The organism is Streptomyces wuyuanensis, from assembly GCF_900103455.1.
In the GTDB taxonomy this organism is placed as follows: Bacteria; Actinomycetota; Actinomycetes; order Streptomycetales; family Streptomycetaceae; genus Streptomyces; species Streptomyces wuyuanensis.
Genome location: NZ_FNHI01000001.1, coordinates 688,711 through 732,657 on the forward strand (window position 1 = coordinate 688,711; position 43,947 = coordinate 732,657).

Here is a 43,947-nt window from a genome sequence, read left to right on the forward strand (position 1 = left end):
TCACCCTGGACCGGGACGGGGCCATCCATCTCGCGCTCGACGAGAAGAACAACATCACCGGGCTGAACCGGCTGCGCCACAAGCTGCAGAGCATGCTGGGCCGGCTGGGCATGCACGAGCACCATCTGCTGCCGCACAGCATCTATCTCCACAAGGGGATGCCCATCGGGGCCACCGCCCACCAGGCCGGCACGGTCCGCTTCGGCAACGACCCGACGAGCTCCGCCCTCGACGCCAACTGCAAGGCCCACGAACTCGACAACCTCTACGTCGTCGACACCAGCTTCTTCCCGAGCATCGGCGCGGTGAACCCCTCCCTGACCGCCATGGCCAACGCCCTGCGCGTCGGGGACCACATGACCGAGCGGCTCCGCGGCTGAGCCGACCGGGCGAACATCGGCCACCCAACGGCCGACACGGCAGTGCGCTGTCCGCCTGACGGCACGCGCCGGTGGTTCCGTGGCGCGCGGGTTCCGTCCAGCGCCGCCGCGGCCCCGGGCCGCAGGCAGGCACGTTCCCAGGAGGCATCGTGAATTCCCAGGCCGGAGCGGCACCGTACCCGGTTCCGCAGCTGCTGAAGGGCCAGAAGGCACTGGTCACCGGCGCCAACTCGGGCATCGGGAAGGCGACGGCGATCGCCCTCGGCCGGGCCGGCGCGGACGTCGTCGTCAACTTCGTGGCGGGCCAGGAAGCCGCCGACGAGGTCGTCAAGGAGATCACCGCCACCGGTGTCCGCGCCTACGCCCACGAGGCCGACGTCTCCGACGAGGAGCAGGTCGTCGAGATGACGCGCCGGATGGTCGAGGAGTTCGGCACCATCGACATCCTCGTCGCCAACGCCGGCCTCCAGCGGGACGCCGCACTCACCGACATGACGCTCGCCCAGTGGCAGAAGGTCATCGACGTCAACCTCACCGGCCAGTTCCTGTGCGCCCGCGAGGCGGTCAAGGAGTTCCTGCGGCGCGGCGTCGTCCCCGGGGTGTCGCGCGCCGCCGGGAAGATCGTCTGCATGAGCTCGGTCCACCAGATCATCCCCTGGGCCGGCCACGTCAACTACGCCTCCTCCAAGGGCGGCGTGCAGATGATGATGGAGACCCTCGCCCAGGAGCTCGCCCCGAAGAAGATCCGGGTCAACGCGGTCGCGCCGGGCGCCATCAAGACCCCGATCAACACCGACGCCTGGGACACCCCGGACGCCGAACGGGACCTGCTCACACTCATCCCGTACGCCCGCGTCGGCGACCCCGAGGACATCGCCCACGCGGTCGTCGCCCTCTCCTCCGACCTCATGGACTACGTGGTCGGCACCACGCTGTACGTCGACGGAGGCATGACCCTCTTCCCCGGGTTCGCCACCGGCGGCTGACGCCGCGCACGACCCGAAGGGCTCCGACGACCGAAGGCACACATGCACAATCCGGTACCCCTGCCGGCCGGGGCGCACCTGCTGCTCGCGGAGGCACCCGCGCAACTGCTCCCGGCCCGGGAGCTGATGGCGTTCACGCTCGCCTCCCACATCATCCTCGTGCCGATGGGGGTCGCGCTGCCGCTGATCACACTGATCATGCACTACCGCGGACTGCGCCGGCACGACCCCACCGCCCTGCTGCTCGCCCGGCGCTGGTCGGCCGTCATGGCCATCCAGTTCGCCGTCGGAGTCGTCACCGGCACCGTCCTCTCCTTCGAGTTCGGGCTGCTCTGGCCGGGACTCATGGGCCGCTGGGGCGACGTCTTCGGCATCGGGTTCGGCGTCGAGGCATGGGCGTTCTTCCTGGAGGCCATCCTCATCGCCATCTACCTCTACGGCTGGCGGCGGCTCCCGGCGAGGACGCACTTCCTCCTCGGAGTGCCGCTGCCGGCCACCGCGCTCCTCGGGGCCTTCGGCATCCTGGCGGCCAACTCGTGGATGAACACGCCCCGCGGCTTCCGGCTCGACTCCGCGGGCAACCCCGTGGACGTCGACGTCTGGAAGGCGATCTTCACCCCGATGTTCGGGCCGCAGTACTGGCACTTCGTCGTGGCGATGTTCGTGACCGCCGGATACGTCGTCGCGGGCGTCTACGCCGTCGGGATCCTCAGGGGGCGCAGGGACCGCTACCACCGGCTCGGCTTCGCGGTGCCGTTCACCGTCGCCGCAGTCTTCACGCCCATCCAGTTCGTCCTCGGCGACTCCATCGCCCGCTCCGTCTTCCAGAAGCAGCCGGTGAAGTTCGCGGCGATGGAACTCGTGTGGGAGACCGACACCCACGTCCCGGAGTACCTCTTCGGCCGCCTGCACCCGGACGGCACCGTCACCGGCGGCATCAAGATCCCCCAACTCGACTCCATCCTTGCGGGGTTCAGGCCCGACACCAAGGTCACCGGCCTCACCTCGGTGCCCGCCTCCGACCGGCCCAACCCCACCCAGGCCACGATCGCCCACTGGGCCTTCGACATCATGGTCGTCATCGGCTCTCTGCTGGTCCTGCTCGTGCTCTGGTACGCGTGGGTCGTCTGGCGCCGACGGAAGCGTCCCGCGCCCCAACGGCTCCCGGAGTCACGGTGGTTCTACCGCAGCGCGGCGTGCGCCGGGGTCGCCTCCGTCGTCGCCGTCGAATGCGGCTGGATCACCACCGAGGTGGGGCGGCAGCCCTGGATCGTCTACCAGAACATGCGGGTGGCGGAGGCGGTCACGGCGACCCGGTCCTCCACGCTATGGATCATGTTCGGCGTCGTGATCGTCGTGTACGTCTTCATCTTCGGCTCGTTCCTCGCACTGCTGCTCAGGATGCGCACCCGCTGGCGGCTCGCGGACGCGGCGGGGGGGACGGACTCCCCGGCCGAGAGCCCCGAGGCCGAGACACCGTACGGCCCGCGCGCGCCCGTAGCCGGCCCGGCCACCGGCACCGGGGCCCGGGCGGGGAAGGACGGGACGCCGTGACGACAGCGGGAGTCATCGCCCTGGTACTGCTGCTCGCCGTCGCCGCCTACGCCTGCGCCGGCGGCACCGACTACGGCGCCGGGTTCTGGGACCTCACCGCCGGCGGCGCCGAGCGCGGCAAACGGCCCAGGTGGCTGATCGACCACGCCATGGCGCCCGTGTGGGAGGTCAACAACGTCTGGCTGATCTTCGTCCTGGTCATCATGTGGACCGGATTCCCGGTGCTGTTCCAGACGGTGTTCTCGTCGATGTGGCTGCCGCTGGCCCTGGCCGCGGTCGGCATGGTCCTGCGCGGCGCCGGATTCGCGCTGCGCAAGCCGATGAAGCGCGTGGCCGGACGGCGGCTGTACGGGGCTCTGTTCGCCGTCTCCTCGCTGCTCACCCCCTACTTCCTCGGCGCCGCCGTCGGCGGCGTCGCCTCCGGCCGGGCCGCGCCCGGCACGGTCGCCTCGGCGCACGCCTGGGCCAATCCGACGTCCTTCTTCTTCGGGCTGCTGACGGTGACGGCGACCGCCTTCCTCGGCGCGGTGTTCCTCTCCTGCGACGCGGAACGCTGGGACGCCCCCGATCTCGTCGGCTACTTCCGGCGCCGGGCCCTGGCCTCCCTGGCCGTCGTCGTGCTGCTCGGCGCCGCCGCCTTCCTCGTCGTCCGCGGCGACGCCCCCCACCTGTGGCACGGACTCACCCACGGAGCGGGCCTGGTGCTCGTCGTCGTGGCCGTGGTCTGCACGGTCGGGACGGCGGTGATGCTCCTGCGGGGACACGCCCGCTGGTCCCGGTTCACCGCGACGGGCATGGTCGCCGCCGCCGTCGTCGCCTGGGGCGTGGCCCAGCGCCCGTACCTCATCCCGACCTCCCTGACGGTCGAGGAGGCGGCGGGCGCCCCCTCGACACTGGTGTGGCTGCTGTTCGTCAGCCTCGGCGCCGTGGTCCTCGTCGGTCCCGCGCTCGTCCTGCTCTACTGGCTCGACACCCACGGCGAACTGGAGTCCCTCACCGAGTCCGATCTGCGGCAGGGCGGGGGCGGCAGCGCCGCCGGGCGCGACTGACGGCCGCGCATGCTTCCCCCCGACCAGTTCCTCCTGGGCATCGCCCTGACCGTGCTGCTCGCCGTCGGCTCCCAGATCGTCGCGAGCAGGCTGCGCGTCCCGGCGCTGATCCTGCTCCTGCCCGCCGGGTTCACGGCCGGTGCCCTCACCGACGTCGTCCACCCCGACAAGCTGGCGCCGGGCAACTTCTCGTCCATCGTCTCGCTGTCCGTCGCGGTGATCCTCTACGACGCCGGCCTCGGCCTCCGGCTGCGCCAGCTGCGGGGCGCCACCCGCTCGGTGGTGCTCCGCCTCCTGGTCCTCGGCGTCCTCGCCACCTGGGCGTCCGTCATGGCGCTCGCCCCCGCGCTGTTCGGCGTCCCCTTCCCCGTGGCCGTGCTGCTGGGCGCCGTTCTCGTCGTCTCGGGACCCACGGTGGTGGGCCCGCTGCTCGACCACGTACGGCCCCCGGACCGGGTGCGGCGCATCCTGATCTGGGAGGGGACCCTGATCGACCCGGTCGGCGCCATCCTCGGGACCCTCGTCCTGCACTCCCTGATCGCCGGCGACTTCCGGCTCAGCCGCGGCTTCCACCCGGGCGAGTTCGCGCTGAGCTGGCTGGTCGGGCTGGTGGGCGGCGCGGTGGGCGCCGCCGTGCTGTGGTTCCTCCTCCACCGGCTCAGGCTGGGCGAGTCGCTGGGGACGCTCGCCCAACTGGCCACGGTGGTCGCGGTCTCGGCGGGCTGCGACATCGTGCGCGACGACACGGGGCTGATCGCCGCGGTCGTGGCGGGACTCGCCGTCGCCAATCTCCCGGGCCTGGGCATGCCGGCCCGGCGCCCGTTCTTCGAGACCCTCGTCCAGCTCATCATCGGCCTGCTGTTCGTGACCATCTCGGCCGGAGTGGCCCCCTCGTCCGTCCGGCCCGTGCTGCTGCCCACGCTCGCCCTGATCGGCGCGCTCGTCCTGGTGGTCCGGCCGCTGGTCGCCTGGATCTCCACCCACGGCCGCGCACTGCCGCGCGGGGAGCGCGCGTTCACCGCCTGGATGGCGCCTCGCGGCATCGTCGCCGCGTCCACCGCCTCCGCCTTCGCCGCCACGCTGGCCGGCGCAGGGCTGCCCGGCTCGGACAAGATCCTCCCGGTCACCTTCCTGGTGATCGTGGGAACCGTCCTCGTCTACGGGCTGACCGCGGCACCGGTCGCCGCCGCGCTGGGCATCAACCGGCCGGCCCGTGCCCGGCCGCTGCTCGTCGGCGGCCGGCCCTGGTCGGTCGACCTGGCCCGGTGCCTGACGTCCGCCGGGCTCGACGTGACGATGTGGACGGCGACGGAGGAACAGCGGCAGCAGGTCCGGCGCGCCGGGATCGAACCCGCCCCCGGGGAACTCCTCGCCACGGCGACCGACCCGTCCGGGCGGCTCGAGGAGGTCACCGCCGTCCTCCTGCTCACGGACGACGACGACTTCAACGCGCTGGTCTCCGTCGTCGCACGGGACAGCGTCGACGGACCCGTCCACCGCGTCGGCCCGCCGCCCGACGGCCCCGGGGCGGTCGCCACCCGCACCGGACCGGACGTGCTCTTCCGACCTGGCCTCGGGCGGGACGCGCTGGCGGCCCGCCACGAACAGGGCGCCCGGTTCACGGTGGGTGCGCCGGGCGAGGGACCGCCGCCCGGCCACGACGCCCTGTTCGTCCTGCGGGCCGACGGCCGTCTGGACCCGGTCACCGAGGCGCGGCCCGCCCGGCCGGGCCCGGGGGACCGGCTCGTGCTGCTGGGCCCGGCTCCCGGCGGGCGCCCCGCGCAGGGACCGCCCGCCGGGGGCCGGTGAACGGCCCCCGGCGGGCGGTCAGAGGTTGGACTCCGCCGGGGCGTGCCGCGGACGGCTCTCCCCGCGTGCGCGGTTCAGCTCCGCGTCCAGCGTGAGCGCCGTGTCGATGAACGCGAGATGGGTGAACGCCTGCGGGAAGTTCCCCAGCTGGCGTCCGGTCAGGTCGATCTCCTCGGAGTAGAGCCCCAGGTGGTTGGCGTACGTGAGCATCTTCTCCAGCACGAGCCTCGACTGGTTCAGCCTGCCGGCCCGCGCCAGCGCGTCGACGTACATGAAGGTGCACAGCGAGAAGGTGCCCTCGGAGCCGCGCAGACCGTCCGGGGACGCCTCGGGGTTGTACCGGTAGACCAGGCTGTCGTTCACCAGTTCGCGGTCCATGGCGTCGAGCGTGGCCGTCCACATCGGGTCGTCGGGGGTGATGAACCCCACCGTGGACATCCGGACGAGGGACGAGTCGAGCACGTCGGTGTCGTAGTGCTGCACGAACGCCTGCCGCTCCTCGTTCCACCCGCGGGTGAGGACCTGGTGGTACAGCCTGTCCCGCGCATGGGACCAGCGGGCGAGCGAGGCCGGGCGGCCGCTCGCCGCGGCGAGCCGCAGCGCCCGGTCGAAGGCGACCCAGGACATGACCCGTCCGTAGGTGAAGTTCTTGCGCCCGCCCCGGGTCTCCCAGAGCCCCTCGTCGGGCTGGTCCCAGTGGTCGGTGAGCCAGTCGAGGAGCGTGCGCAGCGAGGTCCAGCCGCGGTGGTCGAGCTGGATGCCCCGCTCGTGCGCGAAGAAGATGCTGTCCAGCGCCTCGCCGTAGATGTCGAGCTGGAGCTGGGAGGCCGCGCCGTTGCCGATCCGGACCGGGCTGGAGCCCTCGTAGCCCGCCCAGTTGTCGAGGATGTCCTCCTCGAGGTCGGAGGAGCCGTCGACCCGGTACATGATGTTCAGCGGTCCCGATTCGCCGTCGCGGCCGGCCGTCTCGTGGACGCGGTCGCGCAGCCAGCCGATGAACGCCTGGGCCTCGCCGGTGAAGCCGAGGCCCAGCAGCGCGTACACGGAGAAGGAGGCGTCGCGGATCCAGGTGAACCGGTAGTCCCAGTTCCGCTCGCCGCCCAGTTGCTCGGGCAGCCCGGCCGTCGGGGCCGCCACGATCGCCCCGGTCGGCGCGTACGTCATCAGCTTCAGCGTGATCGCCGACCGCTCGACCGCCTCCCTCCAGCGGCCCGAGTAGCGGGACTGGCTGAGCCAGTCGCGCCAGAACTGCACGGTCTCGTCGAAGAGCTGCATGAACTCGGCGTGGTGGATGTGCCGCGGCGGGCCGTCCGCGAAGGTCTCCAGGACCACCCCGCGCTCCTGGCCGGCCTCCAGGGTGAGGGTGAAGTGCATGTCGTGGTCGCCCAGGTCGAGGGGGACCAGCCGGACGTCCTCCGGCTCCCGGACCGCGTGGACGGTCAGCTCCAGGTCGTCGGCGGCGAACACCGCCCCGCGCTCGGTGTAGTGCAGCTTGTGCGGGGAGCGGCCGTAGTTGAATCGCGGAACGATGTCGACCTTGAAGGTGAGGCTGCCGCGGACACAGCGCAGCAGCCGCACCAGCCGGTGCCGCCGGGTGGCCGTGGGGCCCGTGACCGGCATGAAGTCGACGACCTCGCCCGCGCCCGCCTCGGTCATGAAGCGGGTGACCAGGACGGCGGTGTCGGGAAGGTACAACTGCTTGGTGGCGTACGTCCGGTCCACGGGAGCGACCTTGAAGTACCCGCCGTTGTCGCTGTCCAGCAGCGAGCCGAAGACGCTCGGCGAGTCGAATCGCGGGGTGCAGTACCAGTCGATCGTCCCCTGTGTGCTGATCAGAGCCGCGGTCTGCAGGTCACCGATCAGCCCGTGGTCCTCGATGAGGGGGTAGTCGCCCATCCCGAGCCCCTTTCGCTCTGGGTCGCGAGCGGATGCCGCCCCATCAGCTTAGGTAATGCATGCATTCCGGGCTTTTCGGGACTGTTCGCCAAGTACGGGGAAGGGCTCCACCGTGGAGGCGAGAACCGCACGACGGAAGACGAGCCGACGGGTCCGCGCGCCCCTGTCCTGGGCGACGGCCTTCGCGCTGCGCCAGTACGTGATGGCGTGCCTCTGGATCGTTCCGCTGCTCGGGATCGTCCTCGGCTCGCTCCTCGCGGACGCCGCGGTGGCGCTCGACGGCGCCGTCCGGGTGCCGGAGGAGTGGCGGTACTCCACCTCCACCGCCGGCAGCGTCCTCAGCTCCATCGTCGGTGCCATGATCGCCCTGCTGGGCTTCGTCGTGACCATCGGCATCCTCGTCGTCCAGCAGGCCACCGGGACGCTCTCGCCGCGCTACATGCGGCTCTGGTACCGGGACCGGCTCCAGAAGGCCGTGCTCGCGACCTTCACCGGGACCTTCGCCTTCGCCTTCTCGCTGCTGCGCAGCATCGAGGCGGACTTCGTGCCCGATCTCGGCGTCACCCTGGCGGGAGCGGCGGTCGCCGCGAGCCTGGTGCTGCTGTTGATGTATCTCAACCGCTTCATCCACAATCTGCGGCCGGTGGCCATCGCGGCCCTGGTCGCCCGGGCGGGGCGGCGTGTGATCCACCAGGGGGCGCTGCTTGCCGCGAGCGGGACGCTCCGGCAGGCGGACGGGGCGCCCGCGCCGCCCGCGGGCCCGGTGACGCCGGTTCTCTGCGCGACCGGCGGTGCGCTCCAGGGCTTCCACCCGGCCCGGCTCGCGGCGCTCGCCGAGCGGTACGACTCCTACATCGTCCTCACCCACCCGGTGGGGGACTTCGTGCCGCCCGGCGCGACGCTGTTCGAGGTCCGCGGCTCCTCGCCGCCACCCTCCCGTGAGCTGACCGGCCTGGTCGCGCTCGGCGTCGAACGGACGATCGAGCAGGACCCCGCATTCGGGCTGCGCATCCTGGTGGACATCGCCATCAGGGCGCTCTCCCCGGCGGTGAACGACCCCACGACCGCGGTGCAGGTCCTGAACCACATCGAGGCGTTCCTGCACACCATCGGGCGTCTGCGGCTGAGCGGGCGCTACACCCTCCACGACGCCCGCGGCGTGCCCCGGCTCGAGGTCCCCGGCCGCTCGTGGGAGGACTTCCTCCAGCTCGCCGTCACGGAGATCCGCGAGTACGGCGCCGGCTCCCTGCAGATCTGCCGGCGCCTGCGGGCACTGTTCGACGGACTCCTGGACGCCGGGCTGCCCGAGGGGCACCTCGAGGCGGTGCGGACCGAACTGCGTCTCCTCGACGAGGCGGTCGACCGCGAGTACTCCGACCCGGACCGGCGGACCGCCGCGCTGACCCCCGACCGCCAGGGCATCGGGGGAGGTGCGGGGCGGCGGATGTGAGCGGGTGCCGGTCACGCCCGGTGCCCGGAAGATGACAAGCGGAACATGGCGTACGGGGTGTGGCATACGGGGTGTGACATGGCACACGGCGCGCGATGTGCCGTGCCACGCCGGGCACCCCGTCCCGGGCGGGCGAGCGGACGGTCCGCGCCGCGGGCGCTCAGGGCCGGGGCGGCCCCCGGATGGCACAATCGGGCACGGCGGGCGCCGCCCGCCTCCGGTGATCCGGAACGCCCGCACGACCCGCAGGGACGCCTTGAGCACGTACCGCGACTTCGCCCACCGAGGCTCCGCCCGCGCCACGGTCCTGCGGACCGTCGGCACCCGGGAACGGCGCTCCCACCTCACCGCGCCGCGCGTCCCCACCGTGGGCATCGACATCGGCGGCACCAAGGTGATGGCCGGTGTCGTCGACGCCGACGGGGTGATCCTGGAGAAGCTCCGCACGGAGACCCCGGACAAGTCCAAGAGCCCCAAGGTCGTTGAGGACACCATCGTGGAGCTGGTCCTCGACCTCTCCGACCGGCACGACGTGCACGCCGTCGGAATCGGCGCGGCGGGCTGGGTGGACGCCGACCGGTCCAAGGTGCTCTTCGCCCCGCACCTGGCCTGGCGCAACGAGCCGCTGCGGGACTCGCTGCAGAACCGTCTCGCCGTCCCGGTCATGGTCGACAACGACGCGAACACCGCCGCCTGGGCCGAGTGGCGCTTCGGCGCCGGCCGCGGCGAGGACCATCTCGTCATGATCACGCTCGGTACCGGCATCGGCGGCGCGATCCTGGAGGACGGCCAGGTCAAGCGGGGCAAGTTCGGCGTCGCCGGCGAGTTCGGCCATATGCAGGTCGTGCCCGGGGGGCACCGCTGCCCGTGCGGCAACCGCGGCTGCTGGGAGCAGTACAGCTCCGGCAATGCGCTGGTCCGCGAGGCGCGCGAGCTGGCCGCCGCGGACTCGCCGGTCGCCTACAACATCATCGAGCGGGTCAAGGGCAGCGTCCCGGACATCACCGGCCCGCTGATCACCGAGCTGGCCCGGGAGGGCGACGCCATGTGCGTCGAGCTCCTCCAGGACATCGGGCAGTGGCTCGGCGTCGGCATCGCCAACCTCGCCGCCGCCCTCGACCCGTCGTGCTTCGTCATCGGCGGTGGCGTCAGCGCCGCCGACGACCTGCTCATCGGCCCCGCCCGGGACGCCTTCCGGCGCCATCTCACCGGCCGCGGCTACCGGCCCGAGGCCCGTATCGCCAAGGCCCAGCTCGGGCCCGAGGCGGGTATGGTCGGCGCGGCCGACCTCGCGCGGCTCGTCGCCCGCCGGTTCCGCCGCGCCAAGCGGCGCCGCGTCGAGCGGTTCGAGAGATACGAGCGCTACGCCCAGGTCCTCCGCAGCGCCGGAGGGCTCGGCGACACCGGCGACAGTGCCCGCCCCACCCCCCAGGACCCCGAGTGAAGACCCTCCCCCGACAGACCGCACCCGTGGAAGAGAACGCGCGTCCCCCCGAGAACCGGCGGCACATGATCTGGCGCCGTGTGCTGACCGCGGTCGTCATCGTGCTGCTCATCGGCATCCCCGCCGGATACCTGGTGATCTCCGCGGAGCAGAGCAGGGACAGCGGCCGGGACAAGGAGGCCGAGTCGTCGGCGACCGGGTTGCGCGAGAACTGGCCGTCCAAGATGAAGCGCCGGGTCTTCGAGGTGCCGATCCCGGGCCGGTCCACCGAGGTCGCCTACTACGAGACCAGCAACTGGAAGTCGAGCCGGCTGTACGTCAAGTTCCGTACGACCGCCGGCGGGCTCGACGCGTTCCTGAACGACGTCGGTACCAGTCGTGCGCGGCTGAAGACCGGCGCGGTCGCCATCGGCGAGCGCGACGCCGCCACCGTCGGCTGGGTCTTCCGTCCCGACGCCGCGTGGGCCGGCACCTCGCACAAGCAGCGCGATCCCCGTCCCAGCCAGGACATCGCCGTGGATCTGACCGATCCGTCCGCACCCATGGTGTTTGTGGTCTCGACCGCGACCCCCTGATCCGGAATCACTCCTTCCGCTCACTACTGTGGAGCGGGTGAGTGAGCAGACGCAGACGCCCCCGAAGACCCTGCAGTACCGGATCGACGGTCCGGACGACGCGCCCGTCCTCATCCTCGGACCGTCGCTCGGCACGACCTGGCACATGTGGGACCGGCAGGTGCCGGAGCTGTCCCGGCAGTGGCGGGTACTGCGCTTCGACCTGCCGGGGCACGGCGGCGCCCCCGCCCACCCGGCCGGGTCGGTGACCGAGCTCGCCGACCGTCTGGTCGCCACGCTCGACGAGCTCGGCGTCCAGCGCTTCGGCTACGCGGGCTGCTCCATCGGCGGCGCGGTCGGCATCGACCTGGCGCTGCGGCTCCCGCACCGGGTCGCCTCGCTCGCCCTCGTCGCCGCGTCGCCGCGGTTCGGCACCGCGGACGAGTTCCGCCAGCGCGGGGTGATCGTCCGCACCAACGGTCTCGACCCGATGGCGCGCACGGCTCCCGAGCAGTGGTTCACCCCGGGCTTCGCGGCCGCGCAGCCGGCGATCGTCGAGTGGGCCGTGCAGATGGTCCGCACCACCGATCCCGGCTGCTACATCGCCGCCTGCGAGGCGCTGGCTGCCTTCGACGTACGGGTCGATCTGGGGCGCGTCGGCGTGCCGACGCTGGTCCTGGTCGGCTCCGAAGACCATCTGACGGGGCCCGCCGAGGCGCGCACGCTGGTCGCCGGGATACCCGACGCAAGGCTCGCCCTCGTCCCCGGCGCCTCCCACCTCGCGCCCGTGGAGCAGCCCGCGGCGGTGACCGACCTGCTGGTACGGCACTTCTCCCTGGCCTGGCAGGACACCCTCCACGCGATCCCCGCGCCGCTGTCCGTCCCGTCGGTGTCCGCGCCGGTCGCCCCCGTCGCCGAGATCGCGCCGGCCGCCGAGCAGCCGCACCCCGCGGGCGCGGTACGGCCCGACCCGTACGAGGCGGGGATGAAGGTGCGGCGCGCGGTGCTGGGCGACGCGCACGTCGACGGGGCGATGGCGGCCGCGGACGAGTTCACCGCGGACTTCCAGGAGCTGATCACGCGCTACGCCTGGGGTGAGGTCTGGACCCGGGAGGGCCTGGACCGCCGGACCCGCAGCGCGGTCACCCTCACCGCCCTGGTCGCGGGCGGGCACCTCGACGAACTGGTCTTCCACACCCGGGCCGCGCTCCGCAACGGCCTGACCCCCACGGAGATCCGCGAGATCCTCATCCACGCGGGCGTCTACTGCGGGGTTCCGGCGGCGAACGCGGCGTTCCGGGTCGCCCAGTCGGTGATCCGCGAGGAGACGACCCCGCGCGGCTGACCGCCTGCCGCGGGCCCCGCACCCTCGGGCCGGGTCCTCGGGCCGGCCCCCGAGGGCGGCCCCGGGCGGTTCCCGAGGGCGCCTCCCCAGTTCGGGGAGCGGCCGGGCGGGGAAAGATCCGTTCGGGGACGGGGCGCGCCGCGTCGTGCGGGGCCCGGATCGGAGAGGAAGGTCATCCCCGTGAAGCTGACCAAGAAGTCGCACGCCTGCATCCGCCTCGAGAAGGCCGGCCGGACCCTTGTCGTCGATCCCGGCGTCTTCAGCGAGGCCGACGCCGCCGCCGGGGCCGACGCGCTGCTCGTCACCCACGAGCATCCGGACCACTTCAGCGAGGAGCGGCTCCGCGTCGCGCTCGACGCCGACCCGGCCGTCGAGGTCTGGACCCTCCGCAGCGTCGCCGAGCAGCTCTCGGCGGCCTTCCCCGGCCGGGTGCACACCGTCGGCGACGGCGACACCTTCACTGCCGCCGGGTTCGACGTGCAGGTGCACGGCGAACTGCACGCCGTGATCCACCCGGACCTGCCGAGGATCACCAATGTCGGCTTCCTCGTGGACGGTTCGGTCTTCCACCCCGGTGACGCCCTCACCGTCCCGGGCGAACAGGTGGAGACGCTGATGCTCCCCGTGATGGCCCCGTGGAACAAGGTCGCGGAGGTCATCGAGTACGTCCGCGAGGTCAAGCCCCACCGGGCGATCGACATCCACGACGCCCTGCTCACCGACCTCGCGCGCCCCCTCTACGACACCCACATCGGGAACCTGGGCGGCGCCGAGCACCGCCGCCTCGCCGCCGGGGAGTCCACCGAGCTCTGAGCCCCCGCCGGGGACCGGCCGGGCCGGTCCCCGGGGCTCCGGCACCGGTGACCGTCCGGGCTCCGGTCCACCCGTGACTGTCCGACCCCGCGGTTACGCTTGGCGGCATGCGCATCGCCACCTTCAACGTCAATTCGATCACCGCCCGGCTCCCGCGGCTGCTCGCCTGGCTGGAGAGCAGCGGCACGGACGTGCTGTGCATCCAGGAGACCAAGTGCACCGCCGAGCAGTTCCCCGCGGACGCCCTGAAGGAACTCGGCTACGAGTCCGCGGTCAACGCCGACGGCAGGTGGAACGGCGTGGCCGTGGTCTCCCGGGTGGGCCTCGACGACGTCGTGAAGGGCCTGCCCGGCGGCCCGGAGTACGGCGGCGTGCAGGAGCCGCGGGCGCTGAGCGCCACCTGCGGCCCGGTCCGGGTCTGGTCGGTGTACGTGCCGAACGGCCGCGAGGTCGCCCACGAGCACTACGCGTACAAGCTGCTCTGGCTGGCCGCGCTGAAGGCCGCGGTCGCCGAGGACGCGGCGGGGGACCGCCCGTTCGCGGTGCTCGGCGACTACAACATCGCGCCGACCGACGCCGACGTGTGGGATCCGTCCTTCTTCGAGGGTATGACCCATGTGACCGAGCCGGAGCGCGCCGCTCTGGCAGGGCTGCGCGAGACGGGCCTCGCCGACGTGGTGCCGCGCCCGCTGAAGTACGACCACCCGTTCACGTACTGGGACTACCGCCAGCTGTGCTTCCCCAAGAACCGCGGGATGCGCATCGACCTCGTGTACGGCAACGAGCCGTTCGCCGGGGCCGTCAAGGACAGTTATGTCGACCGCGAGGAGCGCAAGGGCAAGGGTGCCTCGGACCATGCCCCCGTCGTCGTCGACCTGGATCTCTGACCGCCGGCCCGGGGCCGTGCTTCCCGGCCGGTGTCCGCGCGCCCAGTGGTGCGCCCGTCCACGGGAATGCGAGGCTGATCGGTATGAACATCCCTTTCTTGGACAACTGGCGCAAACGGCACGACAGCGCACGGAGCCAGTCGCTGGCGTCCGCCGTCGGAGGCGACTCCGAGGGTGTGGCGGCGCTGCTGTCCGAGTGCGAGCTGCTGCGGGCGCGGGTGGGGCAGCAGGGGCTCGAACTGGATGACACCCCGGCCTCGTTGGAGGCGCTCGACCAGTTGCCCCCGCGCTGGCGGGACGACCCGGAGGAGCTGCCCTGGCTGGGGAACGACGCGGGGCTCTACCTGGGCACCGTGATCGTTCGTACGGTGCGGGGGGCCGTCTGGCACGTCTGGCCGGGCGGCCACCCCGTGGTGCGGCTCGCCTCCGGGCGTGAGGTCAATGTGGTGGAGGCGGGACTCGACTGGGCGATGCACGGCTCGCCCGAGCTGTCCCAGGTGTACGCGGAGGCGGCCGAGGCCTGACACGGCTCCCGTCCCTTTAGATGGCTATTACCGCTTATGTCCTATCCGATGCGTGTCGGGACGTGAAGTGCCTTGCCGGGCTGGATAGTTTGCGCTGACCTCGACACCGCCGAGATTGGGGCAGAGCAGCGTATGGCCGTCGATCTGCTGATCGAGTTGAGTGACGTCGACAAGGACCGCGTGTGCAAGGCGCGTTCCCCAGAGCCGGGCAGTAGCTCGTAGAGCCCGTGCCCGGCTCGGCGTCGGCCGGAGATCACTGCTCGCGCAACGGGACCGACATGTACGAGGGGTCGGTCGCGGGCGAGGAGAAGGTCAGCTGCGCGCCGGACGGGTTGTGCTCGATGTAGAGCGGGTCGACTGTGTCGACGACCAGGGTCAGACGGTGGCCGGCCGGGACGTCGTAGGCGGTGGAGAACAACTCCAGGTCTACGGGGAACGGCTTGCCCGGTGTCCGGTCGTGGAACGTGTACGGCGCATGGCTGACCAGCTTGCCGAGGCCGAGCGGCCCCACGTCGTAGAGGTACGCGACGAGGGTGCCGCTCTCCTTGGTGCTGGTGATCGTGGTGTGGAGCTTCGCGGTGCCCCTGATGCGCTGCGGGGCGCCGTGGCGCTCGGACTGCCAGACCGCGGCGTAGCGCCGGGGGAGCAGCGGGATCGAGGCGACCGGGGGCAGTTTCACGAACTGGTCCAGGACGTTGGAGAGCATCACGATGCCCCCGTTCGCACCCGAATCGATGTTCGCGTGGATCGTCTTCGTACCGCCCAGGGCGACCTTGCGGGCGTCGGCGCCCACCGACTTCCAGTCCGGGTAGGTCTCGTAGGGCCCGCCGGAGCGCGACTTGATGCGCACGGGCGGCTCACGGTCCACTCCGTTGTCCGTGCCCTTGAGATGGTGGTCGAGCCAGCGCCGGGTGCTGGTCCAGGTGTCGTTGGGCAGGCCGAGCAGACCCGTCGCCTCGGCGGTCGCGTGGTCGCCCGGACGGAACTCCAGCCGCTTGGGCACGGTGAGCCGCTCGTAGAACTCGGCGTACTGGTTGGGCGGGAAGATGGTGTCGCCCCAGGCGTTGCCCAGCATCACCGCCGTGCCGTTCCGGTTGAACCGGTCCACGTGGGCGGAGGGGGAGCGCTTGTCCCCCCATGCGATCATCTCGTCCTCCTTGTCCAGGTTCGACCCGAGGAAGTCCTTGGTGAACTGCTGGAGCTCGGGGCCGGGGCGGCCCGTGAGATGGCCGGTGCCGACGAGCAGACCAGCGGCCTGGAGGTGCTGGGTGCGGCCGCTGTAGATGGAGTCGGTGAGATCGGCCCAGCCGCTGAGCGCCGCCACGGCCTTGATCCGGTCGTCGTGCGCGGCGGCCAGCAGGCTGATGCCCGCCGCGTACGACATACCGGCCATGCCCACCCGGGACGGGTCGGCCGGGGTGTTGGCGAGGGCCCAGTCGACGACCTTGCGCGCGTCGGCGATGTCCGGCGGCCCCGCCACCTCGATGTTCCCGCCGGACTGCCAGAAGCCGCGGACGTTGTAGGTGACCACGACATAGCCGGAGCCGGCGAGCTTCGTGGCCTGTGCGAGGTACTCGACCTGGGGCGTGGCCCAGCTGGTGGGGAGCACGACCACCGGGTATCTGCTCGAGCCGCCGGCGCCGGCCGGGGTGACGACGTTGGCCTTGAGGACGGTGCCGCCGTCACCGCGGATGTCGACGAACCGGATGCCCGGTGCCGACGACGCCTCGGTGGCCGCCGCGGGGGCGGCCGGGGCGAGCCCGAAGGCCGTCCCGGCCAGCAGCGCCGCGGAGACGGCGCCTGTCGTCGAGGTGCGCAGGGCTTTGTGGGGGTGTCCCATCGCTCACTCCTGACTCGTGCCGGCCGACCCGTGCCGGTCCGAAAGTGACCCGACGGTAACCTCTGGCCATTACCTCTGGTAACCGGTCGGTAAGTTACGCGAGCGTAACGATTGTTGGACATGTCGCCAGTGGGGGGTCCGGCCGGATGAATCCCTGACGGCACGTCAGCTCAGGGCGCTCTTCGCCTGCCACTCCGTCCAGCCGAGATTCCACGCGCCGTAGCCGTTGTTGACCGCGACGGTGCCCTTGGCGTCGCCGCCGGTGATCTCGAACGGGTCGCCGACCCGGACCTCCGCGTAGACCGCCGAGGCGTCGGCGTCGCTCATGCCCACACAGCCCGAACTGCGGTTGGCGCTGCCGAAGTAGGCGGCGTTCCACGGGGCCGCGTGCGCGTACATCCCGGACCAGGTCAGCCGCATCGAGTAGTCGACCATCTTGTCGTAGGCGTCACCGAGGCCGACCGTCTCGGAGCGCATGTTGATCGTGCCCTCCTTGGCCATCAGCACCGCCGTGCCGCGCCAGGACGCCTTCTCGCCGCCCGGCGTGCCCGCCGACACCGGAACGTCCTTCACCGGCACTCCGTCCCGGTAGAGCTTCAGCCGGTGGGTGTCGAGGTCGACCTTCACCACCTGCTGCCTGCCCACCGTGAAGCCGGTCCTGTAGTCGCGGACGAACCAGCCGCCGTCCCCGCCCGAGTCGACACCGTTCAGCCGCGCGTCGAGGGTGACCTTCGTCCCCGGCTTCCAGTACTCCCTCGGCCGCCAGTCCACCCGGTCCTTGCCCGACCAGTCCCGCATCCAGCCCCACGCGCCCCGGGTGTTGTCGGACGTGGTGACCCGGAGCTGCCGCTCCACGGCGGCCTTGTTCTCGACCGGGTGGTCGAAGACGATCGACAGCGGCTGCGCGATGCCCACCGTCGAGTTCTTCCCGGGCGCCAGCGCCAGCTTGTTGACCTTCTCCGCCGCGGCCGTGGCGAACTCCGCCCGGGCCGTGCCGTCTTCGACGTCCCGCGCCTCGACCGCGTACGCCGTGCCCGGCGCGGCGACCCGGGACGAGGTCCAGCTCCGCCCGTCGGCGGAGACCTTGCCGTCGAGCTTCTCGCCGCCGGACCCGGTGACGGTCACCTGGCGAAGCCGCCCCGACTCCAGCGTCACCCGCACGGGCTCGCCGGCCTTGGCCTGCCTGCCCGTCAGGTTCACCGTGATGCTCGCCCGCGACTGGCCCTTGCCATCCGCTCCCGGGTCCTCCGGGCCGGTGCCGGAGCACCCCGTCAGCGCCACCGCCAGGGCCACGGCGCCGGCGGTCGCGGCGGCGAACCGGGCCGGGCGTGCCGGCGGGGCGCTCGGGTGCGTGTGGACTCGGGTGCGGCTCAACTCAACGACCTCCGTGACGTTCTCTCTCCCCCGTAGAGAGCAACGAGCGGGCGGACCGGTTGCGTACATACCGGGAATTTCCGTCCCCCCTGGGTGTGACATGTCCGACAGTGCGCCGGTTCTGCACCCTGGCGGTTCCGCGCGCGCCGGTACACCGTGGTGGCGTAGGGCCCGCGCTCGGCGCGGTCCTGCTCCGCTGCCCCGCGAACGGAGAAGTCGTGACACCTTTCGTGCTCCCGCACACCCTCCTCGGCGACGGCCCGCACCGGGTCGTCGCCGTCCACGGCTGGCTGGCCGACCGCGACGCCTTCGCCACCGTGCGCCCCGACCTCGACCTGGACTCGTTCACCTGGGCGTTCGTCGATCTGCGCGGCTACGGCGAGGCCATGGGCACGCCGGGCGGGTACACCACGGCCGAGGGCGCCGCCGACGTCCTCGCCCTCGCCGGACACCTCGGCTGGGACCGCTTCTCGATCGTCGGCCACTCCATGGGCGGAGCGGTGGCACAGCGCGTCGCCGCCCTCGTACCGGACCGGGTGAGGAGGATCGTCGGCATCTCCCCGGTCCCGGCCAACGGGCTGCCGATGCCGCCCGAGCAGTGGGGGCTCTTCGCCGACGCCGCCGAACGCCCGGAGAACCGCCGCGTCATCATCGACCTCACCACCGGCTCGGTGCGGCCCGCCGCCTGGCTGGACCGCATGGTCCGCAGGTCCGTGGAGCGCAGCGACCCCAAGGCGTTCCGCGCCTGGCTGGACTCATGGGCCGTCGAGGACTTCCACGCCGACGTCGACGGGTCCGACGTCCCTGCGCTCGCCGTCACCGGCGCGCTCGACCCGGCCGTCAACGCCCGGCTGATGCAGGACACCTGGATGCGTTCGTACCCGCAGGGCGAACTCGCCGAACTGGCCCACGCCGGGCACTACGCCATGGACGAGACCCCGCTGCAACTGATCCGCATCGTCGAGGACTTCCTCCGGGCCGACGCATGAGCGCCGGGACCGTCCCGGACGTCTTCGACCCGCGCCTGTACGCGGCCGGACTGCCGCACGCCGCCTTCCGGGAGCTGCGCGACCGCCATCCCGTCTCCTGGCAGGACGAGTACGAGGTGCTGGGCTGGCCCGCGGGACCCGGCTTCTGGGCGGTCACCCGGCACGCCGACGTCGTGAGCGTCCTCAAGGAGGCGCGGACGTACTCGTCCTGGACCGGCGCCACCCAGATCCGCGACCCGGACCCGGCGGATCTGCCCTTCATCCGCCGCATGATGCTCAACCAGGACCCGTGCCCCCGCGGCCCGGCCGGGACGGAGCCCGCCGCCGGCGGGGCGGGGGAGGACCGCCCCGACCACGGCCGGCTGCGGCGCCTGGTCAGCCGGGCCTTCACCCCCGGCCGCGTCGACCGGTTCACCGCCTCGGCGCGCACCCGCGCCCGCGACCTGCTCGGCGCCGCCCGCGCGGCCGGCCCCGTCGTCGACCTCGTCACCGCCGTCACCGACGACTACGCCCTCCTCAACCTCGCCGATCTGCTCGGCGTGCCGGAGAGCGACCGGCTGCTGCTGCTGACGTGGACGGAGCGCGTCATCGGCTACCAGGACCCGGACGAACCACCCGTGCACGGCGCGGACGGCAGACCCGTCAACCCGCGCTCACCCGCGATGCTCAAGGAGATGTTCGACTACGCCCGGGAACTCGCGGCGCACAAGCGGCGCCACCCCGGTGACGACGTCATGACCGCGCTCGGCGCCGGCGGACTCCACGACGGCGAGCTGGAGATGTTCTTCTTCCTCCTCACCGTCGCCGGGAACGACACCGTCCGCAGCGCCGCGCCCGGCGGCTTTCTCGCCCTCGCCGAACACCCGGACCAGCAGCGGCTCCTCCGCTCCGGTGGGGCGGCGCCGGGCACCGCGGTCGACGAACTCCTGCGCTGGCACCCGCCCGTGCTCTCCTTCCGCCGCACGGCGACCCGCGACACGGTCCTCGCCGGCCGGGAGATCCGCACCGGCGACAAGGTCGTCGTCTTCCACGCCTCGGCCAACTACGACGACCGCGTCTTCGACGACCCCCACCGCCTGGACCTGACCCGCGCCCCCAATCCCCATGTCTCCTTCGGTGACGGTCCGCACGTGTGCCTCGGCGCCCACTTCGCCCGCCTCCAGCTCAGGGTGCTGCACGAGGAGGCGAGGAACCTGCTGCCGCCCTTCACCCCGGCCGGGGAGCCCCGGCGGCTCGTGTCGAACTTCGTCAACGGGCTGAAGTCGCTGCCGCTGGCCCTGGCGGGTGCGCGAGGCCGACGCGGGCCGTGACCCTGCCGCGGTGCGGAACGCGCGAAGGGTTCGGAGGGCAGGCGCCGAGACGGCCGCGGGCACAGCCGGGCCGGTACGCCCACGGTCGCCCCCGCCGCTCACCCCTGGTGCGTACGGCGGCAGTTGCCGTACGGCCGGGGGCGCAGGGCGGGTTGCCTCCGCGTCCGTTCGATCACTGCGACGCTCACGGCGCCCCTGCGGCAGACCGGTACCCGGTGTGCGGACCGGACTGCCGACCGATGCGCACGGCACGGTGAGGGTCCCCCACTCCCGCGGAGAGGGACACCAGCTCCACCGCGGAGGCAGGGCGGACTGCCTGGTGGCCGTGCCCGGCAGCGCCGCCCTGACCGCGGTCGTCACCCGCGTGAGCCCCCGGCGGACCGGACTGCGTGGGCGAGCGCATCGGGATCAGCGTCCGGGACGGCGGTGGCAAACCCTCCGACGCGGCACTAGCTCTTCGCCCGGTGGGACTTGCGCGAGGGCGCCGGGGCCGGGTCCGGTGCGACCGCCGGGGCCGGGGCCGGGGCCGGGGACTGGGCGGCGTGGGTCACGTCGGCGACGAGTTCGACGACATCGGGGCCGTACGCCTGGGTGTTGACGACCTTCAGGAGCAGCACGAAGGAGTTCGAGCCGTGCTTGCGGGCGAGCTTCTCGTGGTGGCGGGCCAGATAGCGGGTCGCCGCCTGGTTCGTGATGGCGCGCTGGCCGCAGAAGAGGAAGACCGGCCGTCCGCCCTCACCCGCGGTCAGCCGGGCGAGGAGCACGTACTCGGTGGTGCCCGCCTCCAGCCGGTAGCGCTCGGAACCGATCTGGAAGGCACCGCGGTCCGGGCCCGCCTCCACGTCCGTGTTCACCTTCACCCCGGGCAGCAGACTGCTCAGATGGGCCGCCATCCGCCGATTGGAGTAAGGCCCGCCGACGCAGAACTCGGTGCGCTCGCCGAAGCCCTGCTGGGCGACGTCGTGCTGGAGTATCTGGGCGTTCGCCCCGCAGTCCTTGATGAGCGCGGAGAGCTCCAGCAGCGCGAACACGTCGAATCGGTGCACGGCGCCGTCGGCGCCGGCGTCGCGGTTGACGACGAGCAGGCACTCGGAGTTGCCGGGTAGACCGAAGAAGGCCTGCTTGCGGCGCAGCTTCCGGCGCCACAGGTAGGTCCGGACCGTCCAGCCGAGGAAGGCGCTGACACCGGCGGCGACGACACCGAGCACGATGTTGCGCAGGTCTTCATTCATGGGCGCGCATGCTAGCGGCCCGGGCGGAACAATGTTCGATGTGGTCCTGATGTGGTCCTGACGGCGAGCGCGCGGTGAGGTTACGCTGCGCGGACGTCCGCCGGATGGAGGTACGCATGCGTCGCAGATTCGTCCGTCACGCTCCGGTCACCGTCGCCGTCGTCCTGGCCGTGCTGACGGCCGGTGCGTCCGCGCCGCCGACGCAGCCCCAGGCACCGGACCCGGCGCCACCGGTGAAGGAGCCCGTGGCCGCCGGTTACGGAGGAGCGGTCGCGAGCGTCGACGCGGACGCCTCGGCGGTGGGCATCGAGGTGCTGCGGCGAGGGGGGAACGCCGTGGACGCGGCCGTCGCCACGGCCGCCGCGCTGGGGGTCACCGAGCCGTACTCGGCCGGCATCGGCGGCGGCGGCTACTTCGTGTACTACGACGCGAAGCAGCGCAGGGTCCACACCGTCGACGGGCGGGAGACCGCACCTCGCTCAGCGGACGCCACGCTGTTCCAGGAGAACGGCAAGCCCATCCCGTTCGAGGAGGGTGTGACCAGTGGTCTGGGCGTCGGCACGCCCGGCACGCCCGCGACCTGGGACACGGCGCTCGCCGCCTGGGGCAGCCGCCCGCTCGCGCAGCTGCTGAAGCCGGCTGAGCGGCTGGCGAGGAACGGCTTCGTCGTCGACGAGACCTTCCGCAGCCAGACGCGGGCGAACGAGGCCCGGTTCCGCGACTTCCCGGCCAGCGCCGAGCTGTTCCTGCCCGGCGGCCGGCTGCCGGAGCCCGGCTCGGTCATGAAGAACCCCGATCTCGCCCGCACCTACGCTGAGATCGGCCGCAAGGGCACCGGAGTCCTCTACCGAGGCGCCGTCGCCCGCGACATCGTCGACACCGTGCGCGCCCCGGAGGTGCGCGAGGGCGCCACCCGCGTCGTACGGCCCGGCGACCTCACCCTGCGCGACCTCGCCTCGTACGAGACGGTGCGCAGGTACCCGACGAGGGTGTCCTACCGGGGACTCGACGTCTACGGAATGGCCCCGTCCTCGTCCGGCGGCACCAGCGTCGGCGAGGCGCTGAACATCCTGGAGGGCACCGACCTGTCGGGCCTGTCCGAGTCGAAGTACCTGCACCGCTTCATCGAGGCGAGCCGGATCGCCTTCGCCGACCGGGGGCGCTGGGTCGGCGACCCGGCCTTCGAGGACGTGCCGGTGCGCGGGCTGCTCTCCCAGCGGTACGCGGACACCCGGGCCTGCCTGATCCGCGACGACGCCGCCCTCACCAGCCCGCTCGCACCCGGCGACCCGCGTGCGCCGCGCCCGTGCGCCTCGGCGGGCAGGGCCGCGCCGACGACGTACGAGGGCGAGAACACCACCCATCTCACCGTCGCCGACAAGTGGGGCAACGTCGTCGCCTACACCCTGACGATCGAGTCGACCGGCGGCAGCGGCATCACCGTGCCCGGCCGGGGCTTCCTCCTGAACAACGAGCTGACGGACTTCTCCTTCGCCCCCGCCGACCCGGCCGTGCACGACCCCAACCTCCCGGGCCCCGGCAAACGGCCGCGCTCCTCGATGTCCCCGACGATCGTCCTGGACGACCGCGCCCGGCCCGTGCTGGCCCTCGGCTCGCCGGGCGGCGCGACGATCATCACCACCGCCCTGCAGACGCTCACCGGTGTCGTCGATCGCGGAATGCCCCTGGTCGACGCGATCGCCGCCCCGCGTGCCAGCCAGCGCAACCAGCCCACGACCGAGCTCGAACCGGGCCTGTGGAACAGCCCCCTCAGGGCCGAGCTCCAGGCCCTGGGCCATGCGTTCCGCCAGAACCCCGAGATCGGCGCCGCCACCGGGGTGCAGCGACTGCCCGACGGCCGCTGGCTGGCCGCGGCGGAGAAGGCGCGCCGCGGCGGAGGCTCGGCGATGGTGGTGCGCCCGTCGGGCGCACCGTAGCGCCGGGCCCACCGCGCGGCCGGGACGGACCACCGGGGTCACCCTCACGGGCGGCCCCGGTGGCGCACCGCCGCCCTCCCGCTGCTTGCTGGTAGGGACAGAAAGCGAGCAGCCCATGGAGCCGAACCGGGAGCGACTGCGCACCCCCCGCGCCGCGGGACTGGCCGGGATCGTGTTCGCGGTGCTGCTGGCCGCCGCGATCGTCCTGATGCGGCTGGCGATCCCCGAGGGCGCCGCCGAGGCGGGCGACGACACGCTCAGCCCCGGCCGCCGGCAGGCCGTGCACGCGGCCCTGGAACTGGTCCCGTTCGCCGGGATCTTCTTCCTGTGGTTCATGGGTGCCCTGAGGGCCCAGGTGGGGGAGCGGGAGGACAAGTTCGTCGCGACGGTGTTCCTCGGCAGCGGCCTGGTCTTCGTGGCGACCATGTTCGGGGCCGCGTCGGCCGCGGGCAGCATCCTCGACGACCAGCAGCCCTCGGAGTTCGGACGCAACTTCGCCTACACGCTGCTGACCACGTACTCGATGCGGATGGCCGCCGTCTTCGTCTTCGCGACCTCGACCATCGGCCACCGGCTCGGCGTCATCCCGCGCCCGATGGCCGTCATCGGCTACGCGGCCGGCTTGCTGCTGCTGTTCGCGGGACCGGCCTTCCCGTGGTCGGAACTCGTCTTCCCGGCCTGGTCCGCACTGATCAGCGTCCATCTGCTGCGGGTCCGGATGAGAGCCCGGCCGCAGCCGGCCGACGTGGTGTGAACCCGCCCCGCCGGGGAGTCCGTGGCCCGCACCGCGGCGGCGGGACGTTCCCGCCGCGGACAGTCCGCGCGCGGCGTCCGGCCCGGCGCCCGTCCGCTCACCCGGCCCCGTCCGGCGCCCGCGCGCGGCGTCCGGCCCGTCCGGCGCCGGCCCGCTCACCCCTTCGGCCCGCCACGGCGAGCGGGACCGGCCCGGCGCTCGCATGCTGGTTCCGGGGGAGTGACCAGGCACGGGAAGGGCTGATCCGTGGTGAGAGTTGTCGTCGATCTCAACCGGTGCCAGGGGTACGCGCAGTGCGCCTTCCTCGCCCCGGACGTCTTCGAAATGCACGGCGAGGAAGCGCTGCTGTACAAGCCCCGGCCCGACGAGGCGCACCGGGACGACGTGGTCCGGGCCGTGGCCGCCTGCCCCGTGCAGGCCATCCTGATGGACCGGTCCGACGAGACCGTGACCGTCGGGGAGGCGTCCGATGCCCGCTGACGGACATCTCGAACGGCTCAAGCGCGAGGGGCGCATCGTCGTCGTGGGCGCGTCGCTGGCCGGACTCCGGGCCGCCGAGACACTGCGGGAGGAGGGCTTCGCCGGCACGCTCACGATGGTCGGCGACGAGCCCTACGAGCCGTACGACCGGCCCCCGCTGTCCAAGGGGGTCCTGCTCAGCAGGACCACGGCGGACCACACCGCGCTGCCCCGCCGGCGGAACCTCGACGCCGACTGGCGGCTCGGAATCGCCGCCACCGGGCTCGACATGGCCGCGAAGCGCGTCCGCCTGGCCGACGGTGAGGAGATCGAGTACGACCGGCTGCTGATCGCCACCGGGGTCCGCGCGCGGCCGTGGCCGCACGAACGCGAGGCCGAACTCGACGGGGTCTTCGTCCTGCGGACCCGTGACGACGCGACCGCGCTGCAGAAGCGGCTCGCGGACGGACCCCGCCGGGTGTTCGTCATCGGCGCCGGTTTCACCGGCTCGGAGATCGCCTCCGCCTGCCGTGAGCGGGAGATCTCCGTGACCGTCGCGGAACGCGGTGCCGCGCCCCTCGTGGGCGCGCTCGGCGGGGTCGTGGGCGAGGTGGCCGCACAGCTCCAGCGCGAGAACGGGGTGGATCTGCGCACGGGCGTGATGGTGACCGGGCTCGAGGGCGACTCGGCGGGGCGCGTGCGCTCCGCCCATCTGTCCGACGGGTCCTCCGTCGAGACGGACGTCGTGGTCGTCTCGCTCGGCGCGACGCGCAACACGGAGTGGCTCGCCGGGTCGGGGCTCGGAGCGGGCCCCCGGGGCATCGCCTGCGACGCCGGCTGCCGGGCGTTCGACATCCGGGGCATCGTCACCGACGACATCTTCGTCGCCGGTGACGTGGCGCGGTCGCCGCACCCGCTGTTCGGGTACCAGTTCCTGTCGCTGGAGCACTGGGGCAACGCCGTCAGCCAGGCCGAGACCGCCGCGCACAACATGCTCTGCGAGAGCGTCGACCGCCGCCCCCACATGTGGGTACCGGCCTTCTGGTCCTCGCAGTTCGGCGTGAACATCAAGTCCGTGGGCGTGCCGTCCATGGGCACGGAGATCCTGATCTCCCAGGGTTCGCTCGCCGAACGCAGGTTCGTCGGGGTGTACGGGTACCAGGACCGCGTCATCGGTGCCGTCACGTTCGACCAGGCGCGCTGGCTGCCGTTCTACGAGCATCTGATCGAGACGACGGCGCCGTTCCCGCCCCCGTTCCCGACGGTGGACCGCCGCCCCGAGGGCGCGCGGCCCGTCCCGGCCGACTTCCCCGACCCGTCGGTGCCCACCCACGGCCCCACCGTCACCCTCAGCGGCTATTCGCCGGCCGACCGGCGCATGACCTTCACCCCCGGCCGGCACTGACGCCGCGAGCGAGCACAAGGACCCCGCCATGACCCAAGGCAGCCTCCTGCGGCAGATCCTCGAGTACGAGAACCGCCACGACCCGTACCCCCTGTACGCGGAGCTCCGGAAGACGCCGGTGCTCAACGACGGCGACGGCGCGTACGTCGTGAGCACCTACCACGAGATCCTGAGCCTCCTGCACGATCCCCGGGTCAGCTCCGACGCCCGCAACATGACCCGGGCCGCCGGTCCCGATCTGCAGCAGCAGGAGGAGGAGACGGCCCTGCCGCCCAGCTTCATCCGGCTCGACCCGCCGGAGCACGACCGGCTGCGCCGCATGACGAACACCTCCTTCGGGCCGCCCCACGAGCCGCGCAGGGTCCACGAGATGCGCGGCGAACTGGGCGGGATCGTCTCGGACCTCATCGCCGGGATCGGCAGTACGGACCGGATCGACCTGGTCGAGGAGTTCTCGTACCCGTTCCCCGTGACCGTGATCTGCCGGCTGCTCGGTGTGCCGCGCGAGGACGAGTCGCGCTTCCACGGCTGGGCCGACACCCTCGCGGCCAGCCTGGACCCGATGCCCGGGGAGGACGCGACCGAGCGCAACAAGATCGCCCAGAAGGCCCGTACGGAGCTGGGCATGTACCTGGCCGGGCTGATCGAGGAACGGCGCAGGAACCCGCAGGAGGACATGCTCTCCGAACTGGCCACCCTCAAGGGGCCGGACGGTTCGATGACGACGATGGAGCTGCTGAGCACGGCCGCGCTGCTGTTGATCGCCGGTCACGAGACCACGGTGAACCTGATCACCAACGGCATGCTGACGCTGCTGCGCAACCCGGACGTGCTCCGGCGGCTGCGGGAGGACCCGGGCCTGTCCGTCCCGCTCGTGGAGGAGCTGCTGCGCTTCGAACCGCCGGTTCAGCTGGTGCCGAACCGCACGACCCTCGCGGACATCGAGATCGCCGGGGTCACCATCCCGAAGGGCGCCTCGCTCTGGCTGGTGGTGGCCGCGGGCAACCGCGACCCGCTGCGCTTCAAGGACCCCGACCGGTTCGACCCGGATCGCGAGGACATCGAGCACCTGGGCTTCGGCAGCGGCGTCCACAGCTGCTTCGGTGCGCCCCTCGCCCGGCAGGAGGCGCAGATCGCGCTGAGCGAACTCGCCCGCAGGCTGGTCAACCCCCGCCTGTTGGAGGACCCGCCCGAGTACCGCAGGAACGCGGTGCTGCGCGGCCCCCGTCATCTGCCGATCGCCTGCGACGACATCATGCCGTGAGGCCGGCCCAGTCCGCGGTGGCGAGGGCCGGAACGCGGCGGTGCGGGGCCGGGCCCGCACCGCCGCGTTCCGGCGCGCACGGTGTCCGGTGAGGCGTCCGTTCCGTTCCGTTCCCCGCCCCGCCCCCGCCCCCGCCAATTACGGTACCGGTCGCATCGGTATTAGAATGACGGCATGGTTCGTACGCCCCTGACACCCGAAGAGCGTCAACGCGGCGAGCGTCTCGGGCGGTTGCTGCGCGAGGCCCGCGGCCGGCGGAGCATGGTGGAGATCGCCGCAATCGCGGGAATCTCCGCCGAGACCCTGCGCAAGATCGAGACGGGCCGCGCCCCGACCCCCGCGTTCTTCACGGTGGCGGCCCTGACCGGAGCCCTCGGGCTGTCCATGGACGATCTGGTGGCGCGCTGCGCGCTCGCTCCCGTGTGAGCCACCGGGCGCCCCGCCGGGCAGTCCCGAAGGGGCGGATCCGGCACCGGTCCGCTCCGCCCGGCACCGGTCCGCTCCGCCCGGCGCCGGTCCGCGATTCCCGCCCGGCAGCGCGGGGCGTAGTCTCGCGCCCGTGGACCTCCAGGAGCTCGACCGCGCGAAGTACATCAGCCTCACGACCTTCCGGAAGGACGGCACGGGCGTCGCCACGCCCGTGTGGTTCGCCGCCGAGGGCGGTGAACTGTACGTCTGGACCCGCTCCGACTCGTGGAAGGTCAAGCGCCTGCGCAGGGACGGCCGGGTCGTGGTCGCCGCGTGCGATGTGCGCGGCAGGGTCGAGGAGGGCGCCGAGACGGTGGAGGGCACGGCGCGGCTGCTCGGCGACGCCGACCTCAAGAAGGTCAGGAAGCTGCTGAGCCGCAAGTACACCTGGCAGTTCTGGGTCGTCGACGTGCCCGCCGCGGTCGTGCGGCGGGGCAAGCGCCCGCACACCGGCATCGCGGTGACGCTCCGGACACGTTGAGCGATCTGCACCGTCCGCGAAAACTGCGCGTAGCCGTCCCGTAACACGGCTGGGGTCGAATGCCTGCGAACCCGAGGCGGAGGGCGGGCAGGCAATGGCGGCGCATCAACTCCCCGACCGGATGGGCGACTTCGCGCGATACCTGAGGGCGGTGGCGGAGCGCCTCGACCCCGAGAGCGGCTGGTACGGAGTGTTCCGGCGCCGGGACCCCGAGGGGCTGACGGCCTGTCTGCGGGGCGCGGAGGTCCCCCCGTGGGACTTTGTGGAGTCGCTCCTCCACGACCTCGCGGCCGACGACGGGGAAGTGGCGCACGCCCGCGGACTGCATGCCGCGGCGGCGGCCGCCCACGACCGCCGCCCGGGCGGCGGCGAAGCCCTTCGGGAGCGGCTGGAACTGATGCGCCGCGAACAGGCCCGCGCAGCCGAGCGGGGCCGGGACCTGATGCGCCGACTCGCCGCCGTACCCGAGGGCACCGCCGCGTACCGGGACCTCGCCCACGATCTCGCCTGGGCCAACGACGACCACACCCGCGCGACCTCGCGCCGTGCCGAACTCGCCACCCGCGTAGCCGCGCTGGCGCCCCCCTCCGGACCGCCTGCCGGAGCCCCTTCGGACCCGGCGCCGTACGGCCGGGGCCCGGCCCCGGTCCACCACCACGCGCCGGAGGCAGGGGCGTTCGGCGTGACCGCCTCGGCGCCGGAGCGAGGCCGTGACGCGGCCGGGGGCGCGGCGACGGGCGGTGCCGGGAACGAACCGGAGTCATGGGCCGGACGCCTCCGCGGCGCGCGGCCGTTCGCGGCGGGGACCCGGGCGGGGCCGGGGGAGGCGGCCGGGGAATCCGGGCCCGGGTGGGGGCGCGGGCCTGCCGCCGGGGTGGAGCGTCCCGGCGTGCGGGCCGGTTCGGCGGCGGGTGGGGGCGAGGCGCCGCAGGCCGCCGGAGACGGCACGGCCGGACCCGGACGCGCCCCCGGGCGCGAGGCGCGCAGAGGCGCCAAACGGAGGCCGCGCGGGGCGCGGTACGCCTGGCTCGACGACGAGGCGGCCGAGAGCGGGAGCGAGCCCGAAGCCGTGCCCGGCGCACCGGAGCTGCCCGTCGCCGCCGAACGGCCCCGCGGGGCGCGGTTCGGCGGGGGCGCGGACGCCGAGCCGGCCGCCGCCGGCCGCCCGGCGGCCGCGCCCACCGGTGAGGAGGACCACCGCGCCGCCCTCGCGACCGTCGCCGCGCTGCGGCAACTGCGCGCCGAGGGCCGTGGCGGGGAGGCCCACGTCCTGCTGTGCGAGGCCGCGTCGGGCCCCGCGGCCCGGCTGCCGTTGCTCGCCGCCGAACTGCACCGCTGCGGGCTCGGTGCCGACTGGCCCACCCTGCTCTGGGAGGTGGCCTCGCTGCCGCCGGACCGGCTCGCCGAGGCCGCCGGTGCCCTCGCCGAGGCGGGCCGCGACGACGACTGCGGCCGGCTGCTGCGCCAGGGCGTCGCCCGCCCCGCCGACGAGATCGCCGACGCCGTCCTGGCGCTCGGCGACGCGGGCGGCCGCCGCGAAGGGGAGGTGCTGCTCACGGCCTTCCTCCGGGTCCGCACCCCGGAGGAAGGCGCGCGGATCGCCGCCGCCGACCCCCCGCGCCTCGTGCCGCAACTGCTGTCCGCCGCCCGCGCGGTGTCGCCCGCCCGTGAGCGCGATCTGGTCCACGCACTGCGCGTCGCAGGTCTCATCGGCGCCTGAAAAAGTACGGTATACGCTGTATGTCGACCGCTCGGGTGCGAAACATGATCGACACTGCGGGTTGACGACGATGGTCTTGCCCCAGTGTGTGACGGGGCTTACGTTCTCCTCCTACGCATCGCGTCTACGTGCGTAGAGGCTCTGACGTCTTGTCGAAGGAGCAGCTCATGACCAACGTCGTTCGCGCCGCACTCGTCCAGGCCACCTGGACCGGCGACACCGAATCCATGATCGCCAAGCATGAGGAGCACGCCCGTGAGGCGGCCCGGCAGGGCGCCAAGGTCATCGGGTTCCAGGAGGTGTTCAACGCCCCGTACTTCTGCCAGGTGCAGGAACCGGAGCACTACCGCTGGGCGGAACCCGTCCCGGACGGCCCCACGGTGCTCCGCATGCGGGACCTCGCCCGGGAGACCGGGATGGTGATCGTCGTCCCCGTCTTCGAGGTCGAGGACTCGGGCTTCTACTACAACACCGCCGCGGTGATCGACGCCGACGGCAGCTATCTCGGCAAGTACCGCAAGCACCACATCCCCCAGGTCAGGGGTTTCTGGGAGAAGTACTACTTCAGGCCCGGCAACGCGGGCTGGCCGGTGTTCGACACCGCGGTCGGCAGGGTCGGCGTCTACATCTGCTACGACCGCCACTTCCCGGAGGGCTGGCGCCAACTCGGACTCGGCGGTGCCCAGTTGGTCTACAACCCGTCGGCCACCTCCCGCGGCCTGTCCGCGTACCTGTGGCAGCTGGAGCAGCCCGCCGCGGCCGTCGCCAACGAGTACTTCATCGCCGCCATCAACCGGGTCGGCCAGGAGGAGTACGGCGACAACGACTTCTACGGCACGAGCTACTTCGTCGACCCGCGCGGCCGGTTCGTCGGGGACGTCGCCAGCGACAAGGAGGAGGAACTGGTCGTCAGGGACCTCGACTTCGACCTGATCGACGAGGTGCGGCAGCAGTGGGCCTTCTACCGCGACCGCCGGCCCGACGCGTACGAAGGGCTGGTCCGGCCGTGAACGACCTGTACGAGCGGCACCGCGCCGTCATTCCCGACTGGGTCGCGCTCTACTACAGGCAGCCCGTGGAGATCACCCACGGGGAGGGCCGGCACGTCTGGGACGCGGAGGGCAACCGCTACCTCGACTTCTTCGGCGGCATCCTCACCACCATGACCGCCCACGCCCTCCCCGAGGTCACCAAGGCGGTCGGCGAGCAGGCCGGGCGGATCATCCACTCCTCGACGCTCTACCTCAACCGCCCCATGGTGGAGCTGGCCGAGCGCATCGCCGCCCTGTCCGGGATCCCCGACGCCCGGGTCTTCTTCACCACCTCGGGCACCGAGGCCAACGACACCGCCCTGCTGCTGGCCACCGCGTACCGCAGGTCCGGCCAGATCCTGGCCATGCGCAACAGCTACCACGGCCGGTCCTTCTCGGCGGTCTCCATCACCGGCAACCGCTCGTGGTCGCCGACGACGCTCTCCCCGGTGCAGACCCTGTACGTGCACGGGGGCATGCGCACCCGCGGTCCCTACGCGGGGCTCTCCGACGCCCAGTTCGTCGAGGCGTGCGTCGCCGACCTGGAGGACCTGCTCGGCCACACCCACGACGTGGCCGCGCTGATCGCCGAGCCGATCCAGGGCGTCGGCGGCTTCACCTCCCCGCCCGACGGGCTGTACGCCGCGTTCCGCGAAGTCCTCGACCGCCACGGCATCCTGTGGATCGCCGACGAGGTGCAGACCGGCTGGGGCCGCACCGGCGAGCACTTCTGGGGCTGGCAGGCGCACGCGGAGAACGGGCCGCCGGACATCCTCACCTTCGCCAAGGGCATCGGCAACGGGATGTCGCTGGGCGGCGTCGTGGCCCGGGCCGAGGTGATGAACTGCATCGACGCCAACTCCATCTCCACGTTCGGCGGTTCACCCGTCACCGCCGCAGCGGGCCTTGCGAACCTCTCGTACCTGCTGGAGCACGATCTGCAGGGCAACGCGCGGCGCGTCGGCGGACTGCTCATCGAACGGCTCCGCGCCATCACCGCCGGGGTCCCCGCCGTGCGCGAGGTGCGCGGGCGCGGACTGATGATCGGCATCGAACTGGTCCGGCCCGGCACGGACGAGGCGTCCCCGGAGGCCGCCGCCGCCGTGCTCGAAGCCGCTCGCGAAGGCGGACTGCTGATCGGGAAGGGCGGCGGTCACAACACCAGCGTGCTGAGGATCGCACCACCGATGTCCCTGACCGTCGCCGAGGCGGAGGAAGGCGCCTCGATCCTCGAACGCACCCTGCGCAGCCTCTAGTCCACGCGAGGGGAAGACCATGAGCAACCGCACACTGATCCGCGGCGGACTCGTCCTCACGGCCGCCGACGAGACCCACGCCGACGTCCTGGTCGAGGACGGCCGCGTCGCCGCCCTCGCCGCGCACGGGTCCACCGCTGCCGAGAGCTGGACCGCCGACCGCACCATCGACGCCACGGGGAAGTACGTCATCCCCGGCGGGGTCGACGCGCACACCCACATGGAGCTGCCGTTCGGCGGCACCTTCGCGTCCGACACCTTCGAGACCGGCACCCGGGCCGCCGCCTGGGGCGGCACCACCACCATCGTGGACTTCGCCGTCCAGACCAAGGGCCAGACCCTGCGCGAGGGACTCGACGCCTGGTACGCCAAGGCCGACGGCAACTGCGCGATCGACTACGGCTTCCACATGATCCTCTCCGACGTCAACGAGTCGTCGCTGAAGGAGATGGACCTGCTCGTCGAGGAGGGCGTCACCTCCTTCAAGCTGTTCATGGCCTACCCCGGCGTCTTCTACAGCGACGACGGGCAGATCCTGCGCGCCATGCAGCGCGGCACCGCCAACGGCGGGCTGATCATGATGCACGCGGAGAACGGCATCGCGATCGACGTCCTCGTCGAACAGGCCCTGGCCCGCGGCGAGACCGACCCGCGCTACCACGGCGAGGTCCGCAAGGTCCTGCTGGAGGCTGAGGCCACGCACCGCGCCGTCCAGCTCGCCCGGGTCGCCGGCGCGCCGCTGTACGTCGTCCACGTCTCGGCCGAGGAGGCCGTCGCGGAGCTCGCCGCCGCCCGGGACAAGGGGCTGCCGGTCTTCGGCGAGACCTGCCCGCAGTACCTGTTCCTGTCCACCGACAACCTCGCCGAACCGGACTTCGAGGGCGCCAAGTACGTCTGCAGCACCCCGCTGCGGCCGAAGGAGCACCAGGCCGCGCTGTGGCGCGGGCTGCGGACCGACGACCTCCAGGTCGTCTCCACCGACCACTGCCCGTTCTGCTTCTCCGGGCAGAAGGACCTCGGCCGCGGCGACTTCTCCAAGATCCCCAACGGGCTGCCGGGCGTGGAGAACCGGATGGACCTGCTGCACCAGGCGGTGATCGACGGCCACATCTCGCGCCGCCGCTGGATCGAGATCGCCTGCGCCGCACCCGCCCGGATGTTCGGCCTCTACCCGAAGAAGGGCACCATCGCGCCGGGCGCCGACGCCGACATCGTCGTGTACGACCCGCACGCGGAGCAGGTCCTCTCCGCCGAGACCCACCACATGAACGTCGACTACTCGGCCTACGAGGGCAAGCGGATCACCGGCCGGGTGGAGACCGTGCTCTCGCGGGGCGAAGTGGTCGTCGACGGACGGGAGTTCACCGGCCGGGTCGGCCACGGCGTGTTCACCCCCCGCTCGACCTGTCAGTACCTGAACTAGCGGAACCCGACCCAGGAGGTCCCGGTGGACTTCGGACTCGTCCTGCAGACGGACCCGCCCGCTTCGGCGGTCGTCGGTCTGATGCGGCGCGCGGAACGCAACGGCTTCCGCTACGGCTGGACGTTCGACTCGGCGGTGCTGTGGCAGGAGCCGTTCGTCGTCTACAGCCAGATCCTGGAACACACCCGGAAGATGCACGTCGGCCCGATGGTCACCAACCCCGGGACCCGGACGTGGGAGGTCACGGCCTCGACCTTCGCCACCCTGAACGACATGTTCGGCAACCGCACCGTCTGTGGCATCGGCCGCGGCGACTCCGCCATGCGGGTGGCCGGGCGCAAGCCCAACACCCTGGCCCGGCTGGGCGAGGCGATCGGCGTCATCCGCGATCTCGCCGAGGGCCGCGAGGCGGTCGTCGACGGGCAGCCCGTGCGGATCCCGTGGGTACGGGACGGGAAACTGCCGGTGTGGATGGCGGCGTACGGGCCGAAGGCACTCGCCCTCGCCGGGCAGAAGGCCGACGGCTTCATCCTCCAGCTCGCCGACCTCTACCTCACCGAGTGGATGGTCAAGGCCGTCCGCGAGGCGGCCGCCGAGGCCGGCCGCGACCCGGACGACGTCACCATCTGCGTGGCCGCCCCGGCGTACGTGGGGGACGACCTCGGACACGCCCGCGACCAGTGCCGCTGGTTCGGCGGGATGGTCGGCAACCACGTCGCCGACCTGGTCTCGCGCTACGGGGAGCACTCGGACATGGTGCCGGAGGCCCTCACCGCGTACATCAAGGAGCGGCAGGGGTACGACTACAGCCACCACGGCCGGGCCGGGAACCCGTCGACGGACTTCGTACCCGACGAGATCGTCGACCGGTTCTGCCTGCTGGGCCCGCCGTCCGCGCACATCGAGAAGCTGCGGGCGCTGCGGGACCTGGGCGTGGACCAGTTCGCCGTCTACAACATGCACGACGCGAAGGAAGCGACGATCGACGCCTACGGCGCGGAGATCATCCCCGCACTCGACCGCTGACGGGCACCGAACACCCCCACGCGACCGCCCGACCGAGCTGAAGGGTCCAGGCCATGACCGCGACCGTTCCCCCGGCACCCTCCCCGTCCCCCTCCGACTCCGGCCAGCTCACCGACGCCCAGGGCCGGGTGGAACTCGCCCCCGGCGCGGTCCCCGCCGGAGGCCGCTTCGTCAACAACGACCTGCTTCCCGTCCCGCTCGCCAACCGCCACTGGACCACGTACAACTTCGCCGCGCTCTGGGTCGGGATGGCCCACAACATCCCGTCCTGGCTGCTCGCCTCCGGGCTCGTGGCGCTCGGCATGGACTGGAAACAGGCCGTGTTCACGATCGCGCTGGCCAATGTGATCGTGCTGTTCCCGATGCTCCTGACCGGTCACGCCGGTCCGAAGTACGGCATCCCCTTCCCCGTGCTCGCCCGCGCCTCCTTCGGGCTGCGCGGCGCCAACCTGCCCGCACTGATCAGGGCCGCGGTCGCCTGCGCCTGGTTCGGCATCCAGACCTGGATCGGCGGGCAGGGCATCTTCGTCCTGCTCGGCACCATCTTCGGCGGCTGGACCAAGGCGGCCGAGATCGCCGGCCAGCCGTGGACGCTGTGGCTCTGCTTCGTCGTCTTCTGGGTGATGGAACTCGCCATCATCTACCGGGGCATGGAGACGCTGCGCCGCTTCGAGAACTGGGCCGCGCCGTTCGTCATCGTGGGCGCGCTGGTGCTGCTGGTCTGGATCGCCATGAAGGCCGGCGGCTTCGGCCCGCTGCTCGACCAGCCCTCCAAGCTCGGCTGGGGCGAGGACTTCTGGCCGGTCTTCTTCCCCTCCCTCATGGGGATGATCGCCTTCTGGTCCACGCTGTCCCTGAACATCCCGGACTTCACCCGCTTCGGCGCCGGCCAGCGCGCCCAGGTCTGGGGCCAGACGCTCGGCCTGCCCACGACGATGACCCTGTTCGCGCTCCTGTCGGTGTTCGTCACCTCCGGATCCCAGGCCGTCTACGGCGCGCCGATCTGGGACCCGGTGCAGCTCGCCGCCAAGACGGACAACGTCTTCGGTCTGCTGTTCGCCCTGGTGACCGTGCTGATCGCGACGATCTCCGTGAACATCGCGGCGAACGTCGTGTCCCCCGCGTACGACCTGGCGAACCTCGCGCCGCGCTTCATCAACTTCCGTACCGGCGCCCTGATCACGGGTGTCGTCGGTGTCCTGATCATGCCGTGGAAGCTGACCGAGACCCCCGAGCTGTACATCTTCACCTGGCTCGGCCTGGTCGGCGGGCTGCTGGGAACGGTCGCCGGCATCCTGATCGCCGACTACTGGATCGTCCGCCGCACCCATCTGGAACTGGCGGACCTCTACCGGCCCGAGGGCCGCTACTGGTACTCGTCCGGCTGGAACTGGCGGGCCGTCGCGGCCTTCGCCGTCGGCGGGGTCCTGGCGATCGGCGGCTCCCACTCCGCCCCCGGGAAGGGGCCGTTCCCCGAGGACGGTCTGATCCCCCTCCTGAAACCGCTCGCGGACTACGGCTGGGCGGTGGGGCTCGCCGCCTCGCTGCTGCTGTACACCGTGCTGATGCTGCCGCAGCGCCGCAGGCACGGCTGATCGACCGGCGTGACCCGGGGCCCGGACCGCTCCCCAGCGGCCCGGGCCCCGGGCGCCGAAGGGGGCCCGCCCCGTACGGGGGTGGTATACGGGGTGGGCCCGGCGGCGGGCCTCAGCGGCTGTCGCGCTGGGCCGCCACGATCGTGCGGACCGTGCGGTCGGCGCCTCCCGAACGGCGCTGGACGCGCTCCGAGAAGCCGGGGAACTGGCCGCCGATGGCGCTCAGGATCCTCATCTCCGGCGGGGCGACGTTCACTTCCGCCCGGTTGCGCTCGATCGCGCGAACGACCCCCATGACGACCTGGCGGGGCGAGACCGTGCGCATTCCCGCCGGAGGCTCGGCGCCGGTCGCCGCGAACATGCCCGCGTCCCGGACGAAACCGGGCTGCACGAGCGACACGCCGACCCCGTGTTCGTGCAGGTCCTGCCGCAGCCCGAGCGCGAAGCCCCGCAGACCGAACTTGGTCGCGTTGTAGAGCGCGGAGTGCTTCGTCGCCGTCTTGCCCGAGATGGAGCCCACGAAGACGAGTTGGCCGCGGCGCGCCTCGACCATGGCCGGGGCCAGCAGCCGGGCCAGCATGGCCGGCGCGCGGAGGTTGACCGCCAGGGCGCGGTCGATCTGGTCGGGGGTGTAGTCGAGCAGCTCGCCGCTGGACGGCAGCGCGGCGTTGGCCAGCAGGATCTGGGTCCCGGACGCCTCGGCGGCGAGGCGTTCCACGTCCTGCGGGTCGGCCAGATCGGCGACGACGGCGCGGGCGCCGTACTCCTTCGCCAGCGGCTCGACGGCGTCGCGCCGGCGCCCCGTGAGGATCAACCGGGCACCCCGCCGGGAGAGTTCCTCGGCCAGCGCGGTGCCGATGCCGCCGGTGACACCGGTGAGCAGAACGGTTGATCCGTTGATGCGCATCTGGTTACCCTCCAGTTCTGTTCGTTCGAACGAACGATAAGGAGCACAGGGTGGTCATGTCCACAGCGGATTTCTCCGGCCTCGCCGAGCAGGCCAGGAAAGTGAAGGAAGGTCAGACCACCTCGGTGGAGCTGGTCCGGGCGGCGCTGCAGCGCATCGAGGCCAGCCAGCCCACCCTCAACGCCTTCCGGCACGTCCGCGCCGAGGCCGCCCTCGCCGAGGCCGAGGAGGCCGACCGGCGCCTCGCGGCGGGGGAGCGGGCGCCGCTGCTCGGCGTACCCCTCGCCGTGAAGGACGACACGGACGTGGCCGGACTGCCCACCCACTTCGGCTGCCAGGGCGAGCGGGCGCCCGCGGTCGCCGACGGCGAGGCGGTACGGCGGCTGCGCGCGGCCGGCGCCGTCGTCGTCGGCAAGACCAACTCCTGCGAGCTCGGGCAGTGGCCGTTCACCGAGGGCCCGGCCTTCGGCGCCACCCGCAACCCCTGGTCCACGGACCACACCCCCGGCGGCTCCTCGGGCGGCTCCGCGGCCGCCGTCGCGGCCGGGCTGGTGCCCGCGGCCCTCGGCTCGGACGGCGGCGGCTCCATCCGCATCCCCGCCGCCTGGACGCATCTCGTCGGCATCAAGCCGCAGCGCGGCCGCGTCTCGCTGCACCCCCAGACCGACGCCTTCAACGGGCTCACGGTCAACGGGCCGCTGGCCCGCACCGTCGCCGACGCCGCGCTGCTGCTCGACGCCGTCCAGGGCTCCCACCCGGAGGACCTGCACCGGCCCGACGCCGTCGACGCCTCCGCCGCCGCCCGCCGCGAGCCCGGCCGGCTGCGCATCGCCCTCGCCTGGCGGCCGCCGCTCACCCTCAGCGGCGCCCGGCCCCACCCCGAGGTCCGGCGGGCCGTCGCCGACCTCGCCGAGGCACTCGCCCGGCTGGGCCACCACGTCGAGGAGGCCCGGCCCCGCTACGGGCTGATGGGCCTCGGCTTCGTCTCCCGCGGCACCGCGGGCGTGGCAGAGTACGCCGCCCTCCACCCCGAACCCGCGCTGCTCGACCCGCGCACCCGCACGGCACTGCGCAACGGCAGGCTGCTCGGCGGGCCGATCGTCCGGGCCGCCCGCGCCCGCGAGGTGCGCCAGCACCGCCGTATCGGCGCGCTGTTCGACACCTACGACGTGCTGCTCACCCCGACCACCGCCGCGCCCCCTCCGCGCATCGGCACGTTCGACGGCCTCGGCGCCTGGCGCACCAACGCCGCCATGGCCGCCGTCTGCCCGTACGCCTGGCCCTGGAACGTCCTCGGCTGGCCGGGGGTCAACGTCCCAGCCGGCTTCACCTCCGAAGGGCTGCCCGTCGGCGCGCAGCTGCTCGGCCCGGAGGGCTCGGAGGAACCGCTGATCTCGCTGGCCGCCCAGCTGGAGGCCGACCGGCGATGGCACGAGCGCCGCCCCGACCCGCTGAGGACGTGGAGCGCCCCGGTGGAACAATGACGCGCATGCCCAGCCAGACCAGCGTCTCCGCGGAGCCCGCCGCACCCGCCATACCCCCGACCCGGCAGCGCATCATCGGCGCCGTCCTGCGCATCATCGGCCAGGACGGCATCGCCGCGGTCACCAACCGGCGGATCGCCAAGGAGGCCGGGGTCTCCCTCGGCTCGGTCACCTACCACTTCTCCAGCCAGCACGAGCTGCTGCGCGAGTCGCTGCTGCACTTCGTCCGCGAGGAGACCCGGCGCTTCACCGAACTCGCCGACGCGGGCGAGGCGGAGGGCGTCGACATCGACGGCGCGGCCGCCCTGGCAGCCCAGGTCGCGGACGGCACCGTCTTCGACAGCGAGCACATCGCGCCCTTCGAGCTCTACATCCAGGCGGGCCGCGACGAACGGCTGCGCGAGGCGGCGGCCGAGTGCTTCGGCGCGTACGACCGCCTCGCCGTCCAGATCCTCACGGCTCTCGGCGTCCCCGAGCCGCACCGCCTCGCCGCCCACACCGTCGCCCTCGTGACCGGCCTCCAACTGCGCCGCCTGGCCACCGGTTCACCGGCCGAGGAACTCACCGACGCCCTGCTCCTCCTCGTCCGCGGCGCGCTGAGCGAGGACGGGGCGCGGGCCGGCGGACCGGACGCCGGGGCTACCTGACCATCCGGAACTCCGGGTGCCGCAGCCAGGACTCCATGAAAGCGGCGTCGCACACATGCGTGTACCGGACCACGCCGTCCCCCGAGGTGTACGGGACTTCGTGCACGACCCCGCCGATGCCGCCGACCAGCGCGCGGGCCGCCGCCGGTGCGGCGGCCTCCTGCTCCGGACCCTCCCCGTGGAGGTCGTACCGGTGGCCCAGCAGGCCGTTGCAGCCGATGAGCGCCCCGAGCCGCCGGGCGAGCGAGGCGGTCGGATGCCCGAGGAGCCGGTGGCTGTCGCGTCCCGGGACGTACGCAGAGACGACGATCTCCTGGACCGGAGACCGCTCGAACCCGCCGAGTTCGTACTCGGCGAAGACGTCCTCGCTCTCCTCGGCCATGTGGAACGGGTTGCCCCCGCCGCGCACATCGCCGGCGCCGATGGGCGTCGCGTCCTCGATCCACACGTCCAGGCCCCCGCCCGGCACCGGTTCGACCGGCCGGCAGAACGTCCCCAGCCAGCTCACGGTGGCGTCCCACCCCGTGTCGGTGAGCCGCTCGAAGAGCAGCAGTGACGCCGCGGGGCCGGGCACGCCCTCACGGTACGCGCGCCGTCCACTCGGGCGTGGCGAATTTCCGGGCCGTGAGGTCCTCCGCCAGGGCCAGCTCCCGGGGTGTGACCCCGCCGTCCACCAGGCCGTGGCGCGCGCGGAACGAGTCGATCATCCGCCCGATGACGGCCTCGCGCGACAGCCCGGTCTGCCGGCGCAGCGGGTCGACCCGCTTGTTCGCGCTCCTCGTGCCCTTGTCCGAGAGCTTCTCGCGGCCGATGCGCAGCACCTCGGTCATCTTGTCCGCGTCGATGTCGTACGCCATCGTCACGTGGTGCAGCACCGCCCCGCCGTCGGCGACGCGCTTCTGCGCCGCGCCCGCGATCTTCCCGGCCTCCGAGGTGATGTCGTTGAGCGGCTGGTACCAGGCCTTCACCCCCATGTCGCCGAGTGCGCCGAGGACCCAGTCGTCGAGGTAGGCGTAACTGTCCGCGAAGGACAGCCCGGAGACGAGGGAGCCGGGCACGGAAAGGGAGTACGTGATCGTGTTCCCGGGCTCGATGAACATCGCGCCCCCGCCGGAGATCCGCCGGACGACCGTGATCCCGTGCCGCTCCGCCGCGGCGGGATCCACCTCGTTGCGCAGTGACTGGAAGCTGCCGATGACGACAGCGGGGGCGCCCCACTCCCACACCCGCAGCGTCGGCGGGCGCCGCCCCGCCGCGACCTCGGCCGTGAGAACCTCGTCGAGCGCCATGTGCAGGGCCGGCGACCGGGGCCCGTCGTGGACGAGCTGCCAGTCGTGGTCGGTCCAGTCGGTGGCGTTCGCCACCGCCCGGCGCACGGCGACGCCCACGCCCTCGGCGGTCAGTCCGTACATCTCGGTCCCCGGCGGCAGCGCCGCGTCGATCCGCGCGGCCAGCCCCGCGGCGTCGAGTTCGGCGGGCGCCCCTTCCAGTGCGCGGTCGACCGCCGTCAGCGCCTCGTCGGGTTCGAGGAAGAAGTCCCCGGACACGCGCACGTCCCGCAGGACGCCCTCCCGCACGTCGAGATCGACGACGACCAGCTTTCCCCCGGGAACCATGTACTCACCGTGCACAGCTCCGCCTCCGACCGTCCGTTCCGCGCGCTTCGTGGTGAACGCCCGCGGGGCGCGGAGTAGTCCCGGCGCCCCCTGCACTGACCCTGCCGGCCGGGGTGCGGGCTGCGTACGCTGCCGAGGGCATGCGGAACCGCTCGCGGGCGGAAGCCCGTGGCGCGGCACGGCCTCCACCGCGCCGCCGGCGCCCCGTACCGGCCGGTCCCCGCAGCGGACTGATCCGCGCGACCCCGAGGGAGCCGCCTCACATGTTCACCACCCGGCCCACCCTGCAGGGCACCTTCGGCATGGTGTCCTCCACCCACTGGCTGGCCTCGCAGTCCGCGATGGCCGTGCTGGAGGACGGCGGGAACGCGTTCGACGCGGCCGTGGCCGCCGGCTTCGTCCTGCACGTCGTCGAGCCGCACCTCAACGGCCCGGCGGGCGAGGTGCCCGTCGTCCTCGCGCCCGCCGGGGGCGACGTGCGGGTCCTGTGCGGGCAGGGGCCCGCGCCCGCGGGAGCGTCCATCGGGCACTACAGGTCCCTCGGGCTCGAGCTGGTCCCGGGCACGGGCCCGCTCGCCGCGGCCGTGCCCGGGGCGTTCGACGCCTGGATGGTGCTGCTGCGCGACCACGGCACCAGGACGCTCGCCCAAGTGCTGCGGTACGCCGTCGAGTACGCCGAGCACGGGCATCCGCCCGTCGAGCGGATCGGCGAGACGGTGGAGACGATGCGCCCGCTGTTCGAGACGGAGTGGACCAGCTCCGCCGAGGTGTACCTGCCCGGCGGCCGCGCGCCGCGGCCCGGCGAGCCGCTCCGCAACCCCGCGCTGGCCGCGACCTGGCGGCGCCTGATCGCGGAGGCGGGCGGAGGGAGCCGTACCGACCAGATCGAACGGGCGCGGGGCGTCTGGCGCGAGGGCTTCGTCGCCGAGGCGCTCGTCCGGCAGTCCGGCGTACCGACCACGGACACCACCGGCCGCCGCCACGCCGGCACCCTGACCATGGCCGATCTCGCCGGCTGGTCGGCGTCCTACGAGGCGCCGGCGACGTACGACTGGCGGGGCTGGACCCTGTGCAAGGCGGGCGGCTGGAGCCAGGGCCCGGTCCTGCTGCAGCAACTGGCGCTGCTGCCGCCCGAGCTGCCCGAGTACGGGTCCGCCGAGTACGTCCATCTGCTCGTCGAGGGCTGCAAACTGGCCATGGCCGACCGGGAGGCCTGGTACGGCGACGCCGCCGACGTGCCGCTGGACGAGCTGCTGTCGGAGCCGTACAACGCCGGGCGGCGGGCCCTGATCGGCGCGAAGGCGTCGCACGAACTGCGTCCGGGCCGGCCCGGCGGGCGGGTGCCCGCCCTCGCCGCACACGCCCTCGCCGTCGCGGCCGGAGAGCGGGGCACCGCGGGCGGCACGGCTGCGGGAGCGGGCGAACCGACCGTCGCGCGGAACGGCGCCACCCGCGGCGACACCTGCCACCTGGACATCGTGGACCGCTGGGGCAACATGGTGGCGGCCACCCCCAGCGGCGGCTGGCTCCAGTCCAACCCGGTCGTGCCGGAGCTCGGCTTTCCGCTGGGCACCCGGCTGCAGATGGCCTGGCTCGACCCCGGACTGCCGAACTCCCTGACCCCCGGGCGGCGTCCGCGCACCACGCTCAGCCCGTCGCTGGCGCTGAGGGACGGGGCGCCGGCGCTGGCCTTCGGCACCCCGGGCGGCGACCAGCAGGACCAGTGGCAGTTGCACTTCTTCCTCTCCGTGGCCCTCCGTGCCGAAGTGCGGGGCGGGCTCGACCTGCAGGGCGCGATCGACGCCCCCAACTGGCACAACGACAGCTTCCCCGGCTCGTTCCATCCGCGCGGAATGCGCCCGGGAGCCGTCACCGTGGAGTCGCGCACGGACCCGGAGACCGTGGCGGAGCTGCGCCGCCGCGGCCATGACGTCACGGTCGGCGAGCCCTGGTCGGAGGGCAGGCTGTGCGCGGTCGCACGGGACCCGCGGACCGGCGTGCTGTCCGCCGCGGCGAACCCGCGCGGCATGCAGGGCTACGCGGTGGGCCGCTGACCGGTCACCGGGCGTTCACCTCGGCGCCGCCGGGAGTCGGCCAGGTGTCCGCCGACCGGTCACCGGGCGGCAGCGGGAATGTCGGTCCGGCGTGCTTAGCTGGTCGTATGACCGAAGAGTTTCTGTCCGGGACGATGGGAAACCCCTGGGAGTCCACCACCCTCGCCCTGGTCGAGGAGGCGGTGCGCAAGGCGGCCGCCTCCGAGATCATGCCGCGCTTCCGCCGGCTCGCCGAGCACGAGATCGTCGAGAAGAACGGCCCGCACGACCTCGTGACCGTCGCCGACCGCAGCGCCGAGGAGCATCTGACGGCGTCCCTCACGGCCCTGCTGCCCGGCTCGGTGGTCGTGGGCGAGGAGGCCGTCCACGCGGATCCGGCGGTGTACGAGGCGATCAGGGGCGACGTGCCGGTGTGGATCGTCGACCCGGTCGACGGCACCCGGCAGTTCGTCCACGGCGCCCCGGGCTTCTGCACGCTCGTCGCGCTGGCGCGCCACGGCGAGGTGCTGGCGTCGTGGACGTACGCGCCGGCGCTCGACGAGATGGCGGTCGCGGTGCGCGGCCACGGCGCCCGGGTCGACGGCGCGGAAGTGCGGCCGGGCGCACCGGAGCCCGGCCGGGTCCTCCAAGTGGCCATGTCCCACCCGGACTTCACGACGCCTCAGGAGAAGAGGGCCCTCCTCGCCCTGCGGACCGAGGGCGTCCACTCCCGGCCGTGCGGCTCCGCCGGTCTGGAGTACCTCGCGGTGGCCCGCGGCGAGCTGGACGGAATCGCCTTCTCCTGGGAAAACGCGTGGGACCACGCGGCGGGACTGCTGCTCGTCGAGGAGGCCGGGGGTACGGACCTGACGCTGACCGGCGAGCGGTTCCGCATCACGGGCGGCAACGCGCTGCCCTTCACCGCGGCACGGGACGCGGCGACGGCACGGCTCATCCACGAACTCCTCGTCTCCGGCGCGGAGTAGGACGGGGCCGCGGGGGGGG

The 43,947-nt window shown here is 72.8% G+C and carries 38 protein-coding genes (1 of these 38 only partly in view); 31 read left to right on the top strand and 7 right to left on the bottom strand.

Annotated features, from left to right (window positions below):
• The 5 genes from BLT82_RS02910 to BLT82_RS02930 form a co-directional block, all read left to right on the top strand.
• Positions 1–380: the 3' end of a GMC oxidoreductase gene (locus tag BLT82_RS02910; RefSeq protein ID WP_093652156.1), read on the top strand. Its footprint begins 1,204 nt before the window's first position; 380 of the gene's 1,584 nt are visible here — the last part of the coding sequence; the start codon falls outside the window, past its left edge; the stop codon is at positions 378–380.
• 191 nt (positions 381–571) lie between these two features.
• Entirely contained in the window at positions 572–1,366 is a 795-nt protein-coding gene (locus BLT82_RS02915) for an SDR family oxidoreductase (protein WP_093652246.1), read from the top strand.
• 42 nt (positions 1,367–1,408) lie between these two features.
• Entirely contained in the window at positions 1,409–2,920 is a 1,512-nt protein-coding gene (locus tag BLT82_RS02920) for a cytochrome ubiquinol oxidase subunit I (protein ID WP_093652157.1), read from the top strand.
• The gene (locus BLT82_RS02925) at positions 2,917–3,969 is read left to right on the top strand and encodes a cytochrome d ubiquinol oxidase subunit II (protein ID WP_093652158.1); all 1,053 of its coding nucleotides are present in this window, start codon (positions 2,917–2,919) and stop codon (positions 3,967–3,969) included. The genes BLT82_RS02920 and BLT82_RS02925 overlap by 4 nt, the downstream gene beginning before the upstream one ends.
• Positions 3,970–3,978: 9 nt before the next feature.
• A complete protein-coding gene (locus tag BLT82_RS02930) occupies positions 3,979–5,778 on the top strand; it encodes a cation:proton antiporter (protein ID WP_093652159.1) in 1,800 nt (599 codons plus the stop codon).
• Between the two features lie 18 nt (positions 5,779–5,796).
• Here the strand turns inward: BLT82_RS02930 and BLT82_RS02935 are convergent, their stop codons facing one another.
• Positions 5,797–7,674, bottom strand: a complete 1,878-nt coding sequence (locus BLT82_RS02935) for a glycoside hydrolase family 15 protein (RefSeq protein WP_093652160.1) — start codon at positions 7,672–7,674, stop codon at positions 5,797–5,799.
• A 112-nt stretch (positions 7,675–7,786) separates the two neighbouring features.
• On the opposite strand from BLT82_RS02935, the gene BLT82_RS02940 reads away from it, so the two are divergent.
• The 7 genes from BLT82_RS02940 to BLT82_RS02970 all read left to right on the top strand — a co-directional run bounded on the left by BLT82_RS02940 (position 7,787) and on the right by BLT82_RS02970 (position 14,691).
• The gene (locus BLT82_RS02940; protein ID WP_244291801.1) at positions 7,787–9,124 is read left to right on the top strand and encodes a DUF2254 domain-containing protein; all 1,338 of its coding nucleotides are present in this window, start codon (positions 7,787–7,789) and stop codon (positions 9,122–9,124) included.
• A gap of 256 nt (positions 9,125–9,380) precedes the next feature.
• A complete protein-coding gene (locus BLT82_RS02945; RefSeq protein WP_093652161.1) occupies positions 9,381–10,568 on the top strand; it encodes an ROK family glucokinase in 1,188 nt (395 codons plus the stop codon).
• A gap of 65 nt (positions 10,569–10,633) precedes the next feature.
• A complete protein-coding gene (locus BLT82_RS02950) occupies positions 10,634–11,143 on the top strand; it encodes a hypothetical protein (RefSeq protein WP_093652248.1) in 510 nt (169 codons plus the stop codon).
• 28 nt (positions 11,144–11,171) lie between these two features.
• The gene (gene pcaDC, locus BLT82_RS02955; protein WP_093652162.1) at positions 11,172–12,467 is read left to right on the top strand and encodes a bifunctional 3-oxoadipate enol-lactonase/4-carboxymuconolactone decarboxylase PcaDC; all 1,296 of its coding nucleotides are present in this window, start codon (positions 11,172–11,174) and stop codon (positions 12,465–12,467) included.
• 180 nt (positions 12,468–12,647) lie between these two features.
• The gene (locus BLT82_RS02960; protein WP_093652163.1) at positions 12,648–13,280 is read left to right on the top strand and encodes an MBL fold metallo-hydrolase; all 633 of its coding nucleotides are present in this window, start codon (positions 12,648–12,650) and stop codon (positions 13,278–13,280) included.
• Between the two features lie 107 nt (positions 13,281–13,387).
• Positions 13,388–14,167, top strand: coding sequence for an exodeoxyribonuclease III (locus BLT82_RS02965; protein WP_093652164.1), 780 nt, complete (start codon positions 13,388–13,390; stop codon positions 14,165–14,167).
• Between the two features lie 83 nt (positions 14,168–14,250).
• Positions 14,251–14,691, top strand: a complete 441-nt coding sequence (locus tag BLT82_RS02970; protein ID WP_093652165.1) for a DUF6278 family protein — start codon at positions 14,251–14,253, stop codon at positions 14,689–14,691.
• A 253-nt stretch (positions 14,692–14,944) separates the two neighbouring features.
• Here the strand turns inward: BLT82_RS02970 and BLT82_RS02975 are convergent, their stop codons facing one another.
• The gene (locus BLT82_RS02975; protein ID WP_093652166.1) at positions 14,945–16,531 is read right to left on the bottom strand and encodes a CocE/NonD family hydrolase; all 1,587 of its coding nucleotides are present in this window, start codon (positions 16,529–16,531) and stop codon (positions 14,945–14,947) included.
• Between the two features lie 165 nt (positions 16,532–16,696).
• Positions 16,697–17,905: a L,D-transpeptidase gene (locus BLT82_RS02980; RefSeq protein ID WP_404202717.1), complete on the bottom strand. Its 1,209-nt coding sequence runs from the start codon at positions 17,903–17,905 to the stop codon at positions 16,697–16,699.
• A gap of 218 nt (positions 17,906–18,123) precedes the next feature.
• On the opposite strand from BLT82_RS02980, the gene BLT82_RS02985 reads away from it, so the two are divergent.
• Both BLT82_RS02985 and BLT82_RS02990 read left to right on the top strand, forming a co-directional pair.
• The gene (locus BLT82_RS02985) at positions 18,124–18,894 is read left to right on the top strand and encodes an alpha/beta fold hydrolase (protein WP_093652168.1); all 771 of its coding nucleotides are present in this window, start codon (positions 18,124–18,126) and stop codon (positions 18,892–18,894) included.
• Complete coding sequence (locus tag BLT82_RS02990; protein WP_093652169.1) at positions 18,891–20,204, top strand: cytochrome P450; 1,314 nt, start codon at positions 18,891–18,893, stop codon at positions 20,202–20,204. Before BLT82_RS02985 ends, BLT82_RS02990 begins: the two co-directional genes overlap by 4 nt.
• A gap of 449 nt (positions 20,205–20,653) precedes the next feature.
• Here the strand turns inward: BLT82_RS02990 and BLT82_RS02995 are convergent, their stop codons facing one another.
• Entirely contained in the window at positions 20,654–21,436 is a 783-nt protein-coding gene (locus BLT82_RS02995) for a hypothetical protein (protein ID WP_093652170.1), read from the bottom strand.
• A gap of 116 nt (positions 21,437–21,552) precedes the next feature.
• On the opposite strand from BLT82_RS02995, the gene ggt reads away from it, so the two are divergent.
• From ggt to BLT82_RS03060, 13 genes are all read left to right on the top strand, one after another.
• Positions 21,553–23,373 (top strand): gamma-glutamyltransferase, encoded by a 1,821-nt coding sequence (ggt, locus tag BLT82_RS03000; protein WP_208867656.1) that lies wholly within the window; start codon positions 21,553–21,555, stop codon positions 23,371–23,373.
• Positions 23,374–23,488: 115 nt separating this feature from the next.
• Entirely contained in the window at positions 23,489–24,127 is a 639-nt protein-coding gene (locus BLT82_RS03005; RefSeq protein ID WP_093652172.1) for a hypothetical protein, read from the top strand.
• Positions 24,128–24,376: 249 nt separating this feature from the next.
• The gene (locus tag BLT82_RS03010) at positions 24,377–24,607 is read left to right on the top strand and encodes a ferredoxin (RefSeq protein ID WP_093652249.1); all 231 of its coding nucleotides are present in this window, start codon (positions 24,377–24,379) and stop codon (positions 24,605–24,607) included.
• Positions 24,597–25,991, top strand: coding sequence for an NAD(P)/FAD-dependent oxidoreductase (locus tag BLT82_RS03015; RefSeq protein ID WP_093652173.1), 1,395 nt, complete (start codon positions 24,597–24,599; stop codon positions 25,989–25,991). The genes BLT82_RS03010 and BLT82_RS03015 overlap by 11 nt, the downstream gene beginning before the upstream one ends.
• 28 nt (positions 25,992–26,019) lie before the next feature.
• Complete coding sequence (locus tag BLT82_RS03020) at positions 26,020–27,255, top strand: cytochrome P450 (RefSeq protein WP_093652174.1); 1,236 nt, start codon at positions 26,020–26,022, stop codon at positions 27,253–27,255.
• Positions 27,256–27,429: 174 nt separating this feature from the next.
• Entirely contained in the window at positions 27,430–27,681 is a 252-nt protein-coding gene (locus tag BLT82_RS03025) for a helix-turn-helix domain-containing protein (RefSeq protein WP_093652175.1), read from the top strand.
• A gap of 133 nt (positions 27,682–27,814) precedes the next feature.
• On the top strand, positions 27,815–28,204 hold the full coding sequence (locus BLT82_RS03030) for a PPOX class F420-dependent oxidoreductase (protein ID WP_093652176.1): 390 nt from the start codon (positions 27,815–27,817) through the stop codon (positions 28,202–28,204).
• A 94-nt stretch (positions 28,205–28,298) separates the two neighbouring features.
• Positions 28,299–29,924 (top strand): YML083C domain-containing protein, encoded by a 1,626-nt coding sequence (locus BLT82_RS03035; RefSeq protein ID WP_093652177.1) that lies wholly within the window; start codon positions 28,299–28,301, stop codon positions 29,922–29,924.
• 167 nt (positions 29,925–30,091) lie between these two features.
• Positions 30,092–30,934 (top strand): nitrilase-related carbon-nitrogen hydrolase, encoded by an 843-nt coding sequence (locus tag BLT82_RS03040; protein ID WP_093652178.1) that lies wholly within the window; start codon positions 30,092–30,094, stop codon positions 30,932–30,934.
• Positions 30,931–32,211 carry an aspartate aminotransferase family protein gene (locus BLT82_RS03045; protein ID WP_093652179.1) on the top strand — a complete coding sequence of 427 codons (1,281 nt, stop codon included), beginning with the start codon at positions 30,931–30,933 and terminating at the stop codon, positions 32,209–32,211. Before BLT82_RS03040 ends, BLT82_RS03045 begins: the two co-directional genes overlap by 4 nt.
• 19 nt (positions 32,212–32,230) lie before the next feature.
• Positions 32,231–33,634, top strand: coding sequence for a dihydropyrimidinase (gene hydA, locus BLT82_RS03050; protein ID WP_093652180.1), 1,404 nt, complete (start codon positions 32,231–32,233; stop codon positions 33,632–33,634).
• A 24-nt stretch (positions 33,635–33,658) separates the two neighbouring features.
• Positions 33,659–34,660 carry a TIGR03842 family LLM class F420-dependent oxidoreductase gene (locus BLT82_RS03055; protein WP_093652181.1) on the top strand — a complete coding sequence of 334 codons (1,002 nt, stop codon included), beginning with the start codon at positions 33,659–33,661 and terminating at the stop codon, positions 34,658–34,660.
• A 53-nt stretch (positions 34,661–34,713) separates the two neighbouring features.
• Positions 34,714–36,255: an NCS1 family nucleobase:cation symporter-1 gene (locus BLT82_RS03060; RefSeq protein ID WP_093652182.1), complete on the top strand. Its 1,542-nt coding sequence runs from the start codon at positions 34,714–34,716 to the stop codon at positions 36,253–36,255.
• Positions 36,256–36,367: 112 nt separating this feature from the next.
• Here BLT82_RS03060 and BLT82_RS03065 read toward each other — a convergent pair whose 3' ends face one another.
• Positions 36,368–37,162, bottom strand: a complete 795-nt coding sequence (locus BLT82_RS03065; RefSeq protein WP_093652183.1) for an SDR family NAD(P)-dependent oxidoreductase — start codon at positions 37,160–37,162, stop codon at positions 36,368–36,370.
• Positions 37,163–37,218: 56 nt separating this feature from the next.
• On the opposite strand from BLT82_RS03065, the gene BLT82_RS03070 reads away from it, so the two are divergent.
• Positions 37,219–38,646: an amidase gene (locus BLT82_RS03070; RefSeq protein ID WP_093652184.1), complete on the top strand. Its 1,428-nt coding sequence runs from the start codon at positions 37,219–37,221 to the stop codon at positions 38,644–38,646.
• Positions 38,647–38,651: 5 nt separating this feature from the next.
• The gene (locus tag BLT82_RS03075; RefSeq protein WP_093652250.1) at positions 38,652–39,293 is read left to right on the top strand and encodes a TetR/AcrR family transcriptional regulator; all 642 of its coding nucleotides are present in this window, start codon (positions 38,652–38,654) and stop codon (positions 39,291–39,293) included.
• Here BLT82_RS03075 and BLT82_RS03080 read toward each other — a convergent pair.
• Both BLT82_RS03080 and BLT82_RS03085 read right to left on the bottom strand, forming a co-directional pair.
• Complete coding sequence (locus tag BLT82_RS03080) at positions 39,286–39,867, bottom strand: DUF6368 family protein (protein WP_093652185.1); 582 nt, start codon at positions 39,865–39,867, stop codon at positions 39,286–39,288. The two genes, BLT82_RS03075 and BLT82_RS03080, sit on opposite strands and share 8 nt — an antisense overlap.
• Positions 39,868–39,871: 4 nt before the next feature.
• Positions 39,872–40,924, bottom strand: coding sequence for a lipoate-protein ligase LplAB (locus BLT82_RS03085; protein WP_167745944.1), 1,053 nt, complete (start codon positions 40,922–40,924; stop codon positions 39,872–39,874).
• Between the two features lie 248 nt (positions 40,925–41,172).
• Here BLT82_RS03085 and BLT82_RS03090 point away from each other — a divergent pair, with 248 nt between their 5' ends.
• Both BLT82_RS03090 and BLT82_RS03095 read left to right on the top strand, forming a co-directional pair.
• Positions 41,173–42,963: a gamma-glutamyltransferase family protein gene (locus BLT82_RS03090; RefSeq protein WP_093652186.1), complete on the top strand. Its 1,791-nt coding sequence runs from the start codon at positions 41,173–41,175 to the stop codon at positions 42,961–42,963.
• Between the two features lie 107 nt (positions 42,964–43,070).
• Positions 43,071–43,928, top strand: coding sequence for an inositol monophosphatase family protein (locus tag BLT82_RS03095; RefSeq protein WP_093652187.1), 858 nt, complete (start codon positions 43,071–43,073; stop codon positions 43,926–43,928).
• Positions 43,929–43,947 lie beyond the last annotated feature (19 nt).

Coding starts and splice junctions, on each gene's coding strand:
- BLT82_RS02950 (WP_093652248.1), top strand. CDS start 10,634: ATGATCTGGCGCCGTGTGCTGACCGCGGTCGTCATCGTGCTGCTCATC.
- BLT82_RS03065 (WP_093652183.1), bottom strand. CDS start 37,162: ATGCGCATCAACGGATCAACCGTTCTGCTCACCGGTGTCACCGGCGGC.
- BLT82_RS03040 (WP_093652178.1), top strand. CDS start 30,092: ATGACCAACGTCGTTCGCGCCGCACTCGTCCAGGCCACCTGGACCGGC.
- BLT82_RS03090 (WP_093652186.1), top strand. CDS start 41,173: ATGTTCACCACCCGGCCCACCCTGCAGGGCACCTTCGGCATGGTGTCC.
- BLT82_RS03095 (WP_093652187.1), top strand. CDS start 43,071: ATGACCGAAGAGTTTCTGTCCGGGACGATGGGAAACCCCTGGGAGTCC.
- BLT82_RS03015 (WP_093652173.1), top strand. CDS start 24,597: ATGCCCGCTGACGGACATCTCGAACGGCTCAAGCGCGAGGGGCGCATC.
- BLT82_RS02965 (WP_093652164.1), top strand. CDS start 13,388: ATGCGCATCGCCACCTTCAACGTCAATTCGATCACCGCCCGGCTCCCG.
- ggt (WP_208867656.1), top strand. CDS start 21,553: ATGCGTCGCAGATTCGTCCGTCACGCTCCGGTCACCGTCGCCGTCGTC.
- hydA (WP_093652180.1), top strand. CDS start 32,231: ATGAGCAACCGCACACTGATCCGCGGCGGACTCGTCCTCACGGCCGCC.
- BLT82_RS03020 (WP_093652174.1), top strand. CDS start 26,020: ATGACCCAAGGCAGCCTCCTGCGGCAGATCCTCGAGTACGAGAACCGC.
- BLT82_RS03075 (WP_093652250.1), top strand. CDS start 38,652: ATGCCCAGCCAGACCAGCGTCTCCGCGGAGCCCGCCGCACCCGCCATA.
- BLT82_RS02920 (WP_093652157.1), top strand. CDS start 1,409: ATGCACAATCCGGTACCCCTGCCGGCCGGGGCGCACCTGCTGCTCGCG.
- BLT82_RS02935 (WP_093652160.1), bottom strand. CDS start 7,674: ATGGGCGACTACCCCCTCATCGAGGACCACGGGCTGATCGGTGACCTG.
- BLT82_RS02975 (WP_093652166.1), bottom strand. CDS start 16,531: ATGGGACACCCCCACAAAGCCCTGCGCACCTCGACGACAGGCGCCGTC.
- BLT82_RS02930 (WP_093652159.1), top strand. CDS start 3,979: ATGCTTCCCCCCGACCAGTTCCTCCTGGGCATCGCCCTGACCGTGCTG.
- BLT82_RS03035 (WP_093652177.1), top strand. CDS start 28,299: ATGGCGGCGCATCAACTCCCCGACCGGATGGGCGACTTCGCGCGATAC.
- BLT82_RS02995 (WP_093652170.1), bottom strand. CDS start 21,436: ATGAATGAAGACCTGCGCAACATCGTGCTCGGTGTCGTCGCCGCCGGT.
- BLT82_RS03060 (WP_093652182.1), top strand. CDS start 34,714: ATGACCGCGACCGTTCCCCCGGCACCCTCCCCGTCCCCCTCCGACTCC.
- BLT82_RS02970 (WP_093652165.1), top strand. CDS start 14,251: ATGAACATCCCTTTCTTGGACAACTGGCGCAAACGGCACGACAGCGCA.
- BLT82_RS03005 (WP_093652172.1), top strand. CDS start 23,489: ATGGAGCCGAACCGGGAGCGACTGCGCACCCCCCGCGCCGCGGGACTG.
- BLT82_RS02990 (WP_093652169.1), top strand. CDS start 18,891: ATGAGCGCCGGGACCGTCCCGGACGTCTTCGACCCGCGCCTGTACGCG.
- BLT82_RS03070 (WP_093652184.1), top strand. CDS start 37,219: ATGTCCACAGCGGATTTCTCCGGCCTCGCCGAGCAGGCCAGGAAAGTG.
- BLT82_RS03025 (WP_093652175.1), top strand. CDS start 27,430: ATGGTTCGTACGCCCCTGACACCCGAAGAGCGTCAACGCGGCGAGCGT.